The sequence below is a fragment of the Bartonella sp. CE47NXGY genome, assembly GCF_042195415.1.
GTDB lineage: Bacteria > Pseudomonadota > Alphaproteobacteria > Rhizobiales > Rhizobiaceae > Bartonella.
In genome coordinates, this window is sequence record NZ_JBHIOI010000001.1 from 1 (window position 1) to 57671 (window position 57671).

Genomic DNA, 57671 nt, shown 5'->3' on the forward strand with positions numbered 1-57671 from the left:
GCATCCGGTCTGTTAGGTTATGTGAGTGATGGCAAACAAACCACTGTTGGCTTTGATGGGCATAGATATGACTTTGTCAGCAGAATTATTGGCGGCAATGGCTATACCTACGGGACACTCCCTGCTGGTAGTAACGTTTTGACAGAATGGTGGAGAGTGATCATGAATCCCATAAGCTCCCATACCTGTCTTGGAGATGCGGGGCGTATGTGCAACATGCTTTACGGCTCATCTCATCGTGAACAAGTTCCTTCAAGTAAATCATGGAGTAAAAAATGAAACAAATCTTAAAATTATTAAGTGCGATAACTCTATTGAGTATAGCTGGGTGCCAGTTTAATAAAACTCCTGGGGGGTATTTGAGCGCGTGGGAGAAAAATGGTGTTACTGATTTTACTGAGGTAGGAAAAGCCTTATTAGAATGTGGAATGCCAACCCCTTATGATACTGATCCAGAAAGCAGAAAGCTCAGCTACAATGCAATAGCAACCATAGAAGCTTGTATGATTCAATCAGGTTTTCGTGATAAAGTGGGAGGGGGAACTTGGTGTGTAAATCATAAAGCCGAGGATCTTCCCATTTGTCGTCCAGGTGCTGTCATACCACAGCGCAGTGTCAAGAAGCGCTTGAACAGCCCGTTTTGTAAAAAGCATCCAGAACAATATGAATGCTATCCTTAAGTTTTGCTGTTTGTGATGATCAACAATCTGCCATCCTTGCCTTTGCTTGGAATGGTGGGATTGTTTTCTCAACCAATCATCTCAATATTGTTCACCGTTGTTTAAGCAGCGATGACAGAAAATATCAACAGGCTTACGAGCTTTTTTATTGTAAATAAATCCATTGAAAGAGGGGAAGAATGAAGAAAATCTTAAAACTATTGAGTTGCATAGCTCTCTTAAATACAGCTGGATGTGTTAACCAACCTCCTCCATCAACTTTAGCATTATGGGAAAAACCAGGTGTCGATAAAGCGATGATCCAACAATCCTTATCAAAATGTGGTTGGAAACCGGTTTATGCTTCTTCTAGTGATATGAATTCGTATGCGAGTGAATTTGCCTCAGTTTATGAGTGCATGAAAAAAGCAGGTTTCCGATATAAACTGCAAGATTCAAAAGGGATCTATTTTACACAACCTCCCAAAAGTGGCTCATTCCTAAGCAATTTAATGATAGCAGGATATCAGCAATTTATGGACAATGACACCTTTGGTGTGACCAACAAAACGAAACAGGAAGGGGCTTTACTAACGCATTTTGAGGATGAAAGAAAACGTCAGCAAAAGCAAAAAGCTTTACAAAAGCGATCACCAAAGCGTCCTCCCCATCGTTAAAAGGTCGTTGGATAAAATCACGAATGAAGTAGGGGATCAAAGCCGTCTCCTTCTTTATTCAAGCGGGTGGCACTTTAAATAAGGCAGCATTCATGGTGTTGGCGCTGATATTATCGCTGGTACCAATCCTGTTTATGCAAATGGTGAGCAGAGCGGGAATATCACCTTGGGAGCAGGTAAAGATATCATTTTTGAAAGTGTACAAAACCAGCTCGTGGGTGTTGCTACAGCCCTTGGCTCTTAAGACGATTCATAAGAATCATTTTTACTCCTTTCTTCTATAGTTTTTACCCACACATCAGCCCCGCTTATGATGTGCAAGCAAGTGATTTTGATTGATTCAAGATAAACAGATTTGAAATGAGAGAATCCTACGTTATTCGGGAGGCTAATTCAATATAAATAACGCTAGATTATTATTATAAATCAATATCTTGTTATATAAAAAAAACTAATCCGTAGGAGATTGTTGGAAATGTTGGAACTATCCTTGGTACTTTTGCTGGGCTTAGCAACGTCAGAGCGAAAGAAAATATCGTACGAGTAGGGCAGCGAGATGGACACAAACTCTATGAGTATAATTACAAGGGCGCCCCAGAGCGCTATCGCGGTGTAATGGCGCAGGATGTTTGAAGTCAAAACCTGAAGCTGTTTTCTTGCATAAGGCGATAGGTTTTTTGCATGTAGATTATAGCAAGCGTGGCTGTGAGATGGAAAGGGTGCAGTGATGGAACAAGAAAACACAAATTCTCTTTTAAAGTTGTTTGATCCAAAATTTTTGCGTCCTTTAATGTATCAGGTTATACCGCAGTTACCTAGATATTTATTGCAACAACGCTCGATGCCTCCAAGCACGCCGTTGGAAGGACGATACAAGCCAAGTTTTTTAGAACGGGCTGCTTGTCGCACAGACCCTTTTGATGCGAGCAATGGGGATAATACTCCACAAAAATTGAGTCCTACAGAGCTTATTCGTGGTTCTCAAGCAGGGACAGAACAAGCTGGGAAAAAAACGCCAGCAGAATTGATTATGTCTACAGATGATTTAAAGCGCCAAATGCCTCCATTGCCGGATGTTTCAAAGGATACTGTTAAGGTACAAGAGGCGCCAGAGCAACAAAAGCATGACTTCTCAGAGTAGGGAGGTGTTGCATCAATGATTCCTCAATCTCCACTTGTTGGGAACATTGATCAGTCTAGTGGGGATGAAGCTGGTCGACAGCAAAAAGATGTGATGGATTATATTGCTCAACTTAATGAGAAATCTATAGCGGCAAACTCTTTGAAAAACGATTCTGGAAATGATGAGGAAAAGCTTTTTGATGCACCTATAGGAGAAGAAAAACATTTGAATGCACACTTACCAGAAGAGGAGCATTTAAAAGCAAATGATATGCCAGAACAGGCAACCGATTATGTAAACGCCGTTGGGAACTTTATTCATAAAGATGCAAATCCAAGCAGCTTATGGGAGCGTTTTAGAAAATCAGAATTTTCCGAGCATCTCATGGATTTTTTTGCGGGGTTAGCATCAGGAAAAACACCACAAGAAAGTTTTTCAAATGCATCTATCCTTATGCGGCAGGGCAACAAGGAACGCGCACAACATAAACAAACTTTGCAATTTTTACGCTCTAAAGGGTATAGCGATGAAGATGCGCAAGCACTCACGCAATATCCAGATCTTGCCATGAAAATCATAGGCAACACGTTAAGCCCTCAAGAAGGCTATAGAACACTACTTAAAAGGCTTAATCGGGGGATTATGAATCTGTACCAACCGAATTGCAGAAATGGACCAAAGCGGGAGGCAAACGTTTACAAGGTCTTGTACACCGGCGTGTAGCAGAGGCAGGACTATGGGCGAAAGGGGCTTATGTTTCTTCCAATTATCAAACAGTAGAAACGCAAGCACCAACGGGGGTTTTCAAAGCAGAAGCATTGGCACCGATTATTGGTTCTTTCTCAGGTCTTGGCGGTTTTTTAGCGGGCAATGGTCTAGTTCAATGGGCTTTAGCCGCCATTATGGTTTGAGCCGCATATGCTGGCATTTTCTTTGTTGCTAAACGTTTTCAGGAGCACTGCCTATGAATCTTATGGATGAAAAGAAATCTGATGCTAACAGGTGCGGCTTTAGCCGCTTTTTTTTATGATTTTAGCAAGAGCTTTTACTCTTGGAAAAAAAGCAGAACAACAAAAGCAAACAGAAAAAGCTTTAAAAGCAGCCACAACACGTTTGGCGGTGGAAAGTGAAGTTAATCAAAAAAGTGCTGCTGATGTGCGTGCTGCTCTCTTTGATTGATTGCGCGACAAATAAATATGCTTCTTCTTGTGTTGGTTGGTTACCAATTTATTTAGAGAGGCAAGATGTCAACGTCATCAGTTCTAATTTAGCAAGAGAGATCTTAAAGCACAATAATCTAGGTGAACGCTTGTGTGGGTGGAAACATGGTTAGAAAAAAAACACAAGACGATATAGAAATTACAGAAGTAGAAAAGAAATGCTTCAAGAAATGATCATCACCTATCAAAGCGTGAAAATGATGTCTCGCTTGATGAAGTGGATAGCATTTTTTCTTTTTTTGCTTATCCTTGATTTTGCACGCCTCATGGATGCAATAGACAACATCTTCGCACATTTAAAACAATGGTTCTCAAAAAATTAGAAAAACTGACATACAAGCAAAACTACGAAAAATTCTTTTTACTATGAATTGGAGATCCAATCATAAGCGTAGTTCAGAATGCAAACCAAGTCGTAAAAGCTCTAGTGTTTTGGCATCTGGCTTTCGATAGATCAAAACTAAATCTGGCTTGATATGACAATCACGACAATTGCGCCATTGACCTGTTAGCGCATGATCTCTCCAATGCGCTTTTAGCGGTTCATTCTCCGCTAACGCTTTGACTACAAGCAGCAAATCCTTCTCTAGTGTATTAGCATACCTACCTTTGCTTTCACGTTTAAGGTCAGACCGGAATGAACGCGTATAGACAATATAGCAAGCTTAGGTTTTCTTTTCAGATTTACGCATTTCGGTTCTATCTTCGCGTATCATGGTCCTTAAGCTGTCTAATGATGTACGTTCGACGCATCCCATTTCGGCATCCTCGATAGCTCGTAATGTTTCCGGATTTGGTTGAAAAATCCAAGCGGTAATGTTCGATCTCTAGCAATGCGGGTCATAAACATGCGTACTGCATCCGATACAGTTAAACCCGTAGACTTAATAACTGCACTTGCAATTTCTTGAACTTGATCAGGTATGCGGGCTTGAATTTTTCCCATTTCTAAATCCCCTATTCAATTGTAGTACAATGTACTGCACGTTAAGTCTATGTCAAGAGTTTCAACAATAGCTTTTCACAAGAGAACTTAGCAAAATTCAAAAAATTATTAGAGAAAGTTAGAAGAATAAGATATGTTTTGTAGAAGAATATTGGAAAATCCTATTCCCTAACCTTTATTTATGAACCCCATACTTAAAAAAACATATAAATCAATGTGATATATGAATAAAAAAGAGCATAATATCACTAAAAGAGTGTTATAGAAATGATGTGTCATGACGATTCTACCACTCGATAGTGCTTCGATAAGAGAGGCAATAGCGCTTCTTGAACAAGGGAAGTTAGTAGCGTTACCAACGGAAACTGTTTATGGATTAGCGGGCGATGCAACCAATGGGAGGGCAATTTCTTCTATTTACTCTACAAAGGGTCGTCCACAAATTAATCCTCTTATTGCGCATGTTAGCGGCATCGAAATGGCGGAACGTTATGTTAAAATTGACTTTCTTTCACGCCAATTAATAGAGGAATTTTGGCCAGGGCCTTTGACATTGGTTTTGCCTTTAAAGGAACAGCATAATATCCATCCTTTAACAACCTCTGGTTTGAATACCTTGGCTGTTCGTTTTCCAGACAGTCGTTTTGCGGAAGTGGTACAACATTTTGGCCGTCCACTTGCTGCTCCTAGTGCGAATCAATCGGGGCGTCTTAGCCCTACTTCAGCTGAGGCTGTTTTTGCATCTTTGGGGGAATCTGTTCCTTTGATATTGGACGGAGGACCTGCTAAAATAGGGCTGGAATCAACGATTATTAAAATTTGTGGTGAAAATATTTATCTTTTGCGTCCAGGGGGGCTTGCGGCTGATAAAATTGAAGAGGTTGTGGGGAAGCCTTTAAAACGGCTAGATCAAAGGGCGGCGATTGAAGCTCCTGGGATGTTAAAATCGCATTATGCTCCCAATGCTACGGTTCGTTTGAATGTAGAAAAGGTGGAAAATGGTGAAGCGCTTTTAGCATTTGGTTCAAAGCGTGTTATGGGGGCTGAAAATGCCGTTTCTATTTTAAACCTTAGCGAAGATGGAAAGTTGGAAGAGGCAGCCTCTCATTTATTTCAATATATGAAGGAATTAGATTCATTTAAAGTGAGATGTATCGCAGTAGAACCTATTCCATCATACGGATTAGGAGAGGCTATCAATGATCGTCTTATACGGGCTGCGGCTCCAAAGGAGAAATGAACATGGAGCAGGAATTAATTGAAGGGTTTAGGGAAATTGTTGGTGCTAAGCATGCTATAACGGATCAAGCTTTGATTGCACCGTATTTGCTTGAAGAGCGTGGGCTTTTTCATGGAAAAACACCTTTACTTTTACGTCCATCTTCTTGCGCAGAGGTCTCATCGATTATGCAGTTAGCGAGCAAAACGCGCACACCGATTGTGCCACAGGGTGGAAATACAGGGCTTGTGGGGGGACAACAACCAGATGAAGGAGGAGGGAGCGTTCTTTTATCCATGGAGCGATTAAATAAGATTAGAGCTATAAATCTTGAGGGAAATTTTGTTGTTGTAGAGGCTGGTGTTATTTTACAGGATTTACAGAAAAAAGTGGATGAATCAGGTCGTTTTTTCCCTCTTTCTTTGGCATCTGAAGGTTCTTGCCAAGTAGGAGGAAATCTTTCGTCGAATGCTGGAGGGACAGCTGTTTTAGCTTATGGCAATATGCGTGATCTTTGTCTTGGTTTAGAAGTTGTTTTACCGGATGGGCGTATTTTAGATGATTTGCGTTTTGTTAAAAAAGACAATAGCGGTTATGATTTAAAAGATCTTTTTATTGGTGCAGAAGGCACATTGGGAGTTATAACCGCAGCCGTTTTGAAGATGTTTCCAAAAATAAAAGGAAAAGCTGTTGCTTTGGTGGGATTATATAGTCCGGCGAAGGCCTTAGAGTTTTTATCTCTGGCTCAAGAATATGGAGGAGGGATGTTGACAGGTTTTGAGCTCATGGGAAATCCCAGTTTGCAAATGGCTTTAGATTATAAGATGTGTGAGAAGCCTCCTCTTCAGCGGAAACATGAATGGTATGTATTAATGAACATTTCATCGTTGCAAGGCAATGATGAGGCGTTATCGGTATTGAGTACTATTTTAGAAGAAGCTTTAAAGAACGCGGTGATAGAAGATGCAGTTGTTGCGCAATCTTTAAAACAGCAAGATTTTTTTTGGCAATTACGAGAAAGTATATCATCAGCACAAAAGTTAGCAGGAGGGTCCATTAAGCATGATATTGCAATCCCACTTGCTTCTATTCCTGATTTTATTGCTGAGGCAGCGCTCATTGTTGAAGATATTGCTCCAGGAGCACAGGTGATTTGTTTTGGACACATGGGCGATGGAAATTTACATTATAATATTACACAACCTGTAGGAGCTGATACGACAGTGTTTTTGCAGTTATGGTCAACAATGAATCATCGCATTCATAGTTTAGTGGTGGACTATAGAGGTGCATTTTCTGCTGAGCATGGAATTGGTCAGCTTAAGCGCGAAGAACTTCGTTCTTTTAAATCGCCTGTCGCATTGGATATTATGCAAGGGATTAAAAAAACACTCGATCCTTTAGGGATAATGAATCCTGGAAAAGTATTATAATTCAAGAATGGTGATCATGCATTTTTGTTTAGATTTTAATAACCAAAAAAGAAACCAGTTGTTTTTTATTCAAACTTTTAATAATCCAATGAGAAAAAGCTGCTAAAGGGTGTATGTTATTTAAGATAAATTGGGATAATGTATATGGCTAATCAATGCTTTAATCAGGCAAAAGCGGTGCTTGAATTTCGGTTAGATCCGTGCCATTTGCCACAAACGACGACATATTTTTCATCCAAAACGGGTAATCAGGTTATTTGTTCGTTAAATGAGCGTGGTGTTTCTTTTAAAACGGATATGCCTTCAAGCTTATCGCATTTAATACCCCCTTATCATTTTCAAGGAATTGCAGCACGTACCGTAAAAACGCGTTCAGGAGAAAGAGCTGTTTCATTAGAATTACTTCATGCCGATGAGGAAGCTTGTATACCGCTTTTGGTTTCCAGAGATTTGAATAATGTTCTTCTGGATTGGCGGTTATGGGCGGATACTTATGGCCTTCCCATGCTTATGATCAATGAAGATAATCGCATTCTGGTTGTAAAAGATCGTTCTGATTTACATCGATTTTTTGGTACAACAGCACATTCTAAACAAAAGCATTTTTTACTTCGTTATAGCAATCCGTTAGGCTTGCGTTTGGTGATTGCGAATCGAATTGCACTCCAGTAAATTAACATGCATTCATTTTTGTACGACCGTCAGCATTTATCTTGTTGTGCTGTAAAACATCGTTGTTTGGGGAGGTAACATAAGGCATGTAAACTTCACACATGAAGTGTTGTTAGAAGATATGGCGAATATTCTTAAGTTTGCTTGTAGGTCTTTGTGTAAGTGCAGCATATGAGTGGGAAGCAAGAGGAACCCGCTTAATGAGAATTCAGACCTTTACAGACGGGATTTGGTGTGACTTTTGGTTCTTGAAAACAAAGAGAAAGTCAATGATTGTAAATGAGAGTTTTTTGACACCATACATTGGCAGCAGGAATCGATGATATAAAACGCTTTTTTCAGAGAGGGAAAAACGGTTTTCATAACAATAGAAACTGTTTTTTTGCGGTATAATTTTGGGTTTTTGCCACATTATTAAAAACACCAGAAGATTACTGGAAGTGTTTTTGAATTTTTTTTTATAAATCATTTCTCCATGTTGAATGAAAGCTTTGAATATTGCAGAATATTCTTATTTCATCTCTCTTTTATAATCAAAATCATTTAGATAGAAAGGGTTATCGTAATATTGAGAATTGGAAAATACAATGATGGTATAGGTTTTTATTTTTATTCCAGAAAGCTGGCAGAATGGATTTATACTATTTGCAGGTAGTGTCGTAAAATGGGAATGATAAGCATGAGAGATATTGTTTAAGAATTTGTATGTGAATAACATAACTATCTTTTTTGGGCATTTTATTTTTCGTAAAAGCGGAATTTCACTAAAAACGCGATAAATAAAAGGAATGATAGTATATACGTTTTTCCTCAGGATTTTATAAGAAAGAAAGTGTTTATAAAAATGATGAGAAAATGCGTTTAAAGTAAAGACAACAGTAAAATGATTATTTTATATTACATCTTCAGATTCAGAAAATTTTCCTATTTTATCATGAGTAGATATCCTATTTACAATATTTGATTGTTCAAAGGAAAGCACACTTATTTTTTCAAAGTTATGGTCAACGTAAAACAGTGAGAAAATTTTTGTATCATGCTCTTATATAAAATAAGAAAATCGTAAAAAAAGAATATTCAAAGGATTTAATTTTCTCGCGCAACGGCTCTCCATCCGATATCTCGACGAACAAAACCTTCTGGCCAATCAATACAATCAACAGCTTCATAAGCACGTTTTTGTGCATGCGTAATCGTTTTTCCTGTTGCAGTTATATTGAGTACACGTCCACCATTTGCAATGAGTTCTCCATCACGCAACACTGTACTAGCTTGAAAAACTTTCACATCGGGAAGAGTGTTTACTTGATCAACGTTACGGATAACAGTACCTTTTTGGGGAGAGTCTGGATAACCACTAGCAGCCATAACAACGGTGAGAGCTGTTTTTTCAGACCACCGAAGAGGCTTATTTTCAAGTTTTCCTTGAGATGCAGCAAGAAAAATTGGCAAAATATCATCTTTGAGGCGCATCATTAAAACTTGACATTCAGGATCACCGAATCGTACGTTAAATTCAATTAATTCGGGTCCTTTTTGCGTTATCATTAATCCGACGAAGAGAATACCTTTAAAGGGGGCGCCCATTTCTTTCATGCTTTTTAAAGCTGGTTCAACAATTTCTTTGAGAGTACGATTCACTATTTCTTGGGTCATGATGGGCGCTGGTGAATAAGCACCCATACCACCGGTGTTTGCTCCAGTATCCCCATCACCTACACGTTTATGATCTTGAGCAGATCCAAAAGGAAGAGCAACTTTACCATCACAAAGGCAGAAGAAGCTTGCTTCTTCACCTTCAAGAAAAGATTCTACAACAATTTTGTTTCCTGCATCTCCAAATGTACTTTTGAAGCAGGCATCAACTGCGTTAAACGCTTCTTCCATAGTTGTTGCAACCACGACACCTTTGCCAGCTGCTAAGCCATCAGCTTTAATAACAATGGGAACACCTTGTTGCTGAATGTAAGCTTTAGCTTTAGAGGCATCATTAAAGCATTGGTAACTTCCTGTAGGAATGTTATTCTTCCGACATAAATCTTTTGTAAAGGCTTTTGAACCTTCTAGTTGAGCAGCTTTTTGAGTAGGACCAAATACACAGATGTTAGCGCTATTAAGAGAGTCTGTTATACCCGCCACCAAGGGTGCTTCTGGTCCTACAATTACAAGATCAATAGAATGTGCCTTACAAAAATCAATAACAAGGGGATGGTCATCAATGTTTAAATTAATATTTTCACCAAATTCTGTTGTTGCAGGATTTCCAGGAGCACAATATAACTTTGTTAGCAGTGGTGATGCTGCTATTTTCCATGCTAAAGCATGTTCTCGTCCACCTGAGCCAATAAGAAGAATATTCATTGCTTGCTCCTCTCATAAAAGATAATTAATCTCATCCCCTTCTCATAAGAATGAAATGTCTCTATCGCAAGACCAAAGGTAAATCATTTGATGAAAAAAAATAAAAATATCGCGCATGTTCAGTCCTATGATAGCCAAGGACGGGTTATGGATGCATCTTCCAAACAATGGGTCTACAGCTTCCTTCCCCGTTCTTTATGGTTTTATGCGCAATTGGCGCGTTGGGATCGACCTATCGGTTGGCAATTGTTGATGTGGCCTTGTTTTTGGTCAACAACAATGGCTTTTTTCTCTTATAACATGCATTACGATACTCTTTTATCAATGTTTCTTCATTGGGTTTGGTATCTTTTTCTTTTTTTTCTGGGGTCTATTGCTATGCGAGGGGCAGGATGTACTTGGAATGATCTTATTGACCATAAAATTGATGCTCAGGTAGAAAGGACACGTTCTCGCCCATTGCCAACAGGTCATGTGAGTCGGTTTCAAGCGAGAGTTTTTATCCTTGTGCAATGTTTTGTTGGTTTAGTCGTTTTATCACAATTTAATAGGTTTAGTTTTTTTCTAGGTATTTCGTCATTGATAGCTGTTGCATTTTATCCTTTTATGAAACGCGTAACATATTGGCCGCAGTTTTTTTTAGGCGTTGCATTTAATTGGGGGGCATTAATGGGGTGGGCTGTTGTCTTTGGAAGTTTAAGCTGGGCACCAATCTTGCTTTATGTGGGATCAATTTTGTGGACCATAGGATATGATACAATCTACGCACATCAAGATAAAGAAGATGACATTACTGTTGGTGTCCGTTCTACGGCTCTTCTTTTTGGTAAAGCAACCAAGCGTGCTTTAGTATTTTTGTATGGTGGTTTTGTGATGTTCGTTAGTCTAGCATTTTATTTAGCTGGAGTTCCTGTTCTTAGTTTTTTGGGGATTTTTGTGGCAAGTATCCATATGTTTATTCAAATTAAAGTCATTGATATAGATGACAGTTCACAATGCCTCAGGCTTTTCAAATCTAATTCGCTTATTGGTTTTGTGATTTTTGCTGGTTTAGTATGTGGGGGTATATGGATGATATTTTATCCTGCGGTCTAAAAATAAGTTAGCTAAAATCATAGTTTCTACTGAATACAGTATGTTTTTTTTTAATAAGCTTGTTGCTAATCTATTTTTAAGCAATACAGTAGAAAATATCACCAATTAACCTTTACAGTGAAAATAAAATTCTTCTATTTAAATAAAATAAATCATCTTCTTTTAGAATTTTTCGAATAAAAAATATTTGTTTAATTGTTGCGAAGAAAAAATCTTCATAACGATGAAGTTTGAAGGATTAGGGATAAAGTTTTTGTCTTTTCCAATCGCTGTGTTCAACACAATCCCGTGTAAAAAGCAAACGATCATGTAAACGAAATGGGCGATCGCACCAGAACTCTATAGAAAGGGGTTTAACACGAAACCCAGACCAATAAGGTGGTCGTGGAATATTGCCTAGAGCATAACGCGCAGTATATTGAGCAATTGCTTTTTCGAGCACAAAACGATTGTCTAAAGGTTGAGATTGTTTAGAGGCCCATGCACCAATTCGACTACCACGTGGTCGCGATTGGAAATAGGCATCGGCTTCCTGTTGACTTACTTTTTCAACGATTCCTCTAATTCTGACTTGACGACGGAGTGATTTCCAATGAAAACCTAAGGATGCTTTCATTGATTTTAAAATTTCTTGTCCTTTACAGCTTTCATAATTGGTATAGAAGACGAATCCTTGGGGACTGTAGTCTTTGAGGAGAACCATACGAACATTAGGGAGTCCTGTTTCGTCAACTGTTGCTAATGCCATAGCATTCGGATCATTTATTTCACTTATCGTTGCCTCTTCAAGCCACTTTGCGAAAAGTTCAAAAGGTTTTTGCATTTGCATAAAATGATCATCTGTTGGTATTTTTTTGCTCATAGTTTCTCCAAATATCAGTGAGCATGGGTGAGGCATTTTCTCATTTACTTTATCATCAAGAAGTCACAGTACCATTTTTTCTTATTTTCAAAAAGCCAATGCTATCGTGTATTTCTATGGTAGTTTAATTATTTTTTACTTTAGCATAGACTACAAGGAGCTATATTAAATAAATATCTCATTTTATCTGGTATTTTAGTTTATTGATAGACATATAAAGAGAAAAGAAGAAATTATTCTTTAGAATAGACTGATGAAGCTATAAGGGATATTGAACAACGTATCAGTTGATATTTTGAAAACGAAGAAATTGAAAAGAGGGCAATATGCGTGATCCCTACACGATTTTGGGTGTGGCACGTACCGCAAAATCGCAAGAGATTAAATCGGCATTTAGAAGATTAGCGAAGAAATATCATCCAGACCATAATAAAGATGATACAAAGGCTAAAGAGAAATTTGCTGAAATTAATCAAGCCTATGAAATTATAGGTGATAAAGATAAAAAGGCACAATTTGACCGCGGTGAAATTGATATGGAAGGAAAACCGCTTTATCAAGCCTATGGTGCTGGTGAAAATTTTAGCAATAAACAAAATCCCTTTTCAGGAGGAGCAAAGGGATTTGATTTTTCCTCTTCAGGTGGTGCAGGTTTTGATACGAGTGATATTTTTCGGGATCTGTTTGGAGGAGGTGGTAGCTTTTCGAATTCCACACACTATAACCGTCCCCAACAAGGAGCACATGTTCGTGCTAATCTTGCCATAACATTAGAGCAGATGGTTGGCGCAGAAAAGGTGGAGGCTGTTTTTCCAAATGGGAAAAAGTTAAAAATTAAACTTCCAGATTATATTGAAGACGGACAGGTTATTCGTTTAAAAGGTCAGGGAGAAGCGGTACCTCACGGGCAAGCAGGAGATGCGTTAATAACCATTCAGATTCAAAAACATCCTCGTTTTCGGGTTGAAGGAAGAGCACTCCATCTTGATTTACCAGTTTCTCTTAAACATGCTGTTTTGGGAGCAAAAGAAGAAGTTGAGACGTTGGAGGGGCGTGTGGTTTTAACGATTCCTGCGTGGTCAAGTTCTGATCGCGTTTTACGGTTGAAAGGGAAAGGGCTTCGTTTAAAAAATGGTACAAGAGATGATCTTTATGTGCATGTTCGCATTATGTTGCCGGGAGATGAAAATGCCGCCGCACTAGAACAGTTTTTGCAAATGCAACAAGATTAATTTTAAAAATTTTATATATAAAAGCGTAGTTTTTGTTTGATTTTAAACCAATTGCTTGAAGAAAAAGTTGACCTGTGTCATAGGCAGGTGAATAATACTAATTTTAAGTAACAATGGGGCAGTGCTGATGGCTAAGGGTAATGGTTTATTGTACGGTAAGCGTGGTTTAATTTTGGGGTTGGCCAATAATCGCTCCATCGCTTGGGGAATCGCTAAAGCGGCAAGTAGCGCAGGGGCAGAGCTTGCTTTTACCTATCAGGGTGAAGCAATGAAAAAGCGTGTCGAGCCTTTGGCTGAAGAATTAAAGGGATTTGTTTGTGGACATTGTGATGTTTCTGACAGTGTCTCTATTGATACGGTCTTTAGAGAAATAGAGAAGAAATGGGGAAAACTTGATTTTTTAGTTCATGCTATTGGTTTTTCTGATAAAGATGAATTAAGTGGTCGTTATATTGATATCAGCGAATCAAATTTTATGATGACCATGAATATTTCCGTTTATTCCCTAACAGCTCTAACGAAGCGTGCAGAAAAATTGATGCCAGATGGTGGTTCAATCTTGACACTAACCTATTATGGTGCAGAAAAGGTTGTTCCCAATTATAATGTAATGGGGGTTGCCAAAGCCGCTCTTGAAGCGAGCGTGAAATATTTAGCGGTAGATTTAGGTCCCCAAAATATTCGTGTTAATGCTATATCTGCTGGACCAATTAAAACGTTAGCGGCTTCTGGTATTGGTGATTTTCGTTATATTTTAAAATGGAATGAATATAATGCTCCATTACGTCGTACGGTAACAATTGAAGAGGTTGGTGATTCTGCGCTTTATTTTCTTTCAGATTTGTCTCGTTCTGTTACCGGTGAAGTCCATCATGTCGATTCGGGTTATAATATCATAGGTATGAAAGCAGTTGATGCACCAGACATTTCTGTCGTTAAAGAATAAAGTTTGGTTTATAAGATTTTATTAGACAGCAGTAATTTGACCAAATTTAAGGTGTCCAAGAGTATTTGGGAGAAAAGAGCTGTTTTGTGTATAGCACACAACATACGTTATCGTTGTATATATTTGACAGAGAAATGGATCTTTTTTCATGTCGCATAATACATTTGGTCATTTGTTTCGTGTAACAACATGGGGTGAAAGTCATGGTGCTGCTCTTGGTTGTGTCATTGATGGTTGTCCACCTGGAATTATTTTTACTCTTGCAGAAGTTCAAGCTTATCTTGATAAACGCAAGCCAGGACAATCAAAATACACAACGCAGCGCCGAGAACCAGATGAAGTAGAGGTCCTTTCAGGAGTTGTTGTTCAAGACGATGGAACGACATTGGTGACAACAGGTACACCAATTTCTCTGTTGATTCGAAACACAGATCAACGCTCTCAAGATTATGGAGCAATTGCTCATCAGTATCGTCCAGGACATGCGGATTATACTTATGATATTAAATATGGCATTCGTGATTTTCGAGGCGGGGGACGTGCTTCGGCACGGGAGACGGCAGCACGTGTTGCAGCAGGTGCATTTGCTCGTAAAATCGTTCCTGGTTTGATTGTACGAGGAGCAGTGATAGCAATTGGTCCTCATAATATTAATCGTGATCGTTGGGATTGGTCAGAGGTCGATAATAATCCTTTTTTTACAGCTGATGCAGAGATGGTTCAAATTTTTAGTGACTATATCAGTAAACTCCGTAAAGAGGGGACATCTGTTGGTGCGGTTGTTGAGATCGTTGCAGAAAATGTTCCGGCAGGTTTAGGAGCCCCTATTTACGCAAAGCTTGATCAAGATATTGCCTCGTTACTTATGTCGATTAATGCGGTAAAAGGTGTGGAAATTGGTGATGGTTTTGCGGCAGCCCGCTTGAGGGGAGAAGAAAATGCGGATGAAATGCGAATGGGAAATGATGGAAAACCGCTTTTTTTATCAAATCATGCGGGAGGTATTTTAGGGGGAATATCGAGTGGACAGCCAATTGTTGCGCGTTTTGCTGTAAAGCCTACTTCATCAATTTTAACACCTCGTCGTTCCATTGATGTTGATGGTCATGATATAGACGTTATAACAAAGGGACGTCATGATCCATGTGTTGGGATTCGTGCCGTTCCTGTTGGTGAAGCGATGGTTGCTTGTGCTATTGCTGACCATTATCTAAGACATCGCGGTCAAGTTGGGTGATTGAAAAGGTGAACAATGGCGTATGATGAAAAAAAAATTGTTTCTGCACTTAAAGCTTTTGAACGCGGTGAAATTGTTGTGGTGACAGATGATGATGACCGTGAAAATGAGGGTGATTTAACTGTTGCTGCAGCGCATTGTACAGAAGAAAAGATGGCGTTTATTCTTCGTCACACAACAGGTATTGTGTGCACACCTATGCCAAAAAAAGAAGCAAAACGGTTTAATCTTTCTCCTATGGTACCAGATAATAACTCTGCACATGGGACGCAATTTACGGTTACTGTTGATTTTAAACACGGCATAACAACAGGGATCTCAGCACATGACCGTACATTAGCTGTACGTAATCTTGCGAATTCAAATGCAAGTGCGGATGATTTTGTTCGTCCAGGGCATGTTTTTCCTTTAATTGCGCATGAAGGGGGAGTGCTCATGCGTTCAGGTCACACGGAGGCCGCTGTTGATTTATGTAAATTAGCTAATTTGCCGCCGGTTGGTGTTATCGGTGAGTTAGTTAATGATGATGGAAGCGTTAAACATGGCGATCAGATTATGAAATTTGCGCAAGAACATCGGTTGCATATTATAACGGTTGCAGATTTAATTGCTTACCGCCAACGTAAGGAAATATTGATCAAGCATGTTGGAGAAATGCCTATTGAAACATTCGTAGGTCCCGCTATTGTTCAAAGTTATCAACTCCCTTGGGAAGTCGTTCAGCATATTGCAATTGTTTTTGGTGATGTCCGTGAGGGTGAGAATATTCCTGTGCATTTACATCATGAAAACATTATAAGTGACGTTTTTTGTCAAACTTCAGATATTATGGTGATGATGCGGCGTATGATGGAAAAAGAAAAACGTGGCGTATTTATTTATTTGCGTGAAGGATCTGTTATACAATCAACTGTTGGTATTCAAAACATGACAAGAAACAGTTCAGAAAACCATGTGCAGGCGATTGCACGCGAAGAAGAATGGCGCAAAATTGGTTTAGGATCACAAATTTTAAAATATTTAGGAATAGGCTCTGTTATTGTTTATGCTTCTAAAGAGCATCATTATGTAGGTTTGGAAGGTTTTGGAGTTCGTATATCCAGAACAGATATTTTTTGAGGTTCATATGAAAAAAGAGATACAAGAGGGGGATATTACGACCTTAAGCTTTGAGCAAGCGCTTAAGCAACTTGAAGTTATTGTCGAAAATTTGGAACGTGGCGATGTGCCTTTGGAACAATCCATTGATATTTATGAACGCGGTGAAGCGCTTAAAAAGCATTGTGAAAAACTCTTAAGAGTTGCTGAAGCTAAAGTTGAAAAAATCCAGCTTTCAGAAGAAGGTTTTCCAGAAGGAGTGGAACCACTTGATGCTAAATAATTTAAATCTTTTTGGATATTTATTGTGGGACTTAAGAGAAGCAATAACCTTAGTTTATAAACAGAAAGTTTTATTGATTTCTTTTTTATAAAATAAGTTAAAAATGAGGAAATTATAGCTCATCTCAAATAGAAAAGAGCATTTTCAGTAAAAAAGATGCAAAACTGTAAATAAAAGAGTAGAGAAGATATATTTTTATCATTGTGTTTTCTTGAGTTAAGATAATAGGAAGGATTTTTTTTGTCTCAGGTCTTAACACCATTGCTTGACCGTGTTTGTTTTCCGCAAGATTTGCGGGCATTACCTGAGTCTGATTTGGTACAGTTGGCTGATGAGTTGCGGACCGCAACAATTGATGCGGTTTCTGTAACAGGTGGTCATCTTGGGGCGGGACTTGGTGTTGTTGAGCTCACTGTTGCATTACATTATATTTTTAATACACCAGAGGATAGGATTATTTGGGATGTTGGTCATCAAACCTATCCACACAAGATTTTAACGGGGCGTAGAGAAAAAATTCGCACATTACGTCAGGAGGGCGGATTATCTGGTTTTACAAAACGTTCAGAAAGTGTGTATGATCCATTTGGAGCGGGGCATTCGTCTACTTCTATTTCAGCGGGGCTTGGTATGGCAGTGGCAAGTGCTTTGAAAGCAGAGACAAGACGCAATATCATAACTGTCATTGGTGATGGTGCAATGTCTGCGGGCATGGCTTATGAAGCCATGAACAACGCTGGTGCTTTGAATGCACGCTTGATTGTTGTTCTTAATGATAACGATATGTCTATAGCACCACCTACAGGTGCTATGAGTGCACATCTTGCACGATTAGTGTCTCGTCCTTCTTATCGTCATTTACGTGAACGCGTAAAGATGTTGAGCGAAAAATTGCCAAAGTTTTTTTTGGATAAAGCCCGTCGTTCAGAGGAATTTGCGCGTGGACTTTTGGTTGGGGGAACTTTATTTGATGAGCTTGGCTTTTATTATGTTGGCCCCATAGATGGGCACAATTTGGGGCATTTATTGCCTGTTTTTAAAAATGTTCGTGAATATCCTAATGGTCCTGTTTTGGTGCATGTTGTAACCCATAAGGGAAAGGGATATCCACCTGCAGAGGCCTCGTCTGATAAATATCATGGTGTTAATCGTTTTGATGTCACGACAGGAAAACAGGTAAAAGCATCAAGTAATATTCTACCCTATACCAAGGTATTTTCTAAAGCTTTAATAGAAGAAGCTCGCCATAATGATAAGATTGTTGGCATAACAGCAGCGATGCCAACAGGGACAGGCCTTGATTCTTTTGCGAAAAAATTTCCTGAAAAAATGTTTGATGTTGGTATTGCTGAGCAACATGCCGTAACTTTTGCGGCAGGACTTGCTTGTGAAGGGTATAAGCCTTTTGTTGCAATTTATTCTACTTTTTTACAGCGTGCTTATGATCAAATTATTCATGATGTATCAATTCAAAAATTACCGGTACGTTTTGCTATTGACCGAGCAGGTTTTGTGGGGGCAGATGGTGCAACACATGCTGGAAGTTTTGATATTGTTTTTTTGGCCACTCTTCCTGACTTTGTTGTTATGGCACCTTCTGATGAGCTTGAACTGATGCATATGGTGCGTACAGCTGCAGCTTATGATCAGGGACCAATTTCTTTTCGTTATCCGCGTGGTGAGGGGATTGGTATAGATTTACCGCAACGTGGTGAGTTATTAGAAATTGGAAAAGGGCGCGTTCTGCGTGAAGGAAATAGAATCGCTTTGGTTTGTTTTGGAACGCGGATGTCAGAAGTGTTGCAAGCTGCTGATGCGTTGGAGGCTGAAGAATTGTCTACAACGGTTGCAGATGCACGGTTTGCAAAACCTTTAGATAAAGATTTGATGCGTCGTTTGGCACGTGAGCATGAGGTATTGGTGACAATTGAAGAAGGGGCAATCGGTGGATTTGGAGCGCACATATTACAATTTTTAGCGCAAGAAGGGCTCTTAGAGCATGGTTTGAAAGTTCGTACACTAAAATTTCCTGATGAATATTTGAATCATGGTTCACCAGAAAAAGTTCTTTCACGTGTCGGACTTGACGCTATGGGTATTTTAAACACGGTTTTTGCTGTTTTGGGACGCGAGATTCGAACAGGATAGAAAATTCGAGTATGAGATGGCTTCCAGAAAAAGACTCGATATTTTTTTAGTTGAAAAAAACTTTTTTACGACACGTTCACGCGCACGTGATGCAATTATGCGCCAAACTGTTAAAGTTAACGGAGAAATCGTTTTTAAAGCTGGGCAAATCGTTTTTGATGATGCAGAGATTACCGTTTGTGATCCAGCGCAGAATTATGTTTCTCGGGCAGCGTTAAAATTGATTGCTGCACTTGATGCATTTCCAATTGTAACGGACAAAGTGACAGCCATTGATGTTGGTGCATCAACAGGTGGTTTTACGCAAGTTCTCTTAGAACGTGGAGCAGATCATGTCATTGCCGTTGATGTTGGGCATCATCAATTTGATAAACGTTTATTGGGCAACAGTGCTATAACGTTATTAGAAGGCTTGAATGTCAGAGATTTTAAACAGGAACATTTAGGTGGGCGAGAAATTGATCTTATCGTTTCAGATGTTAGCTTTATTTCGCTCAAACTTGCGTTACCTCCCGTGTTGTCTTTAGCCAAGAAGGGTGCCCAAGCTGTTTTACTGGTAAAGCCTCAGTTTGAGGTTGGTCGTAAACACTTTAGTAAGGGAGGAATATTAAGTCCATCAAGTGCTAAAGAAACTGCTGAGGCGCTTTTTGTTTGGTTAAATACACAAACAGGGTGGAGTGCAAAAGGTTTAATTTCTTCCCCTATTACAGGTGGTGATGGCAACGTGGAATATTTACTATTCGGAGAAAAACAAGAGTGAATGACAATGTCATAATCGATCATATCGGAGCAAATGGTTATGGTATTGCTAAGACGTCTCACGGCTTCGTTTCTGTTCCTTTTACTTTACCAGGAGAGTGTGCTGAAATTACTGTTCATGGAAAATATGCAACATATATAACATTAAAAGAAAAATCATCAGAACGCATTGATACTCTTTGTCAGCATTTTGGAGAATGTGGAGGGTGTACTCTTCAGCATTGGCATATGGATGCTTATCGCGTATGGAAACAACAATTGGTTGTTGAGGCGCTTAAAAAGTATGGACTTAATAATGTTGTTGCGCCTTTAATAGAATGTAAACCTTATAGCCGACGGCGGATTACTCTAACAGCATCCATGACCCCACAGGGGCAAAAAGTTGGTTTTAACCGTTATCTCTCTCATGAGATTGTAGCTCTTGAGGAATGCCCAGTAAGCCGTCCAGAGCTTATTTCTCAGTTGCATAATATCAGAGAGCTCTGTGCTTTTCTAAAGAGCTCTGCCAAACGGTTTCATGTTACGATAACATGTGTTGAAAATGGTTTAGATGTTGCTTTAAGCGGTTGCATTATACACCATGAATCACTTCGTCAGAGAATGATCAGTGCTGCTCTTTCATATGGGATTATACGTTTATCTGTTGACGGTGAAGTTTTGGTTGAACGAGAAAAACCAGAGATTTACTTTGGAGATGTCCGTGTTGAATTTCCTTCTGGTGGTTTTCTGCAAGCAACTTGTGAAGCTGAAAATATAATGGGCAATATTATTTTGACTCATTTAAAAAAAGCAAAGAATGCTGTTGATTTGTTTTCAGGGGTAGGAACATTTACCTTGCGTATGGCAAAAAAGATGAATGTTCATGCAGTAGAAAATAATGAAGATGCATTAAGAAATCTAAATACAGCAGCACGTTTTGCGACTGGTTTAAAAACGGTCACTTGTGAAAAACGTGATCTTTTCCGACATCCCCTTTCTGTAAAGGAACTTGAATGTTTTGAGAGTGTTGTTTTTGATCCTCCCCGTGCTGGTGCAGAGCAACAAGTACGTGAATTAGCGAAGACAACAGTATCACGTGTTGTGGCAATTTCTTGTAATCCTACTACATTTGCTCGTGATTTATCTCTTCTTGTTGCAGGGGGGTATACAGTAGAAAAAATCATACCGATTGATCAATTTTTATGGTCACCACATGTCGAAGTTGTTGCTGTTTTGAGCAAAAAGAAAAAAAAGAAAGGTTGGAAACTTTAGCCTGAAAGTTTTTTAATACTATGAAGATTTTTTAAAAGTTGACCTGTGTATTATTATAAAATTTCTCCAAAATTTATCTATAATAATAACCTTTTTCTCGTTGAGCTAAGAGCACTGAATGTAGAAAGTGCTTTTTTCTTTTAAGCTTTTTTATTATGAAATATAAAAGACAAGTTACCCCACACAAAAAAAACACACAAAAGACTAATATCTTACGAAAAAGATGTGTCTGAATAAGCCTGTGCCGTCGTTATATTTGCCATCCCCTAATGTTTCTTAAAACTCTTGGTACTTGAGACGGCCCATAAGAGGAATCTTTAGTCTTTTCTTGTACAGTTTTTATCCATATAACTCTCCCCGCCTGTAACGTATAAACGAATGATTTTGATTGATCCAACAGACACAGATTTAAAATGAGAGAATCTTGCGGTATTCAAGGTTCTAATACAATATGAATAACGCTAGATTATCTTTATAAATCAATTCATTGTAATCTCCCCCTCACAAAATGGTCATAATAGACGAGAAGGAGGCAATACTGGGAAGGAATGAGCAAGCTTATTCCTCTATAAGCGCAGTTCCACCGATTGTCATATTATTGATTCGAAGATGAGGTTGACCAACACCAACAGGGACATTTTGCCCTGCTTTTCCGCACATACCAATACCATTATCTAGTTTACTATCATTACCAATCATTGTGATACGTTTCATAGCATCCGGTCCATTTCCAATAAGAGTTGCCCCTTTGATTGGTGCACAAATTTTACCATTTTCTACTCGGTATGCTTCAGTACATTCAAAGACGAATTTTCCAGAAGTAATATCAACTTGTCCTCCACCAAATGAAACAGCATAGATACCACTTTTAAGTGAAGAAAGGATTTCTTCAGGTGTTTTATCTCCTCCTAGCATGATTGTATTGGTCATTCGTGGCATTGGTGCATAAGCATAAGATTCACGCCGTCCATTTCCAGTTGATTTACCTCCCATAAGCCGTGCATTAAGCCTGTCTTGCATAAAACCAACGAGCTTTCCATCTTCAATGAGAACGTTATATCCTGAAGGGGTCCCCTCATCATCAACAGTGAGAGAGCCACGGCATTGTGGAATTGTTCCGTCATCAACAACTGTAACACCTTTTGCTGCAACTTGTTGTCCTAAAAGTCCAGCAAAAGCGGATGTTTTTTTACGGTTAAAGTCACCTTCTAAACCATGACCTACGGCTTCATGGAGCATAACACCAGGCCATCCGTTGGCTAAGACAACATCAAAAGATCCAGCAGGTGCTGCTTCTGCTTCTAAATTTGTTAAAGCCATACGTAAGGCTTCATCTGCAGCTTTCTTCCAATTGTCTTCATGAATAAATTGGTTAAATGCTTGTCTCCCTCCACACCCATAAAAACCATTTTCACGTCGATTGCCTTCAGCTACGACCACAGATATAGAAAGTCGCACAAGGGGACGAATATCACGAACCAAATAACCATCTGCACGTAAAATTTCAACATGTTGTAGCGAGCCGGAAAGAGAAACAGTCACTTGATGCAATTTATCATTTTTAGCACGTAAGTAGGCATCAATTTTTTGCAAAAGAGCACTTTTTTCTTCAAATGATGGAGCATCAAGGGGATTATGCGGTTGATAAAGCCTTTTGTTTGTTTGTTGAGGTGCTATGCTATAAGTCCCTGCATGATTATTATAGGTAACAGCTTTAGCAGCTTCACTGGCACGTTTGAGTGCAGCAGCTGATAACTCACTAGAGTGAGCATATCCAGTAGCCTCTCCAGCAACAACGCGTAGTCCAAATCCCATATCTTGATGAAATGAGCCGTTTTTAAGCTGTCCATTATCAAATAAAAGAGCTTCGCTTTCTGTGTATTCAAGGTAAAGCTCACCATCATCAGCATGATGAAGTGTTTCCTGTATAAGTGATTGCACTTTAGAGGAAGCAATATCAAAATGATCAATCAGCGATTTCATAAGAATTATCCTATTTTTATGGGGGCTCAGAAGATTTTTATCAATCTAATTTTAAGAATCTTTCAAAATATACGATGAGATTTTGATTGTTTAAAATGTATTGATTTCATTCATGTCGGTAAGGTTGCATAGGCGTCGCCAAGACCATGAAGGTCAACAAAACCTCCAATCCCTTGTTCCGGAGTTGTAAAGATAAAATAGGTTGCCATTTTTCCTTTTAAAAAGAGCTGCAATATGTCTTCTTTAAGAAAGGCTTCAGCAACACAATTATCACCAAGACAACGACGATATTCCATTCTGCCCATATTTTTATCGTCAATTTTAATTCCAACGCCAGGACGTAATTCAACGCGAATCGGAACAAAAACACGCATCAAAGCACCTTGCTTTTGAGGAAGTTTATAAAATGTAACGCGCAAGGTAATATCTTGACGCCCTTGTGTGTGAACGTTTTGTACAACTTCACACTGTATGTTAGGTGTACCTGGTGGTAGAGAACACACTTTTGTCCATGCACCATAGGTTTGCGGAGCAGGGACATCTTGTGCATAGGGTGTTTGTGCAAATGCATGACTGATAAAACTACTATAAAGCGTGTAAAGAACAGCACCAATAAAAAAAGTTTTTTTGAGTAATTTATAAAGTATCACAGAAAATCCTATCCGACTCAACACCCACAACCATGCATAGATTTACATAAAAAAATGAATTCCCCATAAAAAACCATAACACAAAATCAGTATTTACCCAAATATATTAATTCATATGATATATTTTTATGATACATTTGTAATGTGGAGAGAACGTTGATTGAAAAAATGTATTTTTATTGCCAATATTTCCATTTACTTTTAGGGGATACGTGCGAAAGAGATATTTCATATTTTCTCAAAAATACGATTGGTCTTAATGGGTCATTTCCATACGCTAGATAATATTTGTCAGATAATATTGGATTTGTGAATGACAGAAATGGAAAAGGGCTTTGAGTGGAATGTCAGTTTCAGAAGAGTTATCGGTTGTGAATGGTAAATCAACGCCACCAAAATCCGGTATTGGTGATTACATCACATTATTAAAGCCACGTGTTATGTCTCTTGTGGTCTTTACGGCTCTGGTTGGTTTGCTTGTATCGCCTGTTCCTATCAATCCGTGGTATGGTTTTTTAGCAATTTTATGTATTGCTGCTGGTGGCGGTGGTGCGGGAGCACTGAACATGTGGTATGATGCTGACATTGATGCTGTGATGGAACGGACTAAAAAGCGTCCTATTCCCATGGGTAAAATCAGCTCCCAAAAGGCATTTATTTTTGGCATGGTTCTTTCTATGCTCTCGGTATTGGTTATGGGGAGCTTCATTAATTGGTTTGCGGCATTTTTTCTTGCGTTTACGATTTTCTTTTATGTCGTTATCTATACAATTTGGTTAAAGCGTATCACACCACAAAATATTGTTATTGGTGGTGCTTCTGGGGCTTTTCCACCAATGATTGGATGGGCCGTGACAACAGGGACAGTGAGTATTGATAGCTTTTTATTATTTTTAATCATTTTTATGTGGACCCCCCCTCACTTTTGGGCTCTTTCTTTATTTTCATCTCTTGATTATGAGGCTGCAGGTATCCCTATGATGCCTAATGTACGAGGTGAACATTCAACAAAAAAACAGATTTTATTTTATACTGTTTTGATGGCATTGTGTGCTGCTGCTCCTTGCTTTACTGGTCTTGGCGGAATTTTTTATGGTATTTTTTCAACAATTTTAAGCATTATCTTTATTTATTTTGCCTATCGTTTATGGAAAGCTGATACACATAATGAAACTATTTTGATGGCCAAAAAAACGTTTTTCTTTTCGTTACTTTATTTGGCAGCTATCTTTGGAATTCTTTTGATTGAATCTCTTGTTTGGTATTTTATCGCTCTTTAGTTGCGTAAAATGAAAGAGCAAATTTTAAAAGAGCTTTTCTTCAAGAAAATGCTGTAAGAAAACACGATAGAGTGTGTTCTTATGCAAAAGATGATATTGCACGTTTTTTTACATTGCTTATTCATGTATAATAATAGGTTGTTTGAATATATAGCTAAAACTATAGAGATTAAGGATGATTTATGTCTGGACTTCCCCCTTTAACGATACGTCTTTGTGGTCCACGTGGATTTTGTGCAGGGGTTGATCGTGCTATCCAGATTGTTCTGCTTGCATTAAAAAAATATGGTGTTCCAGTATATGTTCGTCATGAAATTGTACACAACCGCTACGTAGTTGAGGGATTACAGCAACGGGGTGCTGTTTTTGTCGAAGAACTTAATGAGATTCCAGAAGAACATCGCAATCAACCAGTTGTTTTTTCTGCTCATGGTGTACCAAAATCTGTTTCAGAAGAAGCACGATACTATAATTTGTTTTATCTCGACGCAACATGTCCGTTGGTCTCGAAAGTTCATAAACAAGCGATACGACATCAACGTCATGGTCGTCATGTTATATTGATTGGTCATGCTGGTCATCCTGAGGTGATAGGGACAATGGGACAGCTTGAAGAAGGGGTTGTGACGCTTATTGAAACGATAGAAGATGCTTTGCATTATCAACCCAATGATCCAGATAAATTAGGATTTGTTACACAAACAACGCTTTCTGTTGAAGATACTGCAGGAATTATCGATATATTACAACAACGTTTTCCTACATTAGCAGCACCAGCGGCTGAATCAATTTGCTATGCTACAACGAATCGACAAGATGCGGTTAAAGCAGCGGCAAAGGGGAGTGATTTGTTTTTGATTGTTGGAGCACCAAACTCTTCTAATTCACGACGTTTAGTAGAGGTTGCCGAAAAGTCTGGTGCGCGGCAAGCTATTTTAGTTCAGCGCGCTGATGAAATTAATTTTGAAAACCTAAAATCTCTTTCTATAGTCAGTCTTTCAGCAGGGGCTTCGGCTCCTGAAATTATTATTGATGAAATTATTTCAGCATTTCGTGAGCGTTATGATGTCACAATAGAATTAGCTGAAACAGTGGTAGAAACGGAAAAATTTTTAGTGAGTCGCGAATTACGCGACGTCATTTTAACGTCTCAAGATATGGCTTTCGTTAATGGTCAAGCAAATAATGCAAAAAATGAAAATCAGAATACAGACATGTCTACAACGAAAGCAGAATAATGGCCGTTTATACAGATATTCACCCAAATGATTTAAAAGTGTTTTTAACACGTTATGCAATAGGATCACTTTTGTCTTATCAAGGTATAGAAGAGGGGATTGAAAATTCTAATTTTATGTTAGAGACAACACAAGGGCGATTTATTTTAACACTTTATGAAAAGCGTATTTCAAAAGATGATTTACCTTTTTTTTGTCGCTTGATGCAGCATTTAGGACAGCGTGGAATTCCTTGTCCTCAACCTGTTATTCAAAATGATGGAATGATGATCTGTGAACTAGCAGGACGTCCTGCTGCTATTATTACTTTTCTGGAAGGAGAGTGGATCCGCCAGCCCAATATAGATCATTGTGGCGAAGTGGGGACGGGGTTAGCACAATTACATTTAGCAGGACAGGATTTTACACTCAGTCGTAAAAATACTCTTTCTGTTATGGATTGGAAGGTATTGTGGCAACGTTGTCAAACCAAAGAAGATGCATTGTTAAAAGAATTTGGACAAAAAATTGAGTTGGAATTGGCTTTTTTACAGGAAAATTGGCCATGTAATTTACCAATAGGCATTATTCATGCAGATTTATTTAATGATAACGTTTTTTTTGTGAATCATCGTCTTTCTGGGATGATAGATTTCTATTTTGCTTGTAATGACTTTTTTGCTTATGATTTAGCGATCTGTTTAAATGCTTGGTGCTTTGAGCCTGATCATTCCTATAATCTTACCAAAGCACGTAAGTTATTGGAAAATTATCAAAAAATAAGACCATTGATCCCTTTAGAATTGGACAAGATGGTCTTATTAGCTCGTGGTGCATCTCTACGTTTCTTACTCACACGTCTATATGATTGGTTTAATACACCGCCTAATAGCTTTGTTATTAAGAAAGATCCATGGGAGTATTGGCACAAGCTTTGTTTTTTCAGTAATGTAAATTCGCTAAGTGAATTAGGTTTTTAAATTTTATGGCAACTCAACAAAAAGTCGTTGAAATTTATACAGATGGTGCTTGCTCAGGGAATCCTGGAGTTGGAGGATGGGGAGCAATTTTACGCTGGAATGGTCATGAACGGGAGCTTTATGGCGGTAAGGTCCATACGACAAACAATCAAATGGAACTCATGGCGGCAATTTGTGCATTAAAGGCGCTTAAAGAGCCCTGTTTGGTCGATCTTTATACAGACTCAGTTTATGTACGTAACGGTATATCTAAGTGGATTGAAGATTGGAAAAAGAATAATTGGCGCACTGCATCAAAAAATCCTGTTAAAAATATGGAGCTATGGCAAGCTCTTGAGGATGCTAGTTCTTGTCATACAGTTAGATGGCACTGGGTAAAAGGGCATGCGGGACATCCAGAAAATGAACGCGCAGATGCCCTTGCTCGCAAAGCAATTACTCAATATCGTGAAAATGGACGTTTTCCAGCATAATTGCTTTTTGAGAGCTTTTTCTTTTATCACGGAGACGCAAGAGGGGTTGGCTGCGTATGGAATATGAATGTTCCACTTAAGGCGTGATCTTTAAAAGCAACTGTATAAAAAATTTTTTGGTTTATTTCTTCTGGTGTGAAATAGAGTGGAGCACTGAAGAGTGTATATTCTGCGTTATCACTGACTTTTCTTGCTGCTCCAATTTGCATTTCTCCTCCATCTAAAAAGAGAGAGGAAGGAGTGGTTTTGTTGTTATTTTGTATTTTTATAAGAAGGGTACTATTATTTTTTTCAGCACTTATTTTTAGTGCATTCTGCGTCATGCGGGGCAAAGAATTTTGCGCCTTTTTTAAGAAGGAAGCAGGAAGCTGTTTATTTTTAAGAGCAGATGGCGAAAAATCAAAGTTAACAGTAAATGGAAGACAGATTTTATTACATAATCCAAGAGTGAAAGCACCACTTAAATTTTTGCTTGAACCAGAAAGATTGAAGGGCAATATTACTTTATCTTTATAACCTAATGACCAATCATTTTCTGTTTCAAAAAGCTGTGGAGTAGGATAAAAGATTTCATAAGAAATCTGTTGGTTGAAATTAAAAAATGGTGCCATGCCAGAATTACCTGGATTACGCCAGTAAGTTTTCCATCCTGGTTTAAGCACAATTTCAATAATACCTTCTCTTATTCCAGAAAGAGAAGGTTCAGTGATTGCTAATCGGATACGACCACCCTCTGATTCATACCAAGATGTTGCGAAAAGCTGGAGTTTTTGTTCTGTTTGAGCATTTACAGGAATGTTAAGTAATTTTAAAACTAAGAATGTTAAGCATAAAGTAACTAAAAGCTTTTTATAAAAGAAAGTTGCGATATTTTGTAAATTTGTAAATATGTGACTTTTTTTCATTGGAGTTTTATTTTCCTAGTGTACTAAATGAACAAACTTTTATCATGTAAATTATGGAGAATAGCAGATTAATGAAGCAGTGTAATGGCTTTTTGGGTGGTCAATTACTCATAGCAATGCCTGGAATGAATGACAAACGCTTTATTCGTTCTGTTATTTATATTTGCGCGCATTCTGATGCTGGTGCGATGGGCATCATTCTCAATCAATTGCATCATATTGATTTTCCAGAGCTTTTGCTTCACTTAGGAATCATAGACAGTGGCCAAAAAAAAAGTCTTTCTGAACCGATAAAAAATTTTCCAGTTCGCTATGGTGGTCCTGTTGATCCTTCGCGTGGTTTTGTCCTTCATTCAGATGATTATGCTTGTGAAGAAACTGTTTTTATTGCAGATAAGATCTGTTTTACTGCGACAATTGATATATTAAAAGCGATCAGTTGTGAACAAGGTCCGCAACATGCACTGGTCGCATTAGGCTATGCTGGATGGAAAGCGGGGCAACTTGAGGCAGAAATTTCTACAAATGGGTGGCTAATCAGTTCTACATCACCTAGTTTTCTTTTTGAAAGCGATTTAAGCTGCAAGTATGATAAAAGTTTAACACGCATGGGTATCGATCCAACTTATCTTGCTTCTGAAATGGGACACGCGTAGAGTTTTTTCTAAGCTTTTTAACTTTACACGTTATTTTATCCCTTATGTTTTTATCTTATAAGGGAAATGGCTCTGAACGAGCGTAATTAATTCTTCTATGGCAATCGGTTTCGTCACAAGTGTACTTTGAACATATTTACAACCTTCTTGACGGAGGAAGATTGCTTCTTTTTCATTTTCAACACCTTCTGCGATAATTTGCAAATTAAGATCTGTTGCCATATTAATGATAGACTTGAGAACAATTTTCTTCTTAAGAGAGTCGATTGAGATAAGTGAACGATCAAGTTTAACCATATCAAATGGATAACGTACGAGATAGGTCAGAGACGAATAACCTGTTCCAAAATTATCGAGTGCGAGATTCATTCCAAGTGTTTTAATTTGTTCAAGAAAGTGCGCTGATTGTTCAGGATTATTTCTTAAGACAAATTCAGATATTTCAATCATTAAGCGTCCTTTGTGGAGCGGATGGCGAAGCAAAGCGGCACGCAATTGACTGATAAAACGAGGATGAATCATTTCTGCGCTTGGTAAATTAATTGAAATAAAGAAAGATTGTTGGGAAAACTTTTCTTGTACATTTATAAGATCGATAATGGCATTATCGATGATAAATTGTGACAAATCCATAACAATTTGTTCATTTTCTACGATTTTTATGAAATCAGAGACATTTAAATTTCCATAAGTGGGATGATGCCATTCTACAATTGTTTCAAAACCAATAATATGTCCGTCTGATAAATTAAGAATAGGATGGTAGAGGATTTTCATCTCATTACGTTTTATGGCATAATGGACATCTTTCTCCAGAGTATTATGTTCGAGACCCAAAGTGCGAAAATTAGGACGAAAAGGTTCAATATGGTTCCCACCCATTTGTTTTGCGCGAATCATCGCTAACTCACTATCATTAAAAATATCTTTAGCCGTCGACCGGCTTTCACTCCATGTAACCAATCCGATAGAGGTTGAAAGGATTATTTTATTTTCTGAAAGTGAAATAGGTGCTGAAATTGTTTTGTGCAAATGATCTGCAAATGCTGCAATTTTTTGTGGTTCGGTTTCACTGAGTAAAATAATTGCAAAGCGGTCTGCTGAAAGACGCGATAAGGTGTCTTGAAAGTTAATGAGACGATTTAAACGACGTGCGATTATAAGCAGTACAGTATCCCCAACAGCGATACCTAATTTGCGATTAATTTGGCGAAAATTGTCAAAATCAATCATAAAGACAGTTGGTCTAATTTTGATATTTGCTTTCGCTAAAGAGGTATAATTTTGTAGTCTATCAAAGAAAATTTGTTGGTTAGGAAGTCCAGTTAAGCTGTCGTGGATTGCATCATGCAATAAGCGTTCTTCGGATTTTTTATGGTTAGTAATATTGACAATGGTTCCAATGACACGTGTGATTTTTCCATCTTTTTGCATAGCCGGACGTGCACGAAGAGAAAACCAATGATAATAACCACCACCGGAAGAAAGCCGAAAAATTTGATCAATGCGCCCTTTTTTATTTTTAAGAATGATATCCAATACGGCTTGAAAGCGTTCACGATCATCATGGTGCAAGGCTGAAATCCAGTTGCGCATAGGTCCATTGAGGTTATGAATTTCAGTACCAAAAAGGGTTGCCATGTTTGGATGTACAACAATACGATCACGCTCAATATTCCAATCCCAAATAATATTTCCAGCTCCCTTTGCTGCGAGTACTTGTTGTTCAAGGTCGGAAAATATTCCTTCATGGAAAGCGTCATTAGAAAAAGTTTGTTGCAGGACAGTAAAGCTTATGAGAAGAACAATGAGCACTAATCCTCCCGCTAATGCTGGCTGGATAATATCATTGTTTAAATGTCCAGCTATGCAGGCATAGGCTCCAACACACCAAAAGCTAATGAGCAACCATGTTGGAATAAGCATAATGGCGCGGTCATAGCTTCTGATTGAGAAATAGATGATTAATATTATACCAAGCACAGCGGTAAGGCCAAAAGACAAACGCGCAATTCCAGCTGCTCTGATGGGATCATAAATAGCAAAGGCTCCTAGACTGCAAAACGCAATGGTCCAAGCGATAGCACCGTAACTAAAATGATAATGCCAGCGGTTAAGGCTGAGATAGGTAAAAAGAAAAATGAAGAGTGTAGCAGTAAGTGCTACTTCTGTACCAGCACGCCAGATTGGTTGGGTTGTGAGTGTAACTGCAAAGAATTTATTTAAAAAGTTGAAGTCAATACCAATATAAAAAAGCACTGCCCAAGCAACTGCCGCTGTTGCAGGAAACAGCCCTGTTCCACGGACGACGAAGAGAACAGTTAACAAAAGCGCTAAGAGACCTGATATCCCAAGAAGAATACCATGATAAAGCGTATAAGAATTAATTGCATCTTTATAAGCTTCAGGTTGCCATAAATAGATTTGCGGTAGATTTGCAGAGTTAAGTTCGGCCACAAATGTAATAACAGCACCAGGGTTAAGGGTAATACGAAAGATATCAGAGTTTGCACTAAGTTGACGATCGAGGGAAAAACCTTCGCTTGGCGTTATGGATTGAATCCTTGATGATCCAAGGTCTGGCCAAAAAAATCCAGAATGTGCCATGCGGTAATGGGGGGCAACGATGAGACGATCAACTTGTTCATCTGTTGGATTTGCAAGAGAAAAAACTGCCCAATTTCCGGAAAATTTTTCATTTTTTGCCTGCACTTCAATACGCCATACAATACCATCTGGTCCTGGTGCTGTACTTGTTTGAAAAATAGAGTTGTTTGTATGGTGAATTTCAATTGCTTTTGAGAGATCAAGAGCAGCATCTTGAGAAGAAATTTTAACTGGTTCAATTGCTTGTGCTGATGTAAGATGGACAAAAGAACTAACGACTACAATGAAAATGATGTCAATTATTTTACGCAAACTCTTCACAATGTCCCACTCTCAATATTTTAGGATGTTTAATTTTCATTTCGACTTTTGAGAAAAAACGTCCACCTTTTATAATTTATTTACATAATAAATTGTTATCACTTTTTCTTAAGTTATGTGATTTTATATACAAATAGACCACACACCCATTTGCTTCAATGGAACCTGAAGCGAATGAAGTTTTATATTTTAAAAGGGCAAAGTTAAACCATGAATTTCCAGATTTCACGGATATACCTTCACTTATTAGAATCTTTATCACATGAAGTATGAATTGGGTAGTTTTGTACGCCTATTTGCCCAATATTTCCAAAACTTATTTAATGAGGAGAGCTTTTGTGGTAAATTTTATGATAAAATATGTGATGTTATTGTGATGCTGCTTTGAAAAGAAGTTTTTACTTTAGCTTGTATGAAAGAGTTGACGTTAAATCATCAAAATTTATGAGGGGTCCTACAGGTCCGACAGCAGTTAGTGTTGGAGTGGAGTTTGTAAAAAGACGATGTGCTAAATCAGTTAATCTTTTAGGAGTGATGAGATTGAGGCGTTCAATTGTTTCCGATATTGGAATTGGTCGACCATAAAGGAGTATTTGGCGAGCAATGAGATGTGCTTGACTAGAGGGATTTTCCTGTGACATTGTCAGATTTGCACGATATTGCGTTTGTGCTCGTTGCAGTTCGTTGGCGTGAATATTTTTGCTGACCTTGGAAAGTTCATCAAGAATCACAGGAATAAGTTCTTTGAGCCCTTCTTGTCCGGTAGCTGCGTGAACACCAAAAAGCCCAGTATCTGAAAATCCCCAATGAAAAGCATAAATAGAATAGCATAATCCACGTTTCTCTCTTACCTCTTGAAAAAGACGTGAAGACATACCACCACCAAGAATGATAGAAAGAATTTGGGCTGCATAAAAATCACGCGCGTGATAAGCACGTCCTTCAAACCCTAGAACAACTTGTGTATCCATTAAATCGCGATATTCACGAAAGTCGCCACCGACATAATTTGCAAGATTAGTAAGAGGTGCGGTTGAATGGGAGCGAAAAGTACCAAGACGACTTTCAACTTCTCGCAAGAAACTTTCGTGCTTTACAGCTCCTGCAGCAACGACAATCATACGATCTGCACTATATTGTTTATTGATGAAATCATGGAGATCAGTAGATGTAAATGATTGAATAGTTTTAGCTGTTCCTAAAATAGAGCGTCCAAGGGATTGATGACGAAAGGCTGTTTCTGTAAAGTGATCAAAAACAATGTCATCAGGAGTGTCATGGGCAGCACCAATTTCCTGAAAGATTACTTGTTTTTCTCGTTCTAGTTCATCGTCGTCAAATTTTGAATGCATTAAAATATCGGCTAAAATATCTATAGCAAGTGGGATATCGCTTTTAAGAACACGTGCAAAGTAAGCTGTTGTTTCAATACTGGTTGTAGCATTGATTTCACCGCCAACATCTTCAATATCGGTTGCAATTTGAAAAGCAGTACGGTTTTCGGTTCCTTTAAAAGCCATATGCTCAAGAAGATGAGCAATACCATGCTGTGTGGAGGTTTCATTGCGTGAGCCCACTTTAACCCATATTCCGAGGGCAACACTATCAATTTGTTGCATTGTATGTGTGGCGATAGTCAAACCATTACTAAGGCGACATATATCTACATCCATGTATTTACAACTCCATTAAATAAGCTAAATACCTCATTGTAAGGGTATCAGAATATTCTTGATTTAAATTAATGCAGCTAACTTTAATAAGATGCACGCGATTTTAAAGAAATATAATCTTTTACTATTTTTTCATCATTAGCAAGATTTATAAAATGTTCTTCGTGTTTCATTACATCATTGAGATGAGATGGCCATGGAGCATGAAGGCCACAAGCACTTTTAATAGTATCAGGAAATTTAGCTGGATGAGCCGTGGCAAGAACGATCATTGGAATATGCGGTTTTTTGTTTTCACGCGCTACTTGAAGAGCGACCGCTGTATGTGGATCAACAAGATAGCCACTTTCCTTATAGACACTATCAATTGTTTGAGCTGTTGCAGCCATGTTGCTTTTTCCAGCGGAAAATAGGGAACGAATATTTTTGAGTTGCTTTTCATCAAGAGTAAAGAGACCCGTTTTTTTCAAGTTTTCCATTGCATTGCGAATCCACATTGGATCACGATTGCCACTTTCAAAGAGCAAACGTTCAAAATTAGAAGAGACCTGAATATCCATAGAAGGTGATGTTGTATGGACTATTGGTTGTGTTTTGTAAGTACCACTGGTCAATGTACGTACAAGGATGTCGTTATCATTCGTTGCGATGACCAGTTGAGCAATGGGTAATCCCATACGGGCTGCGACATAACCTGCAAAAATATCACCAAAATTTCCAGTAGGAACAGTAAATGAAACAGCTCTATCAGGTGCTCCTAAAGAAAGTGCAGATGAAAAATAGTAAACAATTTGCGCCATGATACGCGCCCAATTTATAGAATTAACACCTGAAAGTGCTCTTTTTTTACGAAAATTGTGGTCATTAAACATTGCTTTGACAAGAGCTTGGCAATCATCAAAATTTCCTTCAATGGCAATGGCATGAACATTGGAACAATGATTGGTTGTCATTTGCCGTTGTTGAACAGGCGATACACGTCCTTTAGGAAATAAAATAAAAATATCTGAGTGTTCTTTTCCAGCAAAAGCCTGTATTGCAGCTCCTCCTGTATCACCTGATGTTGCAGCAATAATCGTTGCACATCTATTTTTTTCAGTCAAAACATAATCCATCAGTCGAGAAAGAAACTGCATTGCTACATCTTTAAAAGCTAAAGTAGGACCATGAAAGAGTTCAAGGATAAATTCATCTGCTCCAGTTTGTCGTAACGGACAGATTGCTGGATGGTGAAAGGTTGCATAAGATTCAGCGATCATATTTTCAAAAGCTGTATATTCGATTTCGTTATTCACAAAGGGCCACAGAATAGTTTTAGCAATTGTTGTATAGGACTGACCACGAAGTGCTCGTAACGCATCAAATGATAGCTGAGGAAATTTATCTGGCAAATAAAGTCCCCCATCACTTGCCAACCCTGTCATGATTGTTTCCGTAAAGCTTAAAGCAGGAGCTTCACCTCTCGTGCTGATATATTCCATAAGTCTTATCCTTTTTTTATTTCTGGCAAATTGATGAAGTTATTTATTTCACGTTTTTCATAATATTTAAATTATTAAATGGATAGAGCTTCTTTTCTTCTTTTTAATTCAATAATGAAAGGAAATAGCCTTAAGCATTTTTATTTTTGAGATATAAACGCCAAATGTTCACAGAAAATCTGTTACAGTCAAAATTTTTTTCTCTATTATTCATTCACTTAAATTTTACAACGTATCTTCACTTGTACACCTTCTTAAATAATAAAATTAAATAGATAGAATGGTATTTATTGAAGAACTTTTGTATAAAACTCAATCATTCATAGTTATTTTATGCTCTTAATACTTTGTAACAATTAAATCTGCTAAACTGAATGTTAAAATGATACATCTCAGAACTCACATTGGAAGATTTATGAGGTAATTTTATGGCATTTCGTGCGCAAATCTATACTTTGAATAATCTTTTTTAGCTTAATTTATCACTTTGTATAATAATAGATATTATATTTGTGCTATACAGTATGGTAACCTAAAGTTTATCCATAGAAAACATACAACAGCCTGCTAAATGATGGGAAGCAGGCTGTAAAGTATTTTCATTTTAAATAGAAAAAAATAACTAAGTATCTTTGAATTATTTGCCTTTAATTTTTCCTATTGCCCATCCGATTATCCCGCTAAATATGGCCATAACAGATCCAGTCAAGAATCCAAAACCCAAAGCTCCTACTGTAGAAAAAACTCCTAGCGTAATTGGTTCAAACACTTTCTCAAATTTTCCTTCAAAGGCAGATTCACTTTTTGCTTTATGAGTGAAACTTGGGACATAAAGAGCAGCTATATCGATAGCTTTTTTCTTTCCTTGTTCTATTAAAGAGACAGTTTCCCATTGAGTATCATTTTTCAAATGATTGGCATGAACATTTATAACTTGTGAAAGCAGAAAAGCAACTGCTATAAAAATATTTAATACGTAAGTTTTCAATACTTTAATCATAGTTTACCACCAATACTTTTATTTTAATCTGAATTGAATAGATGCATCGGCAGAATTAGTGCACATTGAGAGAAACAGAAGCATTTAAAGCTTTTTTCACTCTTAGTGTGATAATTCATTAGTTTTTGTCATCAACAATGGATAAACACGGAATATGTTCATAGTTTATATTTCATATGAGAAGGTCTTATTCTGATGAAATTTCAATTTTAACGAGATTTAAAATACAATATTATTTTACTTATTATCCATCCTAAAAACATGCCTATCGTACTTGATGCATATCCAAGTGCCATCCCCATACCAAAAGCCCCGAGTGTAAGAGGTTCAACAACCTTTTCAAATTTTCCTTCAATAGTAGCTTCATTACCCACTCCACGATTTAGACTAGGTCTATAGAGAGAAACGGTATGGACTGCATCCTTTCTTTTCTGTTCTATTGCAGAAACAAAAATATTCTCACGATGAGTACTATTTTGTAAAGAGTTTGCATGCACATTTACAACCTGAGAAAGAGAAAAGGCAGAAATAATGAAAATACTTAATATATGATTTTTAAATAATTTAATCATAATTTACCTCAAATATTTATACTATTCAATATATATGCGTAAATTTATACTTAATTTATACTTTGGATATTTGGATGTAATCTACAACATTTATATTTTGTAGCATAATGAGCTTCATTATGTAATTATTTACAATGAATTATAGCCACATAATAAAGCTATTATTATAGAGTTCTAGACGAGGTTGAATTATTTGAACATCAATACTATGTCCTTTATCCAACTTATTATCGATCCTATAAAGCTCATTACATGTCCAGTAAACAATAGCCCCATTCCTATAGTCATAGGCTCAACGACCTTTTCAAATTTTCCTTCACCTATTGTTCCATGTTCTGTTTGATAATTTACAGACGGAGCATAGAAAGCAGTCGTAGAAACTACATCGGATTTCGCATATTTTACTTGTTCCATTGGGAAAACAGAAAATTCCTCTTTTGGATTATCGTTTTTCAAATAGTTTGCATTAACATTTACAGTTTGTGAAATAAAAAAAGTGCTCGCTATAAAAATGCTTAAAATATAATTTTTAAATATTTTTACCATAACTTTACCTCAAATATTTTTAAGTTATATATGTAAGAAATATACATAATGTTTATGTATATCACACTATATACAAGACATATAGTTCAATATGTATTTTTAGTCAATAATAAAAATACATATAAAAATATAACTATAATTTTTATAAACGTTATTGTAAAAAAGTAACAGTAATAATTACAAATTATATTTTTTAAAAACTTTATACAATATTTTATTATGTGTTATATATAAAATAACATATGGTTATCGTATAATTTTTATAAAATGACATTAATATATTTTTTAAATACATTTATAGATAATAAAATTGATCAAAATTTTTACATATTAAATATATAAAAAATTATTTATTATCGATAGTATAATAGAAAAAATGAAGATTATGATGTGGTTATAAAAATATTATTAACAATTAAAATATGAATGGACACGCTAAAATTTTATTATTTATAGTATTTATTATAGATAGTCATTATTGTAGAATGTGTGTTCTATAGATATTATTAAATTATTATTCAATGGTTATTTAATTGCATCGTGATATCAGAATAATAATTCTTACTTTACTATTAAATATATACATTTATCTTATAGATAATAATATGTTATAGATACTAAAAAATGTACAATTTTCTCATAGTGTAAAGTAGAGCTCGAATTGGATAGAGATAAATGATATTATCTTTTTATCGCCAATGTGAACAGCATATTACTATGATGCAAGGCAGTGTATAGAAGAATATAATTTAGACATATTTATGAGTGCCGAAAGATCAGCATTAGATAATATTTTCAACACTTTCTTCTTTCCAAACTGAAAAGCCGCTTTTATTTTTAGAAAGTGGATTACTTTTGAAAAGATCTGATTTCATTGCTTATTTAAAAAGGCTATTAAGTGCTTTCGGAAAATTTTAAGCAACTATTGGTATCGCTGTCGCTTGTTTAACATGATTATATGTTTCATATTTATGTGCTTTTTTAAAGAAACCGTTCTCAAGGTACTCAAGCCTATTTTGCAATGATAGATATGATGATAAAGCCCCCATAATATAAAATTCTTAGGGCATCAGAATTTTTGACGTTTATAAAGAAGAAAGATGGCATTGCCATACACTTTTCTCGCTCCTAATGTTGCTACAATTTTTGCCTTTTGAGATGATTCATTAAAAGGCATTTTTATTTCTTTATTTATTTAATTCAGCATATCTAGGTTTGAAATGAGAGAATCTTACAATATTCGGTTTTTTTGCTTAATTTGAATCATGATAAATTATGATTATAAATCAATATATTGTCTGTAAATTACTTGGTATGAAATATTTTTTATAAAATGCACATCTTCATAAGAGTGTATTCTTTTTGTTTTTTGTAATCTTAGGGAGGTTGTACCAATTGATGCTGTTAAAATACTATTTAAGCAGCAAAGTAAATAAGCCTTCAACAAGTTTATGAGATTTGGATTGAGTAAATATAAGCCTTTGTAACTCAACAAGGACGCATTTGTCATTTTCAATAAAGTCTTGTGTTCCATAGATTCCGCGAATTTTAATATTTTTTCCATGATCAATAGGCACATCCCTTACAATTTTACCATAGTATGTGATTTTTTTGATCAGATGAAAGAGGCTAGTAATTCTCACATCTTATCGAGCAAGGCATCGTAATATTCCTTTTTTGACAAATATAATAATTTATCAGGATGAGCTGCTGAGGTTGGGAGTGGGATATCGGAGTTGAGATAGATAAGCAGGGTTTAATTTTCATGAGTTGGCACCCCTGTTTTTGGCTTTTTTTAAAGCACGTGCAATGGTTAACAGACTTATGATTTCAATGAGGCGCTATATTTTTCCTTCACATTGAGATGCAATTCACCCGTGTCGTGAATTACGCATTTATTGAAGTTATTATAAAAGGAGCAGCGAGAAGAGCAGGACATTTGAATAAAAATGCTTCTTACAAGAGTTTACAAATTGATATATTCAAGAGATTTTTTATAATAGATCTCGCCATACTGCCATTGCTTCTAAGACTTCTCCTAAATGAGCATGTTTTGCAATAACTGTTTCTGCACCAGCTTCTGCAAGTGCATTAGAGTGGCCAAGATAGCTATGTGATCCTCCCGTAAAGCCGATGACACGCATGCCTGCTGCTATGGCTGCGTGTACACCATGAAGTGAATCTTCTATAACGATAGTGTTTTGGGGCTCTGCCTGTAATTGTTGTGCGGCAAAAAGGAAAACATCAGGGGCCGGTTTCGTTCTTTTTGTTCCAACTTCAGGTGCTGAAAATATTTTACCTTCAAAAAGGTCATAGAGATCAACCGTGATGAGCATCTCTTTTATATCTACGCTTTTTGCATTAGAGCAGATACAGTAGGGATAGCGTGTTTGGATAATTTCTACAGCTTCTCTTACATCATCAATAGCCCGTAATTTAGTTTTTATTTGTGTACGAAAAATATTAGTCATTTGATCTATGAGATGAGCAGAAATAGGTTTTTCTGTTTCCTGTTCAACGTGTTTAAGAATATCGCGAAAGATAAGCCCTGCAAAACGCTCACTCAATTCTTCGGGTGATATTTCATATCCTGTTTGTTTGAGCAATTGAGATCCAATTTTTGCTGCAAGATATTCAGAGTCGACGAGAACTCCGTCACAATCAAAAATAATAAGATCTATCTGAGGCATAAGATATTCCTTTACATGTTACGAGATGGACAACTTTCATGAAAACGATATTGAGAAGATCTTATTTCATAAAAATACGCTTTGAAAATGATTCTTAATTCTTTTACGAAATAAAAGATATGGGAACAGTACATTGAAAAAAAAATTAAGGTTTCATTCATATGAAAGTTTTTTTTACTAAAAAAACAAAAACAATCATCAATTTTGTAGAACTTTAACGATACGTTTACGCTATTTTGTAAATATAGATGGGTAATGCGGGCCTATAAACTATTTTGGTTGATTATAGGGCAAATTCAGTTAATTTTGTTGGGTTTTTCATGACAGTTATTCAGCTTCAAAAAGATTTCCTTCGTACTCCCTCACAAATGCCATGGCGCAATAAAATTTTTAAAGGAGATTGTGTTTCCGTTTTAGAAAAACTTCCAAAACATTCTGTTGATATGATTTTTGCGGATCCACCCTATAATTTGCAATTGGATGGAGCTTTATACCGTCCAGATCATTCGCTTGTTGATGCGGTTGATGATGCATGGGATCAGTTTGAGAGTTTTGCTGCTTATGATGCTTTTACTCGTGCATGGTTGCTTGCTTGTCGTCGTGTATTAAAACCCAACGGAACACTTTGGGTTATCGGATCTTACCATAATATTTTTCGGGTTGGGACGGCATTACAAGATTTAGGTTTTTGGATGCTTAATGATATTATTTGGCGCAAGAATAATCCGATGCCTAATTTTCGAGGGCGCCGTTTTCAAAATGCTCATGAGACGCTTATTTGGGCCGTGCGAGATCAAAAAGATAAAAAGTACACATTTAATTATGATGCCTTAAAAGCGGCAAATGAAGATCTACAAATGCGTTCAGATTGGCTTTTCCCTCTCTGCACTGGAGCTGAACGTTTAAAGGATGATTCGGGGCGTAAATTACATCCAACACAAAAACCGCAAGCGTTATTAGCGCGTATTATTATGGCTTCTAGTAAACCTGGTGATGTTATTCTCGATCCGTTTTTTGGTTCGGGAACAACAGGTGCTGTTGCCAAGCTTTTAGGGCGTGATTTTGTTGGGATTGAACGCGAGCAAGATTACATCGATGCAGCATGTGAGAGAATTGCGGCGGTTCAACCTTTAGCGCAACCAGAACTAGCGATTTTGGATAGAAAAAAAGCAGAACCGCGCGTAGCATTCAACAGTTTGCTTGAAGCAGGTTTACTCTATCCTGGAGAAGTTCTGTATGATCGTAAGAAGCAAGTATCTGCTATTGTAAGAGCTGATGGTACGATTATGCATGGTGGTGAAGCGGGCTCAATTCACGCAATGGGAAGAAAGGCTCAAGATTCGCAGAGTTGTAATGGTTGGACCTTTTGGTATTATGAGGAAAATGGACGGTTGAAGTCCATAGATCATTTAAGAATGATCATACGTTCACAAATGTTAAAAACGGGTGTTTTATGAACTAAGCTGATCGCTTCATTCTATTGACCACCAATATACTTGATCTTGATTGAGATGGACGTGAGGGTGTTTTAGTCTTTCTTAGATGTTTTTTATTGACACACTAAATCTCGCTTGTAAGCGACAAGCGAGTATTTTATGCTTCTTTTAGAAGAAATTAAAATGAGAAATTTTCAATCTATGTTCTCATTTTAGTTCCAAAACAGTAAAATTTCAATATAAGCTTATAAAAATGAAATATCAGAATTAAAAGGTTCATTCAGAAGTTCAAAATTAAGTGCTTTTTTGAATACGTACATCTGTAAAGTGCATATAATATATTGATTATAAAGATAATTTAGCGCAACTCATATCGAATTGCCCTCGGAATATCGTCAAGTTTTCTTATTTCAAATTTGTTCCATATTGAATCGATGAAAATTACTTTCTTGCATGTCATAAACGGGGTTGGCGTGTGAATAAAAATTGTTAACGAAAGAACTAAAAGTACCTCTTATAATCCGTTTCACGTACCAAGGGATGTTGAGGGGGCTGGTAAATATAACGATGGTGCTAACTTGCTCCGTCATAAGCGAAAAAAGGATAGATCCTGAAATTTAAATCTAAAGCTTCTAAGCGTTTCTATCGCTCCTTAATTTTTGTCTGTAGAAAAAATTGGTTATTTCATTTTTTAAAATTTTTCTTTTACAGATTAATAAATGATCGCTAGAGATACAAAAGTCTCCATTAGAAAACATTTTTATGAATAGGGAAGGTTATTTAAATCTAAAAGAATTGGGAAGTGCTACGGAAATGGCTTTTTTCATAACAGTAGGTAATGCTTCTTCGGCAAGATGTTGAATGTTACACCACCAACCATTTTCACAATTCATTTCATGAACATCTTCGGTATAGTAAACATCAAGTTTTAGAGAAAAGTGAGTAAAAACATGCGTAATTTGTCCTTTGAATTGCCAATTGGCAGTAAAGGGTGCGTTTTGTAGCCCATTTTCGTTGTTTATGCCAATATTGTTAGGAATTTGGGTCATTCCACCAAGGAGCTTTTGCGTCTGTCGTTTTTCCAAATAAATTTGTTTCTTTTTATTAAGGACCACAAAAGCAATACCTGTTTTTGAAGGGCGTTCTTTTTTAGGGGCTTTAACTGGAAAAGACTCCGGTTGTTGCATCTTTTCTGCTTTGCATAAACATTGAAGAGGGCAGGTATAACAAGATGGTTTGCGTGGAGTACAAATTGTTGCTCCCAAATCCATCATTGCTTGAGCAAAGTCACCAGGACGATTTAAAGCAGTAATTTTTTGTGTTTTTTCTTTAATTTCAACTTTTGCTTTTTGCAATATTGAAGTGATAGCAAAAAGTCGCGCTACCACACGTTCGACATTACCATCAACCACTGCTACAGGGTGGTTAAAAGCAATCGCAGCAATGGCTGCGGCAGTATAATCTCCAATACCGGCTAGAGTTCGCAATTCTTTTACAGATTGTGGAAATTGTCCCGCGTAGTTTTCAACAAGCTGTCGCGCACATTTTTTAAGATTACGTGCGCGTGAATAATAACCAAGTCCAGCCCATGCTTTCATGATATCATCTTGGGAGGCTTTTGCTAAAGAGGAAAGATCAGGCCATAGTTTTAGAAACTTTTTAAAATAAGGCTTAACTGTTTCAACGGTTGTTTGTTGAAGCATGATTTCAGAAAGCCAAACTTGATAAGGATCAGGACGGATACCTTGTTTTTGCTTTTCGGGGGTAATCCGCCATGGAAGATGTCTGTGATTTTGATCGTACCAAGCAAGGAGGTGCGAAGAAATTTCATACATGATTGCTTTCAAGCATAGGGAGATATAAAATGCAAAAGAAAAAATTATTTATTTTGTAATTCATGTTTTTTGCTCTTTTATTGTCAAGGCTCTGGTGAGAAAAGGCTTTTTATTTTGTTGATATTTCATAAATTGAGGAGGCAACAATTTTTAGATGAAACAAATGATTTTAATTTAGTAAGTGCTTGAACAATGATCTAAAAATGAGAAAACAACTTAAAAAACGTATCTTTTATTCTCTTTCTGAGGCGGTATACAAAATACTTGATCCAGTTTTACGCAAACGGACAGGGCTTAATGTAGCGCTTATAGAACATTGGCCACAGATTGCGGGCTATGATATCAGTGAACATACAATGCCGCTTAAAATTATTTGGAAACGTCGTGCAGATCAAGATGAAGTTTTTCAGCCAGCAACACTTGTTGTCGCATGTGAAGGATTTGCTGCGTTAAAATTGATGCATGAAACAGAGGAATTACTTCATAGAATTAACGGATTTTTTGGCTATATTGCTATTGATCGCATCAAGATTGAGCAAAGGAGTATGTCGGTTTTTATGAATCACTTGCCTCTAAAACCGCCTTTGAGTGAACAAGACAAAAAATGCGTGGAAAAAATGCTTGAAGGAATTGAAGATAAAAGTTTGCACCAAGCACTTTATCAACTTGGCTGTTGCATTTTTTTGGAAAAAAATAATAAATAGAAAGATATTTTATATATTTTTCTTTAATATATGAGAAAGCATTGGATTCCTATTCGTTAATAACAACAGAAAAGTATTATTTATGGTAAAATATCGTTCTTTTTTATCTTTCGGGATAATTTTTCTCTTCATAACGATTGTACAAAACAGTGTAACAGTTGCTTTAGCGCGTGATCCCAAATCAGTGGCAACTGTTGATATGGCAGAGCTTCTCCAATCGGGTAAAGTAAAGGATCGCTTTGAGGGAGAGGCGGATGCACCAGTCGTCATTGTTGAGTATGCTTCGTTGACATGTACCCATTGTGCGCATTTTTATAATGATATACTTCCCCAAATTCGTAAAAAATATATCAAAACAGGAAAAGTAAAACTTATTTTCCGAGAATATGCTTTTGATCCTCGGGCAACAGCAGGTTTTATGTTGGCACGGTGTGCACCGGAAGATCGCTATTTTCCTTTGATAGAAGTTTTATTTCAAAAACAAAATGAATGGGCTTTCGGAAAAAATGCTCTAACACCATTGAAGAAAATTGGCTTAATGGCTGGTTTTACAGATGAAAGTTTTACTGCGTGTTTGAAAAATCAGTCCATTTTAGATGAAGTAAATGCATCTTTTGAACGCGGTAAAGAGCTTGGTGTCACAGCAACACCTACTTTCTTTATTAATGGTAGTAAATATGAAGGTGCCATGAAAGTAGAAGAATTTTTTTCGGTGATTGATAGTTTTCTAAAAAACTGAATCTTAATCTTCCAGAAGATGGATAGTGATACTTTTGGTCATTATCTCTTTTGGAAGGATTAATATTATGCATTTATGAAGCGATATCGTTGAGCCAATTTTGAATCAAATCATTGCTTTTAAGTGAGCCTAGGTTGAATGATGTTTTGAAGCTGATATGGGAGGATTTGTACAGTGAAAAAATGGGTTTATAGTTTTGGAGATGGAAAGGCAGAAGGAAGTGCAAGTGAGCGTAACCTTCTCGGAGGTAAAGGGGCTAATTTGGCAGAAATGAGTAATCTTGGTTTGCCCGTACCACCCGGATTTACGCTGACAACAGAAGTTTGTAATTTTTATTATGCCCATGACAAATCATATCCAGAAGAGCTACAGGAATCTGTTAAGCAAGCACTAAGATACGTTGCTGAACAAACAGGACGTGAATTTGGGAATGAACAAAGACCACTTTTGCTGTCTGTTCGTTCAGGGGCTAGGGCTTCTATGCCAGGGATGATGGATACAGTGCTAAACCTTGGCATGAATGATAAAACTGTAAAAGCAATTGCTTTACAAGCCAATAATGAACGTTTTGCTTATGATAGTTATCGGCGTTTTATCCAAATGTATTCTAACGTTGTTTTGGGGCTAGACCATTCGTATTTTGAAGAGATTCTTGATGAAGTAAAAGCATGCAATGGTTACACTATTGATACAGAAATGACAGCAGATGATTGGAAGAATGTTATTATTTCTTATAAAGCCTATGTTGAAGAAAAATTAGGAACCCCTTTTCCACAAGATCCTGAACAACAGTTATGGGGGGCAATTGGAGCCGTTTTTTCAAGTTGGATGACAGCACGTGCAGTTACTTATCGCCGTTTACATAGCATTCCTGAAAGTTGGGGAACGGCAGTTAATGTGCAAGCTATGGTTTTTGGTAACATGGGAGAAGATTCGGCAACAGGTGTTGCTTTTACACGCAATCCATCGACAGGGAAAAAAGAACTTTATGGTGAATTTTTAGTTAATGCGCAAGGGGAAGATGTTGTGGCGGGCATTCGAACGCCTCAAAATATTACAGAAAGTGCGCGTATTGTTGCTGGTTCAAATAGACCGTCGTTAGAAAAAATTATGCCTGAGGCTTTTTTGAAATTATGTCAGATTGCGCAGAATCTTGAGCAGCATTATCGGGATATGCAAGATCTCGAATTTACCATTGAAAAAGGTAAATTATGGATGCTTCAGACTCGTTCAGGAAAACGCACGGCTCGTGCGGCTCTCAAGACGGCAATTGAAATGGTTGAGGAGGGGTTAATAAACCGTGAAGAGGCTGTGATGCGTATTGATGCAAAGTCGCTGGACCAACTTTTGCATCCAACACTTGATCCTAAAGCAGAACGTTTTGTTATAGGACGTGGTTTACCTGCTTCTCCTGGAGCCGCAACTGGTGAAATTGTTTTTACTTCAGAAGAGGCAGAAACTGTGTCGGCGGAAGGTCGCAAAGTTATTTTGGTCCGTGTAGAAACAAGCCCAGAAGATATTCATGGTATGCATGCTGCAGAAGGAATTTTAACAACGCGTGGCGGTATGACAAGTCACGCTGCTGTTGTTGCGCGGGGGATGGGAAAACCATGTATTTCTGGTGCTGGCAGTGTGCGGATTGATTATAACACAAATACGTTGTTTGCCTCAGGAGAAAGCTTAAAAAAAGGTGATGTTATCACAATTGATGGTGGAAGTGGAGAAATTTTCAAAGGGAAAGTTGCAATGTTGCAGCCTCAGCTTTGCGGAGACTTTGCAAAATTAATGGAATGGGCTGATGGGATGCGACGTATAAGAGTTCGCGCCAATGCTGAGACGCCATCTGATGCCCGTATGGGGCGTTCTTTTGGGGCTGAAGGTATTGGTCTTTGCCGTACGGAGCATATGTTTTTTTCTGGAGAACGTATTGTTGCCATGCGTGAAATGATTTTAAGTCATGATGAAAGTGGTCGTCGTAAAGCACTAGATAAGCTTTTGCCAATGCAGCGTTCAGATTTTAGTGAACTATTTGAAATTATGTGTGGTTTACCTGTTACCATTCGTTTGTTAGATCCGCCACTCCATGAATTTTTGCCTAAAACGAAAGCAGAAATTCTTGATGTTGCAACAGCTATGGGGGTTTCTGCTGAAGTGCTTGCTGAACGTGCTCAGCAGTTACACGAATTTAATCCTATGCTTGGATTACGAGGATGCCGTTTAGCTATTACTTATCCTGAAATTGCAGAAATGCAAGCGCGGGCGATTTTTGAAGCAGCAGCAGAAGCTGCCAAAAAATCTGGATCTCCTGTTATGCTTGAAATTATGGTGCCATTGGTTGCGCTTAAATCTGAACTCGATTTTGTAAAAGCGCGTATTGATCAGGTTGCTGAGGAAGTGATGAAAGAAAAGGGAAGCACTATTCAATATATGGTTGGGACGATGATTGAACTTCCAAGGGCAGCGCTTCGAGCAGATGAAATTGCTGAAACTGCTGAATTTTTTTCATTTGGAACAAATGATTTGACACAAACTACTTTTGGGATTTCCCGTGATGATGCTGCTCCTTTTTTGGCAACCTATTTTCAAAAAGGTCTTCTAGAGCAAGATCCTTTTGTGTCTATTGACCGTGATGGAGTAGGGGAACTTATTACCATTGCTGCACAGCGTGGACGCTCAAAGCGTGCAAAAATAAAATTGGGAATTTGCGGTGAACATGGAGGCGATCCTGCCTCTATTGCTTTATGCGAAGAAAATAACCTAGATTATGTTTCGTGTTCTCCTTTTCGAGTGCCAATTGCTCGTTTAGCAGCAGCTCAGGCCGCAATAGCAAAAAGGATGTAATGGGTTAATATTTTTTGTTGTATCGTTATTACTGAAATAAATTTTTATATATTCTTTTATTTTCTTTAATAAAGGGAATAAAAATGCTTCTAAAATGCACGATAAGTTGTGTTGCGCGAGAAAGTGTTTTTTTAGAGGTTTATGAGAGAAAATATAAAGCACAGGATAGACAAAGATGTATTATTAATGCACTTTTTATTGGCGAACCTCTTGATAGAGAGAAACGTGTTATTGTGCAGTCAATTTACGCGTTTGCTTTTTTATAGGGGAATGAGCTCCTCACGCAAAATAGAATGCTCCAAATAAATGCATTTTTTTTTGCGCATCATGCTGTTTGAGATAGACATTTCTCAATGGATGCCCCATTTTACATTGATATTCGTGGAATGGGGATTATGTAAAACTCCCCGTAAGTTTATAAAAATCTTCCCAAAATTTATAAACTCCATTATGCACTCCCATCTTTACATTTATAAAGGAATATCAAAGTTACACAATATATTGATTTATAAAGATAATTTTTTATTTCTCATATTGAATGAAAGCTGTAAATATCATAAGATCTTCTTATTTCGACTTCTTTTATAATGAATCAATCAAAACCATGTTTTTTGTATGTTACAGGCGGGATGAGCGTCTGTAGATAAAAAAATAAAGCAAGGATATGCCTCTTATGAAACGTCTCAAGTGTCAAGAGCTGTCACAAATTGAAGGTAGGTACAGTGTGTAATGGTGCCGGCTTGCTTCTTCACAAGCGTAAAGATGATGCGCGGCGCGTGCAGTGGGACTACTATTATTATTCATGGGCGTTGTTGCGAAGTGGTTTTGGGTGCTTTAGAGATGTTTTTTAAGAAAGCCCGTGAATGGCAATCCAAGTATATTCCGTTTGGGACATTTTGTTTTAGGTGAGGGGGAGTGAGACCAAAAAGACATGTGATAAAGTAAGAGCATGAGGCAATAGGTAATTTCCGTTATTTTAAAGATATTGCTTTAGATGTCTTTGAAAGGCGTAAAGCTGAATTAAAAGGAAATGGCAAAGATGAAAAATGGTGTTTACCTTAAAATTTCATATTCTTCCCAAATTAGGCTGTTTTCCTGTTTTAAGAGATTATACAAACAGAGATGCGCAATATTCTTGCCTCCATTTGGCATATAAAAGCTATAATAGCTGAGAGAAGTACTAAACTGTCTTAACATTTTTTTCAAACATACTGCTGCGGTAAGTTTGGATGTTGATTTATAGACAATACTAAACGCACACGCTCTCTTAAGAAGACAATGTCATAAAACACATAACTTTCCAGCAATAGATTAGAGAGAAGTGCCGGTTTTTTATCAGACACTTTGCAAAACAACAACCATAACACAATTAGCTTTACGTCTATTTATCCTTAAAGGTGTTTGCACAAATTCTTTGCATCATATTTATAAAGATCAAATTGACGATAATATATGGACAATTCGTGGTTCGATAATATGAAAGGTTTACATGATACTACAAAAATTTCGTGTCCTTTTATCATCAGAGGCAATAAAAATGCTAGAACAAGCGCGTTTGCTATTTTGCAATATTCTTTTTTCTGCAATCGGTTGTGGTTTTTTTGAAGAAAATTATACGGCTCAATATGTAATGTGTAAGAAAACCATTCTGATTGATTGAAAATAAGAGGGCTTGAGATGAAGGAATGTTTGAGGGGAGCATTAAACAAACGAAAGATGAATTATCATTATAAATTAAGAGATTATTATGATTAGCTTCAATTTAATAAACCAATTTCACGCATTTTCATTAAAATTGTGTGATTAATTTTACCTGTTACAGGAAGATCAAATATTTTTTGAAACTGTTTTAAGGCTTCTATCGTCTTTTGATCTTCTATTCCTGTGACAATAACCTCCTCATTCCCAAAAATATGTAAAGCTTTTTGCACTTGTATAATATCTTCAACAGAAGGCTCTAAAATAGCTTCTTTTAAGTGTGTCATATTTTTTGTATTGTTTGTTTCTATTTCGCTTTGCTTAATTAATATCGCGATTTCATCTGCTGCGGGATTAGATAGAACATTCTTTTGCATTCTCTGAGCAGTTTGCTGTTTCCATAAAGTGATGGCTCGGCGTGTTTTAGGTCCTTCCAGTCCATCTAATGGTCCATCATAAAGTCCTAATTTTGCTAGTTCTTTTTGCTTTTCCAGCATGCTTGCTGATTGAGAGGGTAAAGGTGAATTTGTGTGCTTATGACTTTGAGAATGTACAGAAGTTACACGGGAGAGTTCTTGTGATTTTTCTTCTTTTTCCGATAAAGTAGAGCTCTTACCTATACTTTGAACAGAGGAAAATTTCATTTGAGTTAAAATATTTTGATGCGTTGTCATTTGCGAAAATAAAGCATTAAATGAAATAAATAAAAAACTAATGCTAAAAAGAAAAGATCCAACAAAAAATAAAGTATTTTTTCGTGTATAGAAATAAAGAGTTTTTGCACTCCAAAAAATAAAATGAAAAATTATAAGAAGAAGTGTTATAACAATACTACTATAGTATTTACGGTGTTTTACAGTTTTTTTTCGGTAGGTCTTTCGTTTTGTTGCCATTACTTTTATTTTCAGTTGCGTTTATTTTTTACAAAGAAACAAATATAAATTAGGAAACGAATATGAATCAGTTTTTACTTCCAGCCAGAGAGAAGTGCATTGACATTATTGATTTTTCCTTTCAAACTCCTAAAATGAGCGGCTTCATTATATCAATTTATAAGTTGATGAATCAACAAGAGTTCTTATCAACGTTTATTCATTTTATTTTATACAAATCTTTAATGTGTATAAAGAGAGCACCAAATGATTAGCATTCAAGATCATTTTGGTATTTGCAAACTGCATTATCACATATAATTATCTAAACAATAATGCCACGTTATTCTTCATTTTGGGGCATATGTTTGCCTATTATTTAAAATAAAATTGAAAATATTTGCCTATAACGCTAAAAAGATGACAATCATTATCTATTCTTTATAATTTACATATAGATGGTTACTTATCCATAAACGGTTTGGTAATAATAATTATCTCTTAATATTATTATATTTTGGTATAAATTCCTTCTATTAAATAATTTTCATAAGTATTAATTAAATTGATGTTTACAATGTTATAGAAAAAACTGGCTTGAGATGTAATCATAAGAGATGCAGTTATTTTTTGATGTTTTTATTGACAGGTTGACTATTTTCATAACATTCCAGTAAAAATTTTATAGATAATATAAATATTTTATCGACACTAGAGTCAGAATAACAGAGTTTACTCTTTTTAGCTTTTTCAACTAAGCTAAGATGGTGGACTATTATTTAAAATAATTATGTACACAACACGATTATCTCTCTCATTTTTTATCATAGTATGTTCATTAACATGACCAGCTTGTAAGTGTATAATTTTGATGTTAATTTTTTACTGAATAGACAATGTATCCCATTTTATACAGCGGAATTGTGCCATATTTATAAAAAAGCCAATGATATAGATCCAATACATGAATACTCAATTTTATAAAAAGCACATTTTATAAATTGTTTATAAAGCAACAGTGTATAAAATGCTTCTTTTATTGTATTTACCACTGCGGTACATTGATTGTCCATGATACGTTTTTTAATCAAATTATCATTTTTTTTATTTTTTATTTTTGTCATTATTTCATTTTTTGTAGCAGATCCAAGCAGTAACCATTCTTCTAGCCCCCAAAATAATGAGACAACAACGAGCGATGTGATTGTTGCTTTTAAGGAAGCCTTAAATGACTTAGGCGCATTTTGTGACCGTAATATAAAAACCTGCAAAGTAGGAAAATCCTTTTTAAGTTCACTTGGTGAGCGCGCATATTACGGTGCAAGAGCTGCTTATGAATATTTAGGGAACATATTAGGAAACAAAAATGATATCAGAGACTTCCCCTAATGTTTCTTACAAAATCGAAATACAAGAGTTCTTACAAAACCATGCAATGTTATCTTGAAATAAGGATTTTTAACGTTCTTCGTGTTATTTATGTTAGGAAGAATAAATATTTATTTTTTATAAGTGTATTCAAGAATGATTATTCAAACGAAACAGGACTAAAATAATGGCGGAAACAATCGGTAATATTATAGAGAACTTTTCGCTTTTGGATAATTGGGAAGATCGTTATCGTTATGTCATCGAGCTTGGCTATGAATTGCCACCTTTTCCAGAAAGCGCTCGAAACGATGCTCACAAAGTTCCTGGTTGTGTTAGCCAAGTGTGGCTTCTATCTTCACGTAATAACTCAAAAGATCCAATATTGACGTTTCAAGGTGATTCCGATGCTCATATTGTGCGTGGACTCATTTACATACTTCTTGCTTTTTATTCAGGCAAAAAAGCTTCTGAAATTCGCAATTCTGATGCTCAAGAGCTCTTTGAAAAACTTGGTTTAAATGAAAATCTTACACCACAACGATCAAATGGTTTGAAATCAATGATTAAACGGATTCGTAACGAAAGCTATATGTAATCCCCTTGGTAGAAATTGCTATATATACAAAAGCTTCACACAAAACATGTATACTAAAATCAACTTTATGCACGAAACCATTTTTTCGCAAAATAAGATTATTTAGTTTTTTTCCGTTTGCTTTTGCGTCCAAGCCCCATTTCTTTGGCCAAAGCCGATCGTGTTTTTGCATAATTAGGCGCCACCATAGGGTAAGAACTATCTAACTGCCATTTTTCACGATATTCCTCTGGCAACATTCCATAATGTGTCATGAGATGACGCTTTAGAGATTTAAACTTCTTTCCATCTTCAAGGCAAATGAGATAATCAGGAAATACTGAACGCTTCGGATTAACGGCAGGCCTTTGTTTTTCAACTTCGACTTCTGTTAACTCTAGATTCCCTGCTTTACGAAAAGCAGCATGGACATCAGCAATTAAACTTGGCACTTCAGTCGGTCGAATAGAATTATTACTCACGTAGGCAGCAACAATATCAGCAACCAATGTAATAACTAAATTGCTTTCAGTCTCTAAGACTGCACGATGTTCCATTCTTGTTTCCTTTAATTTAAAATTGAGTAATTCAAAATCGAGATATAGTGCATATACTCATGATATAAAGATCTCATGCACATGAGTTTCATATTGTACAAAAATCTTTTTTGTCAATTCAATTATTCTATAAAATTGCCAAAACACAAAAAAATCAAATAAATACCTATTTTTTGTCATAATATACAATAAGAAAAACGAAATTATTACATGCTAAAATATATTTTTACCCTATAACATATCATACATAATATATAATACATCACAAATATAAAAAAATATATGATAAAATTTATTTATTTTTTTTGAGAACGTAAAAATAAAATTACTAATTATAAAAATATAATATATAAATTATTATATTTTGTTTTGAATACTTATAGTTTAGTAAGTTTATGTTTAATAAGTTTTAAATTTGTTTTTATTATTTATATTTATAAAATTTAATAATAAAAAACATGATATATTATAAATATGACATAATAGTATTATTTATAATATAAAACTATTCATTAAAAGGAGATAGGACATTTTTATTTTTTATACAGTAATAATAATATTTTAGATATATTTATTCCTTTCTGTAAAATTATGCGATTATACTGTTTCAAAAAAAATCAATTCTTTTTCTAATAGTTTAATTGTTTTACCAGTCACTTTCATTATAAAAGTGGTGTTATATCCCTAGAAAACAATAGCTGTGATATGTAATGAACAGAAAGGTATTAGTTTTAAAAATTATCATGGTGCTATTTTTGCAAGTGAATAGAACTTATAGGTTTTTACACTTGCATCAATCATTGTGATTCTAACATATAAACGAAGCTATTAACATATTTTAATATAGGATTGTGTATGACTCGCACTTTTGCAATTCCTCCCAAAGCATCTAGAATCACTCATAAGGAAATATATCATGGTATTTTTCGTGATGATCCCTATCATTGGCTACGTGCGTCTAACTGGCAAGATGTTTTTAAAGATCCTAACTGTCTTGATCCCAATATTCGACATTATCTTGAAAAAGAAAATGCTTATCAATCAGCTCAAATGGCTGATACAAAACCATTACGAGATTTGCTTTTTACCGAAATGAAAAACAGGATCCAAGAGAATGATAGTTCTGTTCCTATAAAACATGGTCCTTTTGCTTACGGATTCTCTTATGTTACCGGAGGCCAACAACCACATTATTTTCGGACACCAAGGAATGGCGGAGAAAAAAACGTGTACCTTAATGGTGATGTCTTGGCAGAAGGCAAAGAATATTTCAAATTTGGTTCAGTTCAAGAATCTCCTGACCATACACATGTGGTATGGACCTATGATGACAAAGGATCAGAATTCTATACAGCTAAAATTCGTAATTTTGAGACATTGTCTGACTGTATGGACACAATTACTGATACATCTGGTCAAATTGTATGGGATGCTAGATCTGAAGGTTTTTTCTATACTAAGATGGATAAAAACCACCGACCTTCAGAGCTCTATTATCACCAATTAAACACAGATCAATCACAAGATAAGCTTATTTTTCGTGAAGACAATCCAGGTTTTTTCTTAGATGTAAGCGGTTCTAAGCTTAATGATGTTATTTATATTAATATTCATGATCATGAAACATCCGAGATCTGGTTAATTCCTGCTGAGGCGCCTTTTACTATTCCCCAATGTGTACGGAAACGACAAAAAGGTATTGAATATTCACTTACAGAAGGTGGTGATGTCTTTTATATTCTGACCAATTTAGATAATGCAAAAGATTTCAAAATTATGGTAGCGCCATATACATCTCCACAATCAGAAAATTGGTCTGAGTTTGTTCCACATCAGCTTGGGTGCCTAATATTATCCCATGATGCTTATCAAGATTTTCTTGTCTGGATCGAACGTTTTGAGGGGCTTCCACGTATAAAAGTAATGGAACGTACCACTAAACAAGTTAATTCCATCGCTTTTACTGAAGAGGCTTATTCTTTAGGTCTGCAAGGAGTTGCAGAATATAACAGTCCAACTATTCGTTTTTCCTATTCGTCTATGACAACACCTGATCAAGTGTTTGATTATGAGATGAAAAATTGTAAACGAATGCTTTTAAAAACGCAAATAATTCCCTCTGGGCATAATAAAGATGCATATGTAACACGACGTATTACAGCAATAGCAGACGATGGTGAGAAGATTCCTATTTCACTTTTTTATCACAAAAATACTCCCCTTGATGGTGGTGCGCCTTGTCTGCTTTACGGTTATGGTGCTTATGGGATTTCTATTCCTGCCAGTTTCAATAGTAATGTACTTTCTCTAGTGAACAGAGGTTTTATTTATGCCATTGCTCATATTCGCGGAGGAAAAGAAAAGGGAGTAGAATGGTATGAGAAAGGAAAACATCTCTTTAAGCACAATACATTTACAGATTTTATTGCTTGTGGGCGTTACCTTGTAAACAATAAATTCACTTCTCACGACCGGCTGATTGCTCATGGTGGTTCAGCAGGGGGGATGTTGATGGGAGCCATTGCCAATATAGCTCCACAGGATTTTGCTGGGATCGTAGCAAATGTGCCTTTTGTTGATGTCTTAGCGACAATGTTAGATGCTTCATTGCCACTCACTCCTCCAGAATGGGCCGAATGGGGGAATCCTCTTGAATCAGAAGAAGATTATAAGCTTATTGCTTCCTATTCCCCTTACGATAATGTCAAAGCTCAAAACTATCCCCCTATACTTGTGATGGCAGGATTAACAGATCCTCGTGTAACTTACTGGGAGCCTGCAAAATGGGTGGCAAAATTACGAGACCTAAAAACAGACGATAATGCAATTTTATTACGTATTAATATGGATTCAGGGCACGCTGGTGCAGCTGGACGTTTTTCAAAGCTAGAAGAAGTTGCCTATATCTATGCATATATTCTAAAGATAGCAGGAAAAGACTTTTGCTAATCCATAATATCTCTGTATGAAAGTCTCCGATAATTTATTGGATTATAGAGACTTTCATACACTAAAAAATTATTGAGACAGTTTAAAATTCACATTCTTCATAAAGTTTCAAAACATAGTCCCAATTAATTAAATGGTCTACAAAGGATTCGAGGTACTTCGGTCGAGCATTGCGATAATCAATGTAATAGGAATGTTCCCACACATCGACACCCAAAATAGGGTGAGCATTGTGCACTAAGGGATTTTCACCATTAGGTGTTTTCATAATTTCAAGCTTGCCATCTTTAACAGCAACCCACGCCCATCCAGCACCAAATTGGGCACCAGCAGCAGCAATAAAATCAGCGCGGAATTTATCGTAACCACCTAGATCAGCGTCAATAGCTTTTGCTAACTTTTCAGGAAGTTTTTGACCACCACCATCTTTTTTCATCCAAAGCCAAAAATGGTTATGATTGTAATACTGTGCTGCATTATTAAACAAACCAATATTTTTTCCAAAACTTTTTTTAACAATATCTTCAAGGCTTTCATTTTCTAAGCCTAACTCTTTCACAAAATTATTGGTGTTGGTAAGATAAGCAAGGTGATGCTTATCATGATGATATTCAAGCGTTTCGCGTGACATATAAGGCGAAAGGGCATCGTAATCATAAGGCAACGGGGGCAATTCAAAAGCCATTTAAAAATCTCCTCGATTCTAATTGTTAAGCTTATTTCATAAGCCTAATTTGCCATTTACCGCATTTAAAAGCAAATGTTGAATACCTAGTTTGTATGAAATAGTTTTAATGTCTCTCTTTTTGTAAAAGAAGCTTTTAGGAAATGTATATTCATCAATCAAAAAGGGTATTGGTCTACATAAAGATTGCTTCTGAAGATTTTTTTACATCTATGAGTGGGTAATAAATATCATTATCTTTTGAATAAAAAGTAAATGGAAATAGCTATTATTCCTTGTTTTTGTAGCTCTATTTTTTCAAATACCATATAAAATGTTTTTAACAGAATATTAAGTGTTATTTTTTAGGAAATATTTTTCAATGTGCTTGATTTCATTTTATGGTGCTACCCATGAATAATATAATGTAAAAATTAGTGGACATTATCATCTTTATGCTTAATGCAAGAGCACAGCAGCACTATCATACACTTACCGGTTGCCAATGTGGTGACAGCTTTTTTCTTAAATTGAGAAAGATGGGATTTTAATATATCAAGAAAAGTAAATCATATGCAAATTTATTAGATACATGAGTAAACTGCAAGATTTTCATTTTCTGTTCCTAGAAAATCAATACAAAGAGCAAAATAATTGATGGATAAATGGTTCCTTCTTATGTTAAAATCACAACTGTATATCAGTTTCTGCTACGAATTTGTATCGATGGCAATGCCATACAAGACTCAGAAATTTTATGATAAAAAAGTAAAGTCTTTGATTTTCAGATATTGCGTCCAATCACAGGAATCGCTATAAGGTGCAGGAGTCGCTATAAAGCGTGTTTTTTTGGGGTATAGCCAAGCGGTAAGGCACCGGTTTTTGGTACCGGCATTCCCTGGTTCGAATCCAGGTACCCCAGCCAGTTCCGGTAAATGTTAATAAAAGTTCGGCTTGAGAGTGGATCAATCCCCTTAACCTCTGTGTTGCTATTCATAGCAAGTCTGGTAAGTTGAGAAACACTTATTTATAGTGGGTTAGCTCTAAATATGGTAAGGTTTTCTTTTACTATAGCTATCGCTTAAAGAGCTCTTTTAAAAGATTCTTTTCTACAAGACGAGGGGGAAATGATTTATGCGCACTTGCTTTAGAAAAACTATTTGACTGGATTTTTTG

General features: G+C 36.6%; 46 protein-coding genes, 1 tRNA gene and 7 pseudogenes (1 of these 54 running past the window's edge). 35 read left to right on the forward strand and 19 right to left on the reverse strand.

The features are described 5' to 3' along the window. The 8 genes and pseudogenes from ACFIL3_RS00005 to ACFIL3_RS00040 form a co-directional block, all read left to right on the forward strand. Positions 1-279, forward strand: a pseudogene (locus ACFIL3_RS00005) (filamentous hemagglutinin); the annotation flags it as partial. Further along, on the forward strand, positions 276-680 hold the full coding sequence (locus ACFIL3_RS00010) for a hypothetical protein (protein ID WP_375675007.1): 405 nt from the start codon (positions 276-278) through the stop codon (positions 678-680). The pseudogene ACFIL3_RS00005 and the gene ACFIL3_RS00010, both read left to right, overlap by 4 nt. Then, the gene (locus ACFIL3_RS00015; protein WP_375675009.1) at positions 668-838 is read left to right on the forward strand and encodes a hypothetical protein; all 171 of its coding nucleotides are present in this window, start codon (positions 668-670) and stop codon (positions 836-838) included. The genes ACFIL3_RS00010 and ACFIL3_RS00015 overlap by 13 nt, the downstream gene beginning before the upstream one ends. A 21-nt stretch (positions 839-859) precedes the next feature. Further along, positions 860-1336, forward strand: coding sequence for a hypothetical protein (locus ACFIL3_RS00020; protein WP_375681735.1), 477 nt, complete (start codon positions 860-862; stop codon positions 1334-1336). Positions 1337-2063: 727 nt separating this feature from the next. Next, positions 2064-3077, forward strand: a pseudogene (locus ACFIL3_RS00025) (hypothetical protein); the annotation flags it as partial. Then, positions 3072-3370 (forward strand): annotated as a pseudogene (locus tag ACFIL3_RS00030) (glycoside hydrolase family protein); the annotation flags it as partial. The pseudogenes ACFIL3_RS00025 and ACFIL3_RS00030, both read left to right, overlap by 6 nt. Before the next feature lie 66 nt (positions 3371-3436). Next, positions 3437-3638: pseudogene (locus ACFIL3_RS00035) on the forward strand (hypothetical protein). Positions 3639-3784: 146 nt separating this feature from the next. Then, a pseudogene (locus ACFIL3_RS00040) lies at positions 3785-4002 on the forward strand (hypothetical protein). A 60-nt stretch (positions 4003-4062) separates the two neighbouring features. Here the strand turns inward: ACFIL3_RS00040 and ACFIL3_RS00045 are convergent. Both ACFIL3_RS00045 and ACFIL3_RS00050 read right to left on the reverse strand, forming a co-directional pair. Beyond that, positions 4063-4335 (reverse strand): type II toxin-antitoxin system YafQ family toxin, encoded by a 273-nt coding sequence (locus ACFIL3_RS00045; RefSeq protein ID WP_375668549.1) that lies wholly within the window; start codon positions 4333-4335, stop codon positions 4063-4065. 9 nt (positions 4336-4344) lie between these two features. Beyond that, a pseudogene (locus ACFIL3_RS00050) lies at positions 4345-4625 on the reverse strand (type II toxin-antitoxin system RelB/DinJ family antitoxin). Between the two features lie 277 nt (positions 4626-4902). Here ACFIL3_RS00050 and ACFIL3_RS00055 point away from each other — a divergent pair. The 3 genes from ACFIL3_RS00055 to ACFIL3_RS00065 all read left to right on the forward strand — a co-directional run bounded on the left by ACFIL3_RS00055 (position 4903) and on the right by ACFIL3_RS00065 (position 7949). Continuing rightward, the gene (locus ACFIL3_RS00055; RefSeq protein WP_375681736.1) at positions 4903-5865 is read left to right on the forward strand and encodes an L-threonylcarbamoyladenylate synthase; all 963 of its coding nucleotides are present in this window, start codon (positions 4903-4905) and stop codon (positions 5863-5865) included. A 2-nt stretch (positions 5866-5867) separates the two neighbouring features. After that, on the forward strand, positions 5868-7277 hold the full coding sequence (locus ACFIL3_RS00060; protein WP_375611115.1) for an FAD-binding oxidoreductase: 1410 nt from the start codon (positions 5868-5870) through the stop codon (positions 7275-7277). A gap of 144 nt (positions 7278-7421) precedes the next feature. Continuing rightward, on the forward strand, positions 7422-7949 hold the full coding sequence (locus ACFIL3_RS00065) for a DUF6101 family protein (RefSeq protein WP_375638047.1): 528 nt from the start codon (positions 7422-7424) through the stop codon (positions 7947-7949). Positions 7950-9035: 1086 nt separating this feature from the next. On the opposite strand, the gene purD is transcribed toward ACFIL3_RS00065, so the two are convergent. Then, the gene (gene purD, locus ACFIL3_RS00070) at positions 9036-10310 is read right to left on the reverse strand and encodes a phosphoribosylamine--glycine ligase (RefSeq protein ID WP_375681737.1); all 1275 of its coding nucleotides are present in this window, start codon (positions 10308-10310) and stop codon (positions 9036-9038) included. Between the two features lie 90 nt (positions 10311-10400). Between purD and ubiA the strand changes: the two genes are divergently transcribed. Beyond that, positions 10401-11405, forward strand: a complete 1005-nt coding sequence (gene ubiA / locus ACFIL3_RS00075) for a 4-hydroxybenzoate octaprenyltransferase (RefSeq protein ID WP_375628320.1) — start codon at positions 10401-10403, stop codon at positions 11403-11405. 238 nt (positions 11406-11643) lie between these two features. Here the strand turns inward: ubiA and pdxH are convergent, their stop codons facing one another. Beyond that, on the reverse strand, positions 11644-12267 hold the full coding sequence (gene pdxH / locus ACFIL3_RS00080; protein WP_375628318.1) for a pyridoxamine 5'-phosphate oxidase: 624 nt from the start codon (positions 12265-12267) through the stop codon (positions 11644-11646). Positions 12268-12593: 326 nt separating this feature from the next. On the opposite strand from pdxH, the gene ACFIL3_RS00085 reads away from it, so the two are divergent. From ACFIL3_RS00085 to ACFIL3_RS00120, 8 genes are all read left to right on the forward strand, one after another. After that, on the forward strand, positions 12594-13499 hold the full coding sequence (locus ACFIL3_RS00085) for a DnaJ C-terminal domain-containing protein (protein WP_375628316.1): 906 nt from the start codon (positions 12594-12596) through the stop codon (positions 13497-13499). 127 nt (positions 13500-13626) lie between these two features. Next, a complete protein-coding gene (gene fabI, locus ACFIL3_RS00090) occupies positions 13627-14445 on the forward strand; it encodes an enoyl-ACP reductase FabI (protein WP_273787904.1) in 819 nt (272 codons plus the stop codon). A 148-nt stretch (positions 14446-14593) separates the two neighbouring features. Then, positions 14594-15682 carry a chorismate synthase gene (aroC, locus tag ACFIL3_RS00095; RefSeq protein WP_375613029.1) on the forward strand — a complete coding sequence of 363 codons (1089 nt, stop codon included), beginning with the start codon at positions 14594-14596 and terminating at the stop codon, positions 15680-15682. A gap of 15 nt (positions 15683-15697) precedes the next feature. Continuing rightward, positions 15698-16801 carry a 3,4-dihydroxy-2-butanone-4-phosphate synthase gene (gene ribB, locus ACFIL3_RS00100; protein WP_375613028.1) on the forward strand — a complete coding sequence of 368 codons (1104 nt, stop codon included), beginning with the start codon at positions 15698-15700 and terminating at the stop codon, positions 16799-16801. Between the two features lie 7 nt (positions 16802-16808). After that, positions 16809-17063 (forward strand): exodeoxyribonuclease VII small subunit, encoded by a 255-nt coding sequence (locus tag ACFIL3_RS00105; protein ID WP_375611123.1) that lies wholly within the window; start codon positions 16809-16811, stop codon positions 17061-17063. A gap of 240 nt (positions 17064-17303) precedes the next feature. Further along, on the forward strand, positions 17304-19211 hold the full coding sequence (dxs, locus tag ACFIL3_RS00110; RefSeq protein ID WP_375681738.1) for a 1-deoxy-D-xylulose-5-phosphate synthase: 1908 nt from the start codon (positions 17304-17306) through the stop codon (positions 19209-19211). A gap of 16 nt (positions 19212-19227) precedes the next feature. Next, complete coding sequence (locus tag ACFIL3_RS00115; RefSeq protein ID WP_375613026.1) at positions 19228-19971, forward strand: TlyA family RNA methyltransferase; 744 nt, start codon at positions 19228-19230, stop codon at positions 19969-19971. Further along, positions 19968-21221 (forward strand): class I SAM-dependent RNA methyltransferase, encoded by a 1254-nt coding sequence (locus tag ACFIL3_RS00120; RefSeq protein WP_375638051.1) that lies wholly within the window; start codon positions 19968-19970, stop codon positions 21219-21221. The genes ACFIL3_RS00115 and ACFIL3_RS00120 overlap by 4 nt, the downstream gene beginning before the upstream one ends. A 558-nt stretch (positions 21222-21779) precedes the next feature. Here the strand turns inward: ACFIL3_RS00120 and tldD are convergent. Beyond that, positions 21780-23204 carry a metalloprotease TldD gene (gene tldD, locus ACFIL3_RS00125; RefSeq protein WP_375668545.1) on the reverse strand — a complete coding sequence of 475 codons (1425 nt, stop codon included), beginning with the start codon at positions 23202-23204 and terminating at the stop codon, positions 21780-21782. A 110-nt stretch (positions 23205-23314) separates the two neighbouring features. Continuing rightward, complete coding sequence (locus ACFIL3_RS00130; RefSeq protein WP_375628307.1) at positions 23315-23854, reverse strand: invasion associated locus B family protein; 540 nt, start codon at positions 23852-23854, stop codon at positions 23315-23317. Positions 23855-24198: 344 nt separating this feature from the next. Here ACFIL3_RS00130 and cyoE point away from each other — a divergent pair, with 344 nt between their 5' ends. From cyoE to rnhA, 4 genes are all read left to right on the forward strand, one after another. Then, a complete protein-coding gene (cyoE, locus tag ACFIL3_RS00135) occupies positions 24199-25134 on the forward strand; it encodes a heme o synthase (protein ID WP_375613023.1) in 936 nt (311 codons plus the stop codon). Between the two features lie 182 nt (positions 25135-25316). Continuing rightward, positions 25317-26372: a 4-hydroxy-3-methylbut-2-enyl diphosphate reductase gene (gene ispH / locus ACFIL3_RS00140; RefSeq protein WP_375611130.1), complete on the forward strand. Its 1056-nt coding sequence runs from the start codon at positions 25317-25319 to the stop codon at positions 26370-26372. Next, complete coding sequence (locus ACFIL3_RS00145) at positions 26372-27331, forward strand: homoserine kinase (protein WP_375613022.1); 960 nt, start codon at positions 26372-26374, stop codon at positions 27329-27331. The genes ispH and ACFIL3_RS00145 overlap by 1 nt, the downstream gene beginning before the upstream one ends. Positions 27332-27336: 5 nt before the next feature. Continuing rightward, complete coding sequence (rnhA, locus tag ACFIL3_RS00150; protein ID WP_375611132.1) at positions 27337-27804, forward strand: ribonuclease HI; 468 nt, start codon at positions 27337-27339, stop codon at positions 27802-27804. A 26-nt stretch (positions 27805-27830) separates the two neighbouring features. Here rnhA and ACFIL3_RS00155 read toward each other — a convergent pair whose 3' ends face one another. Continuing rightward, the gene (locus tag ACFIL3_RS00155) at positions 27831-28709 is read right to left on the reverse strand and encodes a protein-disulfide reductase DsbD domain-containing protein (protein WP_375681739.1); all 879 of its coding nucleotides are present in this window, start codon (positions 28707-28709) and stop codon (positions 27831-27833) included. Between the two features lie 71 nt (positions 28710-28780). Between ACFIL3_RS00155 and ACFIL3_RS00160 the strand changes: the two genes are divergently transcribed. After that, complete coding sequence (locus tag ACFIL3_RS00160) at positions 28781-29365, forward strand: YqgE/AlgH family protein (RefSeq protein WP_375606402.1); 585 nt, start codon at positions 28781-28783, stop codon at positions 29363-29365. A 42-nt stretch (positions 29366-29407) separates the two neighbouring features. Here the strand turns inward: ACFIL3_RS00160 and ACFIL3_RS00165 are convergent, their stop codons facing one another. The 7 genes from ACFIL3_RS00165 to ACFIL3_RS00195 form a co-directional block, all read right to left on the reverse strand. Continuing rightward, the gene (locus ACFIL3_RS00165) at positions 29408-32293 is read right to left on the reverse strand and encodes an EAL domain-containing protein (protein WP_375672014.1); all 2886 of its coding nucleotides are present in this window, start codon (positions 32291-32293) and stop codon (positions 29408-29410) included. A 398-nt stretch (positions 32294-32691) separates the two neighbouring features. Next, positions 32692-33966, reverse strand: a complete 1275-nt coding sequence (locus ACFIL3_RS00170; protein WP_375611135.1) for a M16 family metallopeptidase — start codon at positions 33964-33966, stop codon at positions 32692-32694. An 83-nt stretch (positions 33967-34049) separates the two neighbouring features. Then, positions 34050-35447: a threonine synthase gene (gene thrC, locus ACFIL3_RS00175; protein WP_375631597.1), complete on the reverse strand. Its 1398-nt coding sequence runs from the start codon at positions 35445-35447 to the stop codon at positions 34050-34052. Between the two features lie 637 nt (positions 35448-36084). Next, positions 36085-36447, reverse strand: coding sequence for a hypothetical protein (locus tag ACFIL3_RS00180; protein ID WP_375613017.1), 363 nt, complete (start codon positions 36445-36447; stop codon positions 36085-36087). A 209-nt stretch (positions 36448-36656) separates the two neighbouring features. Then, entirely contained in the window at positions 36657-37019 is a 363-nt protein-coding gene (locus ACFIL3_RS00185; RefSeq protein WP_375628296.1) for a hypothetical protein, read from the reverse strand. A 189-nt stretch (positions 37020-37208) separates the two neighbouring features. Further along, on the reverse strand, positions 37209-37565 hold the full coding sequence (locus tag ACFIL3_RS00190; RefSeq protein WP_375628294.1) for a hypothetical protein: 357 nt from the start codon (positions 37563-37565) through the stop codon (positions 37209-37211). Between the two features lie 1994 nt (positions 37566-39559). Then, a complete protein-coding gene (locus ACFIL3_RS00195; protein ID WP_375613014.1) occupies positions 39560-40255 on the reverse strand; it encodes an HAD family hydrolase in 696 nt (231 codons plus the stop codon). Between the two features lie 368 nt (positions 40256-40623). Here ACFIL3_RS00195 and ACFIL3_RS00200 point away from each other — a divergent pair, with 368 nt between their 5' ends. After that, entirely contained in the window at positions 40624-41712 is a 1089-nt protein-coding gene (locus ACFIL3_RS00200) for a site-specific DNA-methyltransferase (RefSeq protein ID WP_375613050.1), read from the forward strand. Positions 41713-42467: 755 nt separating this feature from the next. Here ACFIL3_RS00200 and mutY read toward each other — a convergent pair. Beyond that, a complete protein-coding gene (gene mutY / locus ACFIL3_RS00205) occupies positions 42468-43526 on the reverse strand; it encodes an A/G-specific adenine glycosylase (protein WP_375620664.1) in 1059 nt (352 codons plus the stop codon). 203 nt (positions 43527-43729) lie between these two features. Here mutY and ACFIL3_RS00210 point away from each other — a divergent pair, with 203 nt between their 5' ends. From ACFIL3_RS00210 to ACFIL3_RS00230, 5 genes are all read left to right on the forward strand, one after another. Then, positions 43730-44230 (forward strand): DUF721 domain-containing protein, encoded by a 501-nt coding sequence (locus tag ACFIL3_RS00210; protein ID WP_375638055.1) that lies wholly within the window; start codon positions 43730-43732, stop codon positions 44228-44230. Positions 44231-44312: 82 nt separating this feature from the next. After that, positions 44313-44969, forward strand: a complete 657-nt coding sequence (locus ACFIL3_RS00215; RefSeq protein WP_375611143.1) for a DsbA family protein — start codon at positions 44313-44315, stop codon at positions 44967-44969. 174 nt (positions 44970-45143) lie between these two features. Next, positions 45144-47810 carry a pyruvate, phosphate dikinase gene (ppdK, locus tag ACFIL3_RS00220; protein WP_375668542.1) on the forward strand — a complete coding sequence of 889 codons (2667 nt, stop codon included), beginning with the start codon at positions 45144-45146 and terminating at the stop codon, positions 47808-47810. Between the two features lie 83 nt (positions 47811-47893). After that, the gene (locus ACFIL3_RS00225; protein WP_375681740.1) at positions 47894-48076 is read left to right on the forward strand and encodes a hypothetical protein; all 183 of its coding nucleotides are present in this window, start codon (positions 47894-47896) and stop codon (positions 48074-48076) included. A 1223-nt stretch (positions 48077-49299) separates the two neighbouring features. Next, on the forward strand, positions 49300-49470 hold the full coding sequence (locus ACFIL3_RS00230) for a hypothetical protein (RefSeq protein ID WP_375628290.1): 171 nt from the start codon (positions 49300-49302) through the stop codon (positions 49468-49470). 97 nt (positions 49471-49567) lie between these two features. On the opposite strand, the gene ACFIL3_RS00235 is transcribed toward ACFIL3_RS00230, so the two are convergent. Further along, entirely contained in the window at positions 49568-50401 is an 834-nt protein-coding gene (locus tag ACFIL3_RS00235; protein ID WP_375613011.1) for a peptidoglycan-binding domain-containing protein, read from the reverse strand. A 1050-nt stretch (positions 50402-51451) separates the two neighbouring features. Here ACFIL3_RS00235 and ACFIL3_RS00240 point away from each other — a divergent pair. Further along, positions 51452-51827, forward strand: a pseudogene (locus tag ACFIL3_RS00240) (DUF5330 domain-containing protein). A gap of 108 nt (positions 51828-51935) precedes the next feature. Beyond that, positions 51936-52346, forward strand: coding sequence for a SufE family protein (locus tag ACFIL3_RS00245; protein ID WP_375611146.1), 411 nt, complete (start codon positions 51936-51938; stop codon positions 52344-52346). A 98-nt stretch (positions 52347-52444) separates the two neighbouring features. Here the strand turns inward: ACFIL3_RS00245 and ACFIL3_RS00250 are convergent, their stop codons facing one another. Further along, positions 52445-52882 (reverse strand): MucR family transcriptional regulator, encoded by a 438-nt coding sequence (locus ACFIL3_RS00250; protein ID WP_012754848.1) that lies wholly within the window; start codon positions 52880-52882, stop codon positions 52445-52447. Positions 52883-53737: 855 nt separating this feature from the next. Between ACFIL3_RS00250 and ACFIL3_RS00255 the strand changes: the two genes are divergently transcribed. Continuing rightward, positions 53738-55831: a S9 family peptidase gene (locus ACFIL3_RS00255; protein WP_375628285.1), complete on the forward strand. Its 2094-nt coding sequence runs from the start codon at positions 53738-53740 to the stop codon at positions 55829-55831. Between the two features lie 82 nt (positions 55832-55913). Here ACFIL3_RS00255 and ACFIL3_RS00260 read toward each other — a convergent pair whose 3' ends face one another. Next, entirely contained in the window at positions 55914-56516 is a 603-nt protein-coding gene (locus tag ACFIL3_RS00260; RefSeq protein ID WP_375668539.1) for a superoxide dismutase, read from the reverse strand. Positions 56517-57345: 829 nt separating this feature from the next. On the opposite strand from ACFIL3_RS00260, the gene ACFIL3_RS00265 reads away from it, so the two are divergent. Beyond that, positions 57346-57420: transfer RNA gene (locus ACFIL3_RS00265), tRNA-Gln, on the forward strand. Between the two features lie 231 nt (positions 57421-57651). Here ACFIL3_RS00265 and ACFIL3_RS00270 read toward each other — a convergent pair. Further along, on the reverse strand, positions 57652-57671 hold the 3' portion of the coding sequence (locus ACFIL3_RS00270) for a toxin-activating lysine-acyltransferase (RefSeq protein ID WP_375619328.1). Its footprint extends 445 nt past the window's final position; the window shows 20 of its 465 coding nt (coding positions 446-465); its start codon lies beyond the right edge, outside the window; it ends in the stop codon at positions 57652-57654.

Coding starts and splice junctions, on each gene's coding strand:
- ACFIL3_RS00020 (WP_375681735.1), top strand. CDS start 860: ATGAAGAAAATCTTAAAACTATTGAGTTGCATAGCTCTCTTAAATACA.
- ACFIL3_RS00155 (WP_375681739.1), bottom strand. CDS start 28,709: ATGAAAAAAAGTCACATATTTACAAATTTACAAAATATCGCAACTTTC.
- ACFIL3_RS00085 (WP_375628316.1), top strand. CDS start 12,594: ATGCGTGATCCCTACACGATTTTGGGTGTGGCACGTACCGCAAAATCG.
- ACFIL3_RS00105 (WP_375611123.1), top strand. CDS start 16,809: ATGAAAAAAGAGATACAAGAGGGGGATATTACGACCTTAAGCTTTGAG.
- ACFIL3_RS00225 (WP_375681740.1), top strand. CDS start 47,894: ATGCTTCTAAAATGCACGATAAGTTGTGTTGCGCGAGAAAGTGTTTTT.
- ACFIL3_RS00065 (WP_375638047.1), top strand. CDS start 7,422: ATGGCTAATCAATGCTTTAATCAGGCAAAAGCGGTGCTTGAATTTCGG.
- ubiA (WP_375628320.1), top strand. CDS start 10,401: ATGAAAAAAAATAAAAATATCGCGCATGTTCAGTCCTATGATAGCCAA.
- ACFIL3_RS00210 (WP_375638055.1), top strand. CDS start 43,730: ATGAGAAAACAACTTAAAAAACGTATCTTTTATTCTCTTTCTGAGGCG.
- ACFIL3_RS00245 (WP_375611146.1), top strand. CDS start 51,936: ATGGCGGAAACAATCGGTAATATTATAGAGAACTTTTCGCTTTTGGAT.
- ACFIL3_RS00230 (WP_375628290.1), top strand. CDS start 49,300: ATGATACTACAAAAATTTCGTGTCCTTTTATCATCAGAGGCAATAAAA.
- ACFIL3_RS00215 (WP_375611143.1), top strand. CDS start 44,313: ATGGTAAAATATCGTTCTTTTTTATCTTTCGGGATAATTTTTCTCTTC.
- ACFIL3_RS00015 (WP_375675009.1), top strand. CDS start 668: ATGCTATCCTTAAGTTTTGCTGTTTGTGATGATCAACAATCTGCCATC.
- rnhA (WP_375611132.1), top strand. CDS start 27,337: ATGGCAACTCAACAAAAAGTCGTTGAAATTTATACAGATGGTGCTTGC.
- ACFIL3_RS00260 (WP_375668539.1), bottom strand. CDS start 56,516: ATGGCTTTTGAATTGCCCCCGTTGCCTTATGATTACGATGCCCTTTCG.
- mutY (WP_375620664.1), bottom strand. CDS start 43,526: ATGTATGAAATTTCTTCGCACCTCCTTGCTTGGTACGATCAAAATCAC.
- ACFIL3_RS00255 (WP_375628285.1), top strand. CDS start 53,738: ATGACTCGCACTTTTGCAATTCCTCCCAAAGCATCTAGAATCACTCAT.
- ACFIL3_RS00145 (WP_375613022.1), top strand. CDS start 26,372: ATGGCCGTTTATACAGATATTCACCCAAATGATTTAAAAGTGTTTTTA.
- ACFIL3_RS00180 (WP_375613017.1), bottom strand. CDS start 36,447: ATGATTAAAGTATTGAAAACTTACGTATTAAATATTTTTATAGCAGTT.
- ACFIL3_RS00195 (WP_375613014.1), bottom strand. CDS start 40,255: ATGCCTCAGATAGATCTTATTATTTTTGATTGTGACGGAGTTCTCGTC.
- ACFIL3_RS00200 (WP_375613050.1), top strand. CDS start 40,624: ATGCCATGGCGCAATAAAATTTTTAAAGGAGATTGTGTTTCCGTTTTA.
- thrC (WP_375631597.1), bottom strand. CDS start 35,447: ATGGAATATATCAGCACGAGAGGTGAAGCTCCTGCTTTAAGCTTTACG.
- cyoE (WP_375613023.1), top strand. CDS start 24,199: ATGTCAGTTTCAGAAGAGTTATCGGTTGTGAATGGTAAATCAACGCCA.
- aroC (WP_375613029.1), top strand. CDS start 14,594: ATGTCGCATAATACATTTGGTCATTTGTTTCGTGTAACAACATGGGGT.
- ACFIL3_RS00115 (WP_375613026.1), top strand. CDS start 19,228: ATGGCTTCCAGAAAAAGACTCGATATTTTTTTAGTTGAAAAAAACTTT.
- ACFIL3_RS00010 (WP_375675007.1), top strand. CDS start 276: ATGAAACAAATCTTAAAATTATTAAGTGCGATAACTCTATTGAGTATA.
- pdxH (WP_375628318.1), bottom strand. CDS start 12,267: ATGAGCAAAAAAATACCAACAGATGATCATTTTATGCAAATGCAAAAA.
- ACFIL3_RS00060 (WP_375611115.1), top strand. CDS start 5,868: ATGGAGCAGGAATTAATTGAAGGGTTTAGGGAAATTGTTGGTGCTAAG.
- ACFIL3_RS00055 (WP_375681736.1), top strand. CDS start 4,903: ATGACGATTCTACCACTCGATAGTGCTTCGATAAGAGAGGCAATAGCG.
- purD (WP_375681737.1), bottom strand. CDS start 10,310: ATGAATATTCTTCTTATTGGCTCAGGTGGACGAGAACATGCTTTAGCA.
- ACFIL3_RS00235 (WP_375613011.1), bottom strand. CDS start 50,401: ATGGCAACAAAACGAAAGACCTACCGAAAAAAAACTGTAAAACACCGT.
- ACFIL3_RS00190 (WP_375628294.1), bottom strand. CDS start 37,565: ATGGTAAAAATATTTAAAAATTATATTTTAAGCATTTTTATAGCGAGC.
- ACFIL3_RS00250 (WP_012754848.1), bottom strand. CDS start 52,882: ATGGAACATCGTGCAGTCTTAGAGACTGAAAGCAATTTAGTTATTACA.
- ACFIL3_RS00185 (WP_375628296.1), bottom strand. CDS start 37,019: ATGATTAAATTATTTAAAAATCATATATTAAGTATTTTCATTATTTCT.
- ACFIL3_RS00170 (WP_375611135.1), bottom strand. CDS start 33,966: ATGGATGTAGATATATGTCGCCTTAGTAATGGTTTGACTATCGCCACA.
- ispH (WP_375611130.1), top strand. CDS start 25,317: ATGTCTGGACTTCCCCCTTTAACGATACGTCTTTGTGGTCCACGTGGA.
- ACFIL3_RS00160 (WP_375606402.1), top strand. CDS start 28,781: ATGAAGCAGTGTAATGGCTTTTTGGGTGGTCAATTACTCATAGCAATG.
- tldD (WP_375668545.1), bottom strand. CDS start 23,204: ATGAAATCGCTGATTGATCATTTTGATATTGCTTCCTCTAAAGTGCAA.
- fabI (WP_273787904.1), top strand. CDS start 13,627: ATGGCTAAGGGTAATGGTTTATTGTACGGTAAGCGTGGTTTAATTTTG.
- ribB (WP_375613028.1), top strand. CDS start 15,698: ATGGCGTATGATGAAAAAAAAATTGTTTCTGCACTTAAAGCTTTTGAA.